This window comes from Pontibacter sp. CAU 1760 (assembly GCF_054482735.1).
Map to the genome: position 1 here is coordinate 1 of NZ_JBTLRL010000012.1, position 57671 is coordinate 57671.

The 57671-nt window shown below is 50.9% G+C and carries 46 protein-coding genes (1 of these 46 running past the window's edge); 26 read left to right on the plus strand and 20 right to left on the minus strand.

Annotation, left to right across the window (positions count from 1 at the left end):
- Positions 1-273, minus strand: a 273-nt coding sequence (locus tag ACXYMU_RS15865) for a hypothetical protein (RefSeq protein ID WP_458985221.1), incomplete at its 3' end; no start/stop codon positions are given.
- Between the two features lie 286 nt (positions 274-559).
- Entirely contained in the window at positions 560-1348 is a 789-nt protein-coding gene (locus tag ACXYMU_RS15870) for an SDR family oxidoreductase (RefSeq protein ID WP_458987398.1), read from the minus strand.
- A 119-nt stretch (positions 1349-1467) separates the two neighbouring features.
- On the opposite strand from ACXYMU_RS15870, the gene ACXYMU_RS15875 reads away from it, so the two are divergent.
- The 5 genes from ACXYMU_RS15875 to kynU all read left to right on the plus strand — a co-directional run bounded on the left by ACXYMU_RS15875 (position 1468) and on the right by kynU (position 6980).
- Positions 1468-2004, plus strand: coding sequence for a 3-hydroxyanthranilate 3,4-dioxygenase (locus ACXYMU_RS15875; protein WP_458987399.1), 537 nt, complete (start codon positions 1468-1470; stop codon positions 2002-2004).
- Positions 2005-2090: 86 nt separating this feature from the next.
- Entirely contained in the window at positions 2091-2615 is a 525-nt protein-coding gene (locus ACXYMU_RS15880) for a GNAT family N-acetyltransferase (RefSeq protein WP_458987400.1), read from the plus strand.
- A 123-nt stretch (positions 2616-2738) separates the two neighbouring features.
- Positions 2739-4061, plus strand: coding sequence for a PQQ-dependent sugar dehydrogenase (locus ACXYMU_RS15885; RefSeq protein ID WP_458987401.1), 1323 nt, complete (start codon positions 2739-2741; stop codon positions 4059-4061).
- A 133-nt stretch (positions 4062-4194) separates the two neighbouring features.
- On the plus strand, positions 4195-5280 hold the full coding sequence (locus tag ACXYMU_RS15890) for an amidohydrolase family protein (protein ID WP_458987402.1): 1086 nt from the start codon (positions 4195-4197) through the stop codon (positions 5278-5280).
- Positions 5281-5693: 413 nt separating this feature from the next.
- Entirely contained in the window at positions 5694-6980 is a 1287-nt protein-coding gene (gene kynU / locus ACXYMU_RS15895) for a kynureninase (RefSeq protein ID WP_458987403.1), read from the plus strand.
- Positions 6981-7050: 70 nt separating this feature from the next.
- On the opposite strand, the gene ACXYMU_RS15900 is transcribed toward kynU, so the two are convergent.
- The 3 genes from ACXYMU_RS15900 to ACXYMU_RS15910 form a co-directional block, all read right to left on the minus strand.
- Entirely contained in the window at positions 7051-8001 is a 951-nt protein-coding gene (locus tag ACXYMU_RS15900; protein ID WP_458987404.1) for an alcohol dehydrogenase, read from the minus strand.
- A 216-nt stretch (positions 8002-8217) separates the two neighbouring features.
- Positions 8218-8601 carry a hypothetical protein gene (locus ACXYMU_RS15905; RefSeq protein WP_458987405.1) on the minus strand — a complete coding sequence of 128 codons (384 nt, stop codon included), beginning with the start codon at positions 8599-8601 and terminating at the stop codon, positions 8218-8220.
- Positions 8601-8819 carry a hypothetical protein gene (locus ACXYMU_RS15910; RefSeq protein WP_458987406.1) on the minus strand — a complete coding sequence of 73 codons (219 nt, stop codon included), beginning with the start codon at positions 8817-8819 and terminating at the stop codon, positions 8601-8603. The genes ACXYMU_RS15905 and ACXYMU_RS15910 overlap by 1 nt, the downstream gene beginning before the upstream one ends.
- Before the next feature lie 273 nt (positions 8820-9092).
- On the opposite strand from ACXYMU_RS15910, the gene ACXYMU_RS15915 reads away from it, so the two are divergent.
- Positions 9093-9857, plus strand: a complete 765-nt coding sequence (locus ACXYMU_RS15915; RefSeq protein ID WP_458987407.1) for a bestrophin-like domain — start codon at positions 9093-9095, stop codon at positions 9855-9857.
- 17 nt (positions 9858-9874) lie between these two features.
- On the opposite strand, the gene ACXYMU_RS15920 is transcribed toward ACXYMU_RS15915, so the two are convergent.
- Positions 9875-11251: an alanine/glycine:cation symporter family protein gene (locus tag ACXYMU_RS15920; protein ID WP_458987510.1), complete on the minus strand. Its 1377-nt coding sequence runs from the start codon at positions 11249-11251 to the stop codon at positions 9875-9877.
- Between the two features lie 150 nt (positions 11252-11401).
- On the opposite strand from ACXYMU_RS15920, the gene ACXYMU_RS15925 reads away from it, so the two are divergent.
- From ACXYMU_RS15925 to ACXYMU_RS15960, 8 genes are all read left to right on the plus strand, one after another.
- Positions 11402-12691: a cation:proton antiporter gene (locus ACXYMU_RS15925; RefSeq protein WP_458987408.1), complete on the plus strand. Its 1290-nt coding sequence runs from the start codon at positions 11402-11404 to the stop codon at positions 12689-12691.
- Positions 12692-12777: 86 nt separating this feature from the next.
- The gene (locus ACXYMU_RS15930; protein WP_458987409.1) at positions 12778-13362 is read left to right on the plus strand and encodes an alpha-ketoglutarate-dependent dioxygenase AlkB family protein; all 585 of its coding nucleotides are present in this window, start codon (positions 12778-12780) and stop codon (positions 13360-13362) included.
- Positions 13363-13431: 69 nt separating this feature from the next.
- Positions 13432-14820 (plus strand): FAD-dependent oxidoreductase, encoded by a 1389-nt coding sequence (locus tag ACXYMU_RS15935; RefSeq protein WP_458987410.1) that lies wholly within the window; start codon positions 13432-13434, stop codon positions 14818-14820.
- Positions 14821-16466: 1646 nt separating this feature from the next.
- Positions 16467-17510, plus strand: a complete 1044-nt coding sequence (locus ACXYMU_RS15940; RefSeq protein WP_458987411.1) for an NAD-dependent epimerase/dehydratase family protein — start codon at positions 16467-16469, stop codon at positions 17508-17510.
- A gap of 9 nt (positions 17511-17519) precedes the next feature.
- Positions 17520-18656: a glycosyltransferase family 4 protein gene (locus ACXYMU_RS15945; RefSeq protein ID WP_458987412.1), complete on the plus strand. Its 1137-nt coding sequence runs from the start codon at positions 17520-17522 to the stop codon at positions 18654-18656.
- On the plus strand, positions 18640-19485 hold the full coding sequence (locus ACXYMU_RS15950; protein ID WP_458987413.1) for a glycosyltransferase family 2 protein: 846 nt from the start codon (positions 18640-18642) through the stop codon (positions 19483-19485). Before ACXYMU_RS15945 ends, ACXYMU_RS15950 begins: the two co-directional genes overlap by 17 nt.
- Positions 19486-19652: 167 nt before the next feature.
- On the plus strand, positions 19653-20816 hold the full coding sequence (locus ACXYMU_RS15955) for a glycosyltransferase family 4 protein (RefSeq protein ID WP_458987414.1): 1164 nt from the start codon (positions 19653-19655) through the stop codon (positions 20814-20816).
- The gene (locus ACXYMU_RS15960; RefSeq protein ID WP_458987415.1) at positions 20773-22014 is read left to right on the plus strand and encodes a glycosyltransferase family 4 protein; all 1242 of its coding nucleotides are present in this window, start codon (positions 20773-20775) and stop codon (positions 22012-22014) included. Before ACXYMU_RS15955 ends, ACXYMU_RS15960 begins: the two co-directional genes overlap by 44 nt.
- A 31-nt stretch (positions 22015-22045) precedes the next feature.
- Here the strand turns inward: ACXYMU_RS15960 and ACXYMU_RS15965 are convergent, their stop codons facing one another.
- Complete coding sequence (locus tag ACXYMU_RS15965) at positions 22046-23239, minus strand: glycosyltransferase family A protein (RefSeq protein ID WP_458987416.1); 1194 nt, start codon at positions 23237-23239, stop codon at positions 22046-22048.
- Positions 23240-23493: 254 nt separating this feature from the next.
- Between ACXYMU_RS15965 and ACXYMU_RS15970 the strand changes: the two genes are divergently transcribed.
- Together ACXYMU_RS15970 and ACXYMU_RS15975 are read left to right on the plus strand one after the other, a co-directional pair.
- Complete coding sequence (locus ACXYMU_RS15970) at positions 23494-24705, plus strand: hypothetical protein (protein WP_458987417.1); 1212 nt, start codon at positions 23494-23496, stop codon at positions 24703-24705.
- A 48-nt stretch (positions 24706-24753) separates the two neighbouring features.
- Positions 24754-25656, plus strand: a complete 903-nt coding sequence (locus tag ACXYMU_RS15975) for a glycosyltransferase family 8 protein (RefSeq protein ID WP_458987418.1) — start codon at positions 24754-24756, stop codon at positions 25654-25656.
- Between the two features lie 200 nt (positions 25657-25856).
- On the opposite strand, the gene ACXYMU_RS15980 is transcribed toward ACXYMU_RS15975, so the two are convergent.
- The 3 genes from ACXYMU_RS15980 to ACXYMU_RS15990 all read right to left on the minus strand — a co-directional run bounded on the left by ACXYMU_RS15980 (position 25857) and on the right by ACXYMU_RS15990 (position 30409).
- Positions 25857-27110 carry a flippase gene (locus ACXYMU_RS15980; protein ID WP_458987419.1) on the minus strand — a complete coding sequence of 418 codons (1254 nt, stop codon included), beginning with the start codon at positions 27108-27110 and terminating at the stop codon, positions 25857-25859.
- Positions 27111-27215: 105 nt separating this feature from the next.
- On the minus strand, positions 27216-29597 hold the full coding sequence (locus ACXYMU_RS15985) for a GumC family protein (RefSeq protein WP_458987420.1): 2382 nt from the start codon (positions 29595-29597) through the stop codon (positions 27216-27218).
- A gap of 11 nt (positions 29598-29608) precedes the next feature.
- Positions 29609-30409 carry a polysaccharide biosynthesis/export family protein gene (locus tag ACXYMU_RS15990; protein ID WP_458987421.1) on the minus strand — a complete coding sequence of 267 codons (801 nt, stop codon included), beginning with the start codon at positions 30407-30409 and terminating at the stop codon, positions 29609-29611.
- 1661 nt (positions 30410-32070) lie between these two features.
- On the opposite strand from ACXYMU_RS15990, the gene ACXYMU_RS15995 reads away from it, so the two are divergent.
- The gene (locus tag ACXYMU_RS15995; protein WP_458987422.1) at positions 32071-35274 is read left to right on the plus strand and encodes a malectin domain-containing carbohydrate-binding protein; all 3204 of its coding nucleotides are present in this window, start codon (positions 32071-32073) and stop codon (positions 35272-35274) included.
- A gap of 73 nt (positions 35275-35347) precedes the next feature.
- Here the strand turns inward: ACXYMU_RS15995 and ACXYMU_RS16000 are convergent, their stop codons facing one another.
- The 3 genes from ACXYMU_RS16000 to asnS all read right to left on the minus strand — a co-directional run bounded on the left by ACXYMU_RS16000 (position 35348) and on the right by asnS (position 40057).
- Complete coding sequence (locus ACXYMU_RS16000; RefSeq protein ID WP_458987423.1) at positions 35348-36901, minus strand: hypothetical protein; 1554 nt, start codon at positions 36899-36901, stop codon at positions 35348-35350.
- A gap of 341 nt (positions 36902-37242) precedes the next feature.
- On the minus strand, positions 37243-38334 hold the full coding sequence (locus tag ACXYMU_RS16005) for an acyltransferase family protein (RefSeq protein ID WP_458987424.1): 1092 nt from the start codon (positions 38332-38334) through the stop codon (positions 37243-37245).
- A 283-nt stretch (positions 38335-38617) separates the two neighbouring features.
- Positions 38618-40057, minus strand: a complete 1440-nt coding sequence (asnS, locus tag ACXYMU_RS16010) for an asparagine--tRNA ligase (RefSeq protein ID WP_458987425.1) — start codon at positions 40055-40057, stop codon at positions 38618-38620.
- Between the two features lie 313 nt (positions 40058-40370).
- On the opposite strand from asnS, the gene rpoN reads away from it, so the two are divergent.
- From rpoN to ACXYMU_RS16035, 5 genes are all read left to right on the plus strand, one after another.
- Entirely contained in the window at positions 40371-41813 is a 1443-nt protein-coding gene (gene rpoN, locus ACXYMU_RS16015) for an RNA polymerase factor sigma-54 (protein WP_458987426.1), read from the plus strand.
- Positions 41814-41979: 166 nt separating this feature from the next.
- Positions 41980-42963 (plus strand): 3-dehydro-L-gulonate 2-dehydrogenase, encoded by a 984-nt coding sequence (yiaK, locus tag ACXYMU_RS16020; RefSeq protein ID WP_458987427.1) that lies wholly within the window; start codon positions 41980-41982, stop codon positions 42961-42963.
- Between the two features lie 62 nt (positions 42964-43025).
- Positions 43026-43646 carry a hypothetical protein gene (locus ACXYMU_RS16025; protein WP_458987428.1) on the plus strand — a complete coding sequence of 207 codons (621 nt, stop codon included), beginning with the start codon at positions 43026-43028 and terminating at the stop codon, positions 43644-43646.
- A 76-nt stretch (positions 43647-43722) separates the two neighbouring features.
- Positions 43723-44505: an enoyl-CoA hydratase-related protein gene (locus tag ACXYMU_RS16030; RefSeq protein WP_458987511.1), complete on the plus strand. Its 783-nt coding sequence runs from the start codon at positions 43723-43725 to the stop codon at positions 44503-44505.
- A gap of 172 nt (positions 44506-44677) precedes the next feature.
- Positions 44678-45403, plus strand: a complete 726-nt coding sequence (locus tag ACXYMU_RS16035; RefSeq protein WP_458987429.1) for a TapB family protein — start codon at positions 44678-44680, stop codon at positions 45401-45403.
- 116 nt (positions 45404-45519) lie between these two features.
- Here ACXYMU_RS16035 and ACXYMU_RS16040 read toward each other — a convergent pair whose 3' ends face one another.
- Positions 45520-46251, minus strand: coding sequence for an ABC transporter ATP-binding protein (locus ACXYMU_RS16040; protein ID WP_458987430.1), 732 nt, complete (start codon positions 46249-46251; stop codon positions 45520-45522).
- Positions 46252-46526: 275 nt separating this feature from the next.
- Between ACXYMU_RS16040 and ACXYMU_RS16045 the strand changes: the two genes are divergently transcribed.
- Both ACXYMU_RS16045 and ACXYMU_RS16050 read left to right on the plus strand, forming a co-directional pair.
- On the plus strand, positions 46527-47120 hold the full coding sequence (locus ACXYMU_RS16045; protein ID WP_458987431.1) for a DUF4142 domain-containing protein: 594 nt from the start codon (positions 46527-46529) through the stop codon (positions 47118-47120).
- Positions 47121-47250: 130 nt separating this feature from the next.
- Positions 47251-47820, plus strand: a complete 570-nt coding sequence (locus tag ACXYMU_RS16050; RefSeq protein ID WP_458987432.1) for a DUF4142 domain-containing protein — start codon at positions 47251-47253, stop codon at positions 47818-47820.
- Positions 47821-47874: 54 nt separating this feature from the next.
- On the opposite strand, the gene uvrA is transcribed toward ACXYMU_RS16050, so the two are convergent.
- The 5 genes from uvrA to ACXYMU_RS16075 form a co-directional block, all read right to left on the minus strand.
- Positions 47875-50787: an excinuclease ABC subunit UvrA gene (gene uvrA, locus ACXYMU_RS16055; RefSeq protein ID WP_458987433.1), complete on the minus strand. Its 2913-nt coding sequence runs from the start codon at positions 50785-50787 to the stop codon at positions 47875-47877.
- A 124-nt stretch (positions 50788-50911) separates the two neighbouring features.
- Positions 50912-51295, minus strand: coding sequence for a YidH family protein (locus tag ACXYMU_RS16060; protein ID WP_458987434.1), 384 nt, complete (start codon positions 51293-51295; stop codon positions 50912-50914).
- Between the two features lie 928 nt (positions 51296-52223).
- Positions 52224-52826 carry a hypothetical protein gene (locus ACXYMU_RS16065; protein WP_458987435.1) on the minus strand — a complete coding sequence of 201 codons (603 nt, stop codon included), beginning with the start codon at positions 52824-52826 and terminating at the stop codon, positions 52224-52226.
- A gap of 295 nt (positions 52827-53121) precedes the next feature.
- Positions 53122-53985 carry an LOG family protein gene (locus ACXYMU_RS16070; protein WP_458987436.1) on the minus strand — a complete coding sequence of 288 codons (864 nt, stop codon included), beginning with the start codon at positions 53983-53985 and terminating at the stop codon, positions 53122-53124.
- Positions 53986-54111: 126 nt separating this feature from the next.
- Entirely contained in the window at positions 54112-55359 is a 1248-nt protein-coding gene (locus ACXYMU_RS16075; protein ID WP_458987437.1) for an ABC transporter permease, read from the minus strand.
- A 187-nt stretch (positions 55360-55546) separates the two neighbouring features.
- On the opposite strand from ACXYMU_RS16075, the gene queA reads away from it, so the two are divergent.
- Positions 55547-56593 (plus strand): tRNA preQ1(34) S-adenosylmethionine ribosyltransferase-isomerase QueA, encoded by a 1047-nt coding sequence (gene queA / locus ACXYMU_RS16080; protein WP_458987438.1) that lies wholly within the window; start codon positions 55547-55549, stop codon positions 56591-56593.
- A 151-nt stretch (positions 56594-56744) separates the two neighbouring features.
- Positions 56745-57437, plus strand: a complete 693-nt coding sequence (locus ACXYMU_RS16085; protein WP_458987439.1) for a 2-C-methyl-D-erythritol 4-phosphate cytidylyltransferase — start codon at positions 56745-56747, stop codon at positions 57435-57437.
- An 88-nt stretch (positions 57438-57525) separates the two neighbouring features.
- Here ACXYMU_RS16085 and ACXYMU_RS16090 read toward each other — a convergent pair whose 3' ends face one another.
- Positions 57526-57671, minus strand: the final stretch of a protein-coding gene (locus tag ACXYMU_RS16090; protein WP_458987440.1) for an ABC transporter ATP-binding protein. Its footprint extends 580 nt past the window's final position; the window shows 146 of its 726 coding nt (coding positions 581-726); its start codon lies beyond the right edge, outside the window — the gene reads right to left on this strand; its stop codon occupies positions 57526-57528.

Here is a 57671-nt window from a genome sequence, read left to right on the forward strand (position 1 = left end):
GTAGGTGGAGTCCTGGCTTACCACCACCACATCGCCGCTTGCTGCGGCGCAGCGGGCCACTGTGGCCCGGGTATGGCCCGCCAACATCTTGTCTGTATCCATTGCTTTCTTTGCAAATATGGCGGCCACTGCCTGGCGAAACGTATTGCCCAGGGCTTTGGAGAAAGAAGAGCCTATCGTAGCAGACACCACTTCCGCCGCCCTTACTAAACTACTTACGTTCCGGCCATGAATCCCGTCAAACCTTACCCCAAACTCTGCTGATGCCCACATAAGCCAATTGTTTCAACCGAAACAATTCCACCCCGATTTCCTTCCTTTTTTCCCTACAAGATTAGCCTTGGACAAGGAGGGGAGTCTGTTATTGCTAAGGCAAATCAAATATTTCATAGCTGCTGCCAATCTGAAAGTAGAGCTGCTCAACAGTTCATAATTTATACTCCCTCTCCTGTTTTTAGGAGAGGGTTGGGGAGAGGTAAAACTCCCCGCCTGGGGGTAGGGGCCCTCTAAAGACAAGGAGGGAGCTGGCGTTGGTTGGATTGCTATACCCCACAAAAAGCTAGATACTCCCCGTTCTGCCACCATCCACAGCTAAACTGACGCCATTGATGTAAGCGGCGGCGGGTGTAGCCAGGAAAGCGGCGGCGGCGGCTACCTCTTCCGGCTCAGCGAAGCGGCGGGCAGGTATGGCGGCTTCCATTTGCCGCTGCACCTCCTCTTTGCTTTTTCCGGCTTTGGCGGCCCGGCTTTCCACAATGTCGTAGATGCGGCTGGTTTTGGTGGAGCCGGGCAGCACGTTGTTGACGGTGATACCAAACTGCCCTAACTCGTTGGCCATAGTCTTTGCCCAACTGGCCACCGCTCCGCGTGTGGTGTTCGACACGCCCAATCCTGCAATCGGTTCTTTCACGGAGGTGCTGATGATGTTGATAATGCGTCCGTAACCGGCTTTTTTCATGAGGGGCAACACGGCCTGCACGAGTTGGTGGTTGTTGATGAGGTGCATGTTGAACGCCTTTAGAAACTCCTCCGGCTTCGCCTCGGTAATAGGGCCGCCAGCAGGGCCTCCTGTATTGTTGATGAGAATGTGGATTTCGTCCTGCCGCTGCACATACTGCTGAATTTGCTTCTGTACTTCTTCGGGGTTTGCGAAATCAGCCACTATATAATCGTGCTGCTGCCCGTCAATTTGGGCGAGTTCGGTGAGCGTTTCCTTTAGTTTCCCTTCGTTGCGGGCTATCAGCGTTACGCTGGCACCGAGGGCCGCCAGTTCTAATGCAATAGCTTTGCCGATTCCCTGCGTGCTGCCGCATACTAGGGCGCGTTTGTTTTTCAGGTCTAAGTTCATAAACCCAATATACGAAAACACCCTGAACATATCCGAACTTGTCGCTGTGCCCCTAGGGCAGCTACCATTTGTGGCTGCTTTTACGTAACTTCCCTGTATCAATCTAACAAAATACGACTATGGCGATCACAAGACCTTTCAACTTTAAAGCCTGGATAGACGAGCACCGCCACCTGCTGAAGCCTCCCGTTGGCAACCAGCAGGTATTTAAAGGCAACGACGATTTTATTGTGATGGTGGTAGGCGGCCCGAATGCCCGAAAGGATTACCATTACGACGAAGGAGAGGAGTTCTTCTACCAGTTGGAAGGCGATATCGTGCTGAAGATCATTGAAGACGGCAAGCCGGTGGATATCCCGATAAAAGAAGGCGAGATATTTTTGCTGCCGCCCCGTGTGCCGCACTCCCCGCGCCGCCCGGCCAACACAGTGGGCTTGGTGCTGGAGCGCTACCGTAAGGCCGGTGAGAAAGACGGCTTTATGTGGTTCTGCGAGAACTGCGGCAACAAACTGTACGAGGAGTATGCCGACGTAACCGACATTGTGGGGCAGTTACCCGTGATTATGGATAACTTCTGGAAAAACGAGGAACGGCGCACCTGCAGCAATTGCGGCGAGGTAATGCAGCCACCTGCCCCGCCTGCCGAAGCCAAGTAACAAATAATTATACCATCAGGGGCACCCTTGCAGGACACATTGTGCTGCAAGGGTGCTTCTTACTTTCACAAAAACACCCACACCGTATGGCACGGCTCACAACAGAACGATTTATACTTAAAGAAATAGACCAGCAGGACAAGGAGCATATTTTTCAGGGCCTGTCCGACCCCAAGGTTACGCAGTACTATGCCGTGCACTTTCCGACCCGGGAGGCCACCCAGGAGCAAATGGATTGGTATGCCGACCTCAAAAAGAACGGCACCGGCCTGTGGTGGGGTATCTATACCAAAGATACGGACACCTTTTGCGGAGCCGGAGGGTATAACGGCCTCGACAAAACGCACCGCAAGGCCGAGATCGGTTTCTGGCTGCTGCCGGCATTCTGGGGACAGGGCATTTTAAAGGAGGTGATGCCCAAGTTATTTGAACTGGGCTTCGAGAAACTGGGGCTGAACAGGATAGAAGGTTTTGTGGAGCACAATAACCTGAAATGTAAACGGGCACTGGAGAAAGTGAATTTCCGGTATGAGGGCACCATGCGGCAATGCGAGATCAAAAACGGGAAGTTTATTGATGTGGACATCTACGCCAACCTGCGGGAGGTATAAACACATTGAAAAAGCTCGACCGGGAGAACAAAAAAATGTAAGAGGTTGGCTGGCGCTAGATGGAAAAGCACGAAACCCGTCACCTTGCTGCCTGATTCCGTAAGTAGGGGCAAACGCAAACCGATGATCAAAATCAGCCTTTATACCCTTTCCCTTATAACAGCGGCCTCCTTATTGGGAGGCTGCAACACCAAACAACCGGTGGTGCAGCAGCAACCCGACACCGTGGAAACGCCAGCCGGCCTCCGGGTGACCTTGCCAGCGCCCCATGCCACTGAGTCGGGCCGGAATTTCAGTAACGTGATCGGTTGGAAAGATGGCCGGACACCGCAGGCACCTGCTGGCTTTAAGGTAACCAAATTCGCCGATGGCCTGAAAAACCCACGCTGGATCTATGTGGCCCCGAACGGCGATGTGCTGGTGGCCGAGGCAAGCACCGAAGTTGGCTTCTGGAAAGAGTTGGGCGCAAAGCTCATCGGTATCACCAAGTCCATGGCCTTGGGCAACAGTGCTAACCGCATTACCCTGTTCCGGGACACAGACCACGATGGCCACTCCGATGTACAGGAGACCTTCCTGAGCGGACTGAATCAGCCTTTGGGTATGCTGGTGCTGGGCGAGCACTTTTACGTGGCCAATACCGACGGCGTGTGGCGCTATCCTTACCAAATGGGGCAAACCAAGATTGCTGCAAAAGGAGAGAAGATACTGGACCTGCCTGCCGGGGGGTATAATAACCACTGGACCCGAAACATCATCGCCAATGCCGATGGCTCAAAGTTATACATCGCCGTTGGCTCGGCAAGCGACCACGGGGAGCATGGTATGGAACACGAAACCCGACGCGCCAATATCCTGGAGGTAAACCCCGACGGAACCAGCGAGCGCGTGTACGCCAGCGGCCTGCGCAACCCCGTGGGGATGGGCTGGGCACCCGGCACCCATACTCTTTGGACCTCCGTGAACGAACGCGATGACCTGGGCGACGAACTGGTGCCCGACTATCTGACCAGCGTGCAGGAGGGTGGCTTCTACGGTTGGCCCTACGCGTACTTTGGGCAGCACGAAGACCCGAAATGGTTCGGCAAGCACCCCGACATGGTTGCCAAGTCCATTGTGCCCGATGTGCCGCTAGGTGCGCATACCGCCTCGCTCGGCCTGGCTTTTTACGATCAATCTGCCTTCCCAAAGAAATATCAGAACGGCGCATTTATAGGGCAGCATGGCTCCTGGCGGCGGTCGGAGTTGGTGGGGTATAAAGTGGTGTTCGTGCCTTTCCGGAATGGGAAGCCAGCCGGTCCACCCGAGGATTTCCTGACAGGCTTTTACGCCGGTGGCGATAAGGTATATGGACGTCCGGTAGGCATTGCTGTTTTGCCCGATGGCAGCATGCTCGTGGCCGACGATACGAGCAATACCATCTGGCGGATAAGTGCCCGACAATAGCTTTAAAAGGCGCACTACTACAAGCCCAAGCTTTTGCTGCGAATCGTACGTAAAAAAGAAAAAAACTGTATATTGATGGATTGCCCTTTGCCGAACTGCCGGCAACTGGGCCAACTTCATGCTATCTTTTTATATGCCCGAGAACAAGCCGCAGTCTTCTATTCTTGCAGCCCCCGACCTTTTTAAGGTCGATATCCACACGCATATTCTGCCGCGCACCTGGCCAGACCTGCGGGAGCGATATGGTTATGGCGGCTTTGTGCGGCTAGAGCACCACAAACCCTGCTGCGCCCGCATGATGATGGACGACAAGTTCTTTCGGGAGATACAGGACAACTGCTGGGACCCAGAGGCGCGCATGCACGAGTGCAGTCAGCATGGGGTAGGGGTACAGGTGCTTAGCACGGTGCCGGTCATGTTTAACTACTGGGCAAAGGCAGAGCACACCCACGACCTTTCCCGGATGCTCAACGACCACATAGCAGGCGTAGTGGCCGACTACCCCGATCGCTTTGTGGGCCTGGGCACACTGCCGATGCAGGACCCCGACCTGGCCGTTAAAGAACTGGAGCGCTGCGTGAAGGAGCTGGGTATGGCGGGCATCCAGATTGGCACGCACATCAACGAGCATAACCTGGATTCACAGTTTCTGTTTCCGGTGTTTGAGGCGGCAGCAGAGTTAGGCGCTGCTGTGTTTGTACACCCCTGGGACATGTATGGCAAAAAGAAAATGAGCAAGTACTGGATGCCGTGGCTAGTGGGCATGCCCGCCGAAACAAGTATGGCTATCTGCTCTATGATCTTCGGAGGCGTATTTGAGCGCTTGCCTAACCTGCGGGTGGCCTTTGCGCATGGCGGCGGCTCTTTTCCGGCTACCATTGGCCGTATTTCTCATGGCTTTGAGGTGCGCCCCGACCTGTGCGCTGTCGATAACAATGTGCACCCGCGCGAGTACCTGGGCAAATTTTACTTCGACTCGCTGGTGCACGACCCGCTGATGCTAGAGTACCTTGTCAACCTGGTAGGAGCCAACTGCATCGCTCTCGGCACCGATTATCCCTTCCCGCTCGGCGAACTGGAACCCGGCAAACTCATCGAATCCATGCCTTACGACCAAGCTACCAAAGACCGCATGCTGCACGGCACCGCGCTGGAATGGCTCAACCTCAAGAAAGAGCAGTTTGTGAAAGGTGCAGGAGGTGTAAAACAGCGGGTATAGCTTTTGTCAGCGTAAAATTCCAACCACCCCCTGCCCCCTCCTTGTCTTTAGAGGGCCCCTACCCCCAGGCGGGGAGTTTTACCTCTCCCCAGCCCTCTCCTAAAAACAGGAGAGGGAGTATAAATTATATACTGTTGAGCAGCCCTTCTTTCAAACTGGCAGCTATAGAAGTTATGGTTTGCCTTAGCAACAACAGACTCCCCTCCTTGGATTAGTGAGAACGCGAGTTCGAAACTAACGAGCGTAGCTCTGAGGGGCAGGGGGTGGTTGGACCCGGGAAAGCAGAATCAGTGCAAACAGACAACCCGTTACAGACACTCGCAACTCCGCAGGCAAATTCTTATCTTAGCAGCATTCAGAAAACAAAAGCTACGGGAATTAGCTTCTACATACACACTACTACTCGCACGAACATGAACTACCAGAATACCCTGGCTTATGCGCAGGAGCAAGATCAAAACGACCCGCTATATCACTTCCGGGAGCGATTCCACTATCCGCAGGTAAACAAACAGGACGCCATTTACCTTTGTGGCAATTCCTTGGGCCTGCAGCCAAAATCGGCGCAAATGTACATCGACAACGAGATGTATAAATGGGCCAATTTTGCCGTGGAAGGTCACTTTAAGGGCGAGGAGCCCTGGTATAACTACCACGAGCTACTGGCTCTGGGCGCAGCCCGCGTGGTGGGTGCCAAAGAGAAAGAAGTCGTGATTATGAACCAGCTGACCGTAAACCTGCACCTCATGCTGGTGTCGTTTTACAGACCAGAAGGCAAGCGTTTCAAGATCATTACCGAAGGGGGAGCGTTTCCATCCGACCAGTATGCGCTGGAGACACAAACCAAGTTTCATGGGTATAATCCGGATGAGGCGGTGATTGAGTTGTTCCCGCGTGAGGGAGAGCGCACGCTTCGCACCGAGGATATTTTGGCCAGCATACAGGAGCACGGCGAGGAGCTGGCCCTGGTGATGATGGGAGGTATAAACTACTACACCGGGCAGGTGTTCGACATGGCGGCCATTACAAAGGCGGGCCATGCGGCAGGTGCATTAGTGGGTTTCGACCTGGCGCATGCAGCCGGTAACATTCCGCTGCACCTGCACGACTGGGACGTGGACTTTGCCGTGTGGTGTACCTATAAATACCTGAATTCCGGCCCTGGTGGCACCTCTGGTGTGTATGTGCACGAGCGCTTTGCCAACGATGAGTCGCTGCCGCGTTTTGCCGGCTGGTGGGGCCACAATGCCCAAGAGCGTTTTAAGATGCAGAAAGGCTTTAAGCCGATGGAAGGAGCCGCAGGCTGGCAGGTCAGCAATGGCCAGATCCTGACGATGTCGGTGCACCGCGCGGCGCTGGAGTTGGTGGAGCAGGCTGGAGGCATGGAGGCCCTGCGTGCCAAAAGCGAAAAACTGACCGGCTACCTGGAGTACCTGATCGACGATGTGGAGGTAGGCGAGGATGTGCTGGAAATAATCACGCCGCGCGATCCGCAGGCCCGTGGAAGCCAGATTTCCCTGCTTGTGAAGCAGAATTCGCGCCTGCTGTTCGACAAGCTGATGGAGGCAGGCATCATTGTGGATTACCGCGAGCCAAACGTAATCCGGGTAGCCCCAACGCCACTCTACAACAGCTTCGAGGAGGTATACCGCTTCTCCGAAATCCTGCACGAGTGCCTGGAAGGCGTAGTGGTGAAATAATTAGAATTGACCTAAAGTAAAAGCGGCAGCCTGGTTATAGGCTGCCGCTTTTACTTTTTATAGACAAAGGTTATTCCATCGTCAGCACCACCCTAAAGCGTGCCTTATTCGTTATCATTTGCTCGTAGGCCTCCTCGGCTTTTTCCAGCGGATAAGTTTCGATCATCGGAACCGTGTTGGTTCGGGCGCTGAACTGCAAGGTGTCTTCAGAGTCTTTGGCAGTGCCGCTAGGCCAACCGGAAATGGATTTTCGGCCCATAATCAATTGCATGGGGGCTACCTTTATAGGGTCCATAGTGGCGGCAAGCACCATTATTTTCCCGTTGCTAGCCAGGCCATTTATCAGCGAGCTAATAGCATCGCTGTTAGGGGCTGTGGCCATAATAATGTCGGCGCCTCCCATCTTTTGCAACTCTTCCACCACGTTATGGTCCTGTTCGTTTAAGAACTCATCTGCACCTAACTCCAGAGCCAGGTCGCGCTTACTGTTTGTGCCGGAAATGGCAACCGTCCGGAAGCCCATCTTTTTGGCATACTGAACGGCTAAGTGTCCGAGTCCGCCTATACCCTGCACGGCTACCAGCGAGCCCGGCTTTACGCCCGAATTGCGCAGGGAGTTAAACACCGTGATGCCCGCACACAAAAGCGGGGCAGCCTCGGCAGAGGATAAATCTTCGGGGATGGAAGCGACGGCCTCGTGTGGCGCAACCATGTATTCGGCGTAGCCACCGTCGTAGGATATACCGCATACCTTGCCGCGTTCGCAGAGCACAAAGTCACCTCTGCGGCACTGCTCGCATTCAAAACAATGGCCGCCGTGCCAGCCCACGCCCACACGCTGGTTTACTTTCCACTTCGTTACGTTAGCCCCTACTTTTTCCACAATGCCCACAATCTCGTGGCCGGGCACACGGGGGTATTCGATTCCGGGAAAGGAGCCGTCTTTTACTATCGCGTCGCTGTGGCAAATGCCACACGCCTGCACCCTGATCAGCACCTCATTGTCGGCTGGGCTTGGCACGGGCTTGTCTACTACTTCAAACGGTCCTCCCGCAGATTTTACTTATACTGCTTTCATAGTCAGATTTTTATTGAAAAAAAGTATGGCATTTTAAACGCTGTAGGCGCTGTATAGTTACTTGGCGCGCCTATGCCTGCCCGTAAGCCCTGAAAGGGCCGGGAGAGCGGTACCGATGCCAGAGGCGCTTCTGCCACGGCGGTCGACGCAGTCCAAAGTTTAGGTGTTTTGCCGGAAATGCACCACCACGGGTCCTACCCAGCAGTAGTCTGCGCTACCTACATAATGGGGCTCTATGTGCAGCGTGTTGGGGCCGAAGCTGTTCAGGATGTTGGACGAGAAGTCCAGGAAGGTATGGTCGAACACGATGAAGGAGTGGTCTGTCCAGCGGCGGAAGTAAAAAGAGCCCACTGTGGTGCCGTTGATAGTGGCCCGCATGCGAATGGCGCTTCGCCCGGCACTATAGCCGCCAAGCCCTGAAATCTGGATGTAAATGCGTTTGTCCCGATTGCGCCCTCCGGCGAAAAAAGTGGTGTTGAGGGGCCGTGACCCAAAAAGGAAGGTGGACCCTGCCGCAATGTCAAAATCTGAAACCTCTGCCATTAGTCCTCCTCCTTTCCGCTTAGTTTCTCCAGGTCTTCTTCCGTCACCTGCTCGTCAAGCGCAGCCGGAAGCGGAATGCCCAGCCGGTCTGCCAATAAGCCAAGTACAGCCACATGATCCCCTGGGGGTAACTGCTTGGCATCGTCCTGCCACGAAACGCCTTTCTTGTTGGCGTAAGCGGCCAGAGTGTCTACACGGTTTGCTAGTTCTGCTGTCATCGGTCTGTTGTTAAGTTTGCTGCATTACGTTAGTTAGGGTGCCGTTGCCGGGAGAGGTGCAATCTGGGCTGCGAGTGAAGGGGCGGCACAGGCTCCGGATAGAAACCTGTTGGTATAATATTGAGTACGAATTGGATAGGGTTCTGTTGTGGAATCAGTGGGCTTGTATAGCATCTGCTTTACAAAGGCCACAAACAGGCCTAACCGGATAAATTAACAGTTTAAAGGCAGACGGGGGAGAGAAACCAACACGATAGAAAGGGAGGTGTGCTTATGTATGACCTTAGCAGCGGGATAATTGTTACCGTGCTGTTTATATTGATTTTGCTGGCCAAGGAGCTGGGCAATTTCTTTGGCGAGCGCTACAAGCGGCAGGGCGGCGAAGACATCAAAACACAGACAACCACGGTGCTGGGCGGTGTGTTTGGGTTGCTGGCGCTGCTGCTGGGCTTCTCGTTCAGCATGGCCGTGCACCGGTTCGACAACCGCACCGAGGCTCTCATTGCCGAGTCCAATGCCATCGGAACGGCCTTGCTGCGGTCATCGCTCCTTCCGGACTCCCACCAAAAAACGGCACGCATGCTGCTGCAGCAGTACGTAGACGTGCGCCTGGAGATGATCGATGTGGACCTGACGCAGCGGGACGCCCGGCGCGACCTGAACCAACGCACAGAGCACTTGCAGGACGCCCTTTGGGCTGTGGCAAGCAGCGCCGTAGAAGTCGATCCGCGGCCCGTCACCACAGGCCTCTTCGTGACGGCCCTGAACAACATGATAGACGCGCAGGGCAGGCGCAACGCCGTTCAGCAGCGGTATGTGCCTGAGGTGATCTTCGTCCTCCTTTTCCTGGTGTTTATTGCGGCGGGGGCCTTGATGGGGTATGCCAAAGGACTCAGCAAAAACCGCTCACGCGTGCCCACCACAGTGTTTGTGTTCCTGATTGTACTCGTGGTCTTTATTATCATTGACCTGGACCGGCCCATGCGCTCCACTATCAAGGTGAACCAGGAAATCATGCTGGACTTGAAAGATGAATAGTGCCGCTACTGTTAGCCTTATACCTGCACCTTCTCTTTCTTCAACTCCTTCATCCGCTGAAAGTAATCACGCGCCGCGGCCATCACCCGTGGTGAAAGCAGCAAGGCCGATACCATGGTCGGGATAGCCATCAGCGCATACATGCCATCAATCAGGCTGATGACGGCCGTGATGGTGGCCACGGAGCCGAAGACGATGGTCGCCACATAAAAGTAGTTGTAGTAATGCTTGTGCTTCGCCCCGAACAGGAAGCTGAAGCACTTAGTGCCATAGTAAGAGTAGGAGAAGAGCGAGGTAAAAGCAAAGATGAGCACGCATACCACCAAAATGTAGCTGCCCACGCCCGGCATGGCACGGTCGAAGGCCGTGGCTGTCATGGTCACGCCATTACCATCGGAGGTTTGCCAGGCACCCGTTATGATGATGGCCAGGCCGGTGAGCGTACATACCACAATCGTGTCGATAAGCGGGCCGAGCATCGCCACCAGCCCTTCCCGGATCGGCTCGTCGGTTTTGGCAGCACCGTGCATCATCGAGGCCGTGCCTATGCCCGCCTCGTTGGAGAAGGCCGCCCGACGCGCACCCGCAATGATAATAGCACCCAAGGCACCGCCCAACACCGCATCCGCCGTGAAAGCATCTTTGAAGATCAGCGCGAAGGCCGCGGGTATGCCAGTGTAGTTTACGGCCATGATGTAGACCACCGCCAGCATGTAGAGCACCACCATGCCCGGCACCAGCTTGCCTGCGACTTGCCCGATGCGCTCAATTCCCCCAAAGATAACCAGGGAAGTGACGATGACCAGTATTGTGCCCACTAGCAGGCTCGTCCAGAGAGGATTGGTAGTAACTAAGCCGTTCGGTACCAGCACGACTTCCATGAGCACCTGTGTCAGTTGGTTGGCCTGGAAGATGGGCAGCGTACCGAACAACCCGGCAATGGCAAACAGCACCGCCAGCGGTTTCCACTTTTGGCCCAGGCCTTCGGTCACCACGTACATTGGTCCGCCCTGCGGGTGCCCGTTGCTGTCGCGGCCCCGGTACATGATGGCCAGGGAGCAGGTGAAGAACTTGGTGGCCATACCCACGAAGGCGCTCACCCACATCCAGAACAACACACCCGGCCCGCCCATGGAAATGGCCACGGCCACACCGCTGATGTTGCCCATACCCACGGTAGCTGCCAGGGCACTGGAGAGGGCCTCAAAATGGTTGATGTCGCCGGGGTCGTTGGGGTCGTCGTACTTGCCGCGCAGCACGTTGATGGAGTGCCCCAAGTGCCGGAAGGGCAGAAAGCCGGAATAGAACATGAAAAAGAACCCGCCCCCCATCAGCAGCAGCAACAGGGGCATCCCCCAGGCGGCGTTGCTGAACGCTACAATATAAGTCTCCAGTATTTCCAATTGTACTTGATTTAATGTGTTGCAACACGCAAAGGTAGCCAACAAAGCCCGGATTGCGTAGTTATGCCTACTTCAAGCAAGGAGAACAGCGTGCCAATTCGCTAAAGCAAAGGCGCTTTGGCTTTACCAAGGAAACAAAGAATGAATGATTATATAGTGGCTATGGCCGTGATCGGGTTTGCGGCGCTCTCGATGGCGTGGGTGCCGACCCTGATGGAAAGAACATTTATCTCATACCCCATCGTGTTTCTGCTGTTAGGGATGATGATCTACCTGCTGCCATTGGGCCTGCCTTACCCGGACCCCTTGTGGCAGGAAACCTACGTGGTGCGCCTGACGGAGCTGAGTGTGATCATCTCGCTGATGGGCACAGGCCTGAAACTGCGGCGGAAGATCAGTTGGCGGAATTGGCAGATCCCGCTTCGGCTGGTGAGCATTACCATGCTGCTCTGCATCGGGATAATGGCGGTGCTAGGCTGGCAGGTGCTGGGCATGACGTTGGCCGGAGGGGTGTTGTTGGGCGCCGCATTGGCCCCTACCGACCCGGTGCTGGCAGAGCAGGTGCAGGTGGGGCCCCCACACGAAAAGGAGGAGGATGACGTACGGTTCTCCCTGACCGCCGAGGCGGGCCTGAATGATGGTACTGCTTTTCCTTTTACCTGGCTGGCAGTAGTGCTTACTGTAGCCGCAAACACTGACAGCAGCTGGTTCAGCGACTGGCTAATCCGCGATTTGCTATACCGTATCATTGTGGGTGTAGCTAGCGGGGCGTTTATCGGGCTAGCGCTCGGGTACCTGGTTTTTAACCTGCCTGCAAAAACGCGCTTCCCGAAGGCCCGCGACGGTTTCCTGGCATTGTCGGCCACGCTGGTGTCTTATAGCGTGACGGAGCTGTTTCATGGGTATGGCTTCATCGCGGTGTTTGTAACAGGCCTCACGCTGAGCAGCTTCGAGGAAGAGAACGATTACCACACCGAAATGCATGACTTCGTGAACCAGATCGAGCGCATCATCATGGTCACGTTGCTGATCGTGTTTGGCGGCAGCCTGGTCACCGGCCTGCTGGACCACCTGACCTGGAAGGGCATGTTGGTGGGCTTGGGCTTCCTGTTCTTTATCCGGCCTGTTACGGCACTGCTGGGCCTTATAGGTATAAAAAACTGCTCGTGGCGCGAAAGGCTTTCCATTAGTTTCTTCGGTATACGGGGCATCGGCTCGTTCTTTTACCTTGCTTTTGCTCTGGAGCAGGTGGGCTTCGCTGATGGTGAGCAGCTGTGGTCGGTGGTGGGCTTCATTGTGATGGTCTCTATCATGCTGCACGGCTTAACAGCCTCCTGGGTAATGGATTACCTGGATTCCAGCAGGCGGGCAGGTAAGATAAAAGACACTACGGTTCCGGAAAACTATTCTATTGGTACTGGAGATCGGTAGCATGTAGGTCCGTCATTACAGATCTCGAAATCCTTTGGAATTACCCGGCGCAGCTGCTATTTTGTTCTGAGTTATACCTTTCTGCCATGTCCTTGCCCAAAATAGACCTTCCGGACGCTGATCTATACTATGCGCCGCACTTCTTCACTCCTGAAGAAAGCGATGCTTACTTTCAGGCGTTAGCAGATAGTATAGACTGGCAGCAGGAGCAGATCAGGATGTTTGGGAAGGAGCTGCCGGTGCCGCGCCTCACCGCCTGGTACGGCGAGAAAGGCTATACCTACTCCGGGCTGTATAACGCACCCAAACCTTGGCTAACGGTGCTGCAGGAACTGCGCCAGCGCATAGAGGAGGTTAGCGGCGAAAGCTACAACAGCGTGCTCCTGAATTTTTACCGGCACGGCAACGACAGTATGGGCTGGCACTCGGATGATGAGGCAGCCCTTGGCCGGAACCCGGCCATCGCCAGCCTGAGCTTTGGCGGTGAGCGTAAGTTTAGTATCAAGCACCGCACCCGTGAAGACCTTAAATCAGTGCACATTACACTGGGGCATGGCAGTTTGCTGCTGATGCAGGGGCCGATGCAGCATCATTGGCTGCATCACATCCCCAAGACCAGGCGGCCCGTACAATCACGCATCAACCTCACCTTCCGGAACGTGAAAGCATAGCAACTTTTGCCAATCCGGGCCGGATACCGTTACTTTACGTCGTTAAGGGGGCATGTCCCTTCGTGATCTATGACCGAGAAGAAAAATATTGCCATTATGGGGGCTGGTTTGGTGGGCTCGCTGCTGTCGCTGTACCTGGCGAAGCGTGGCCACCGGGTAGACCTCTACGAGCGTCGCCCTGACCTGCGCACGGTGTCTTTGGATGGTGGCCGCTCCATCAACCTGGCCCTGAGCGACAGAGGCTGGCGCGCCCTGAAAGGCATTGGCATTGAGGAGGAGGTACGCAACGTATCAATTCCGATGTATCGGCGCGTGATGCACGATGAGCAAGGCAACCTTACGTACCAGCCTTATGGCAAAGAAGGGCAGGCCATTTACTCGGTGTCCCGCGGTGGCCTGAACATGGCTTTAATGAACCTCTCGGAACCCAACTCGGACATTACCTACCATTTCAGCCGGCAAGCCATCGACGTGAACCTGCCGACCAATGAGGTACAACTACGCCATACAGAAACCGGCCAAGTAGAGACCATTCGGCCTGATTTGCTTTTCGGGGCAGACGGGGCTTTTTCGGTGGTGCGGGGCGCGATGCAAAAAACAGAGCGCTTCAACTACGAGCAGTACTACCTGGAGTATGGCTACAAAGAACTGACCATACCTGCCACGGCCACCGGCGACTGGGCCATCGAAAAGAACGCGCTACACATCTGGCCACGGGGCAACTATATGATGATCGCGCTGCCTAACCTCGATGGCAGTTTTACCTGCACCTTGTTTTTCCCTTACGAGGGCGAGCGCTCTTTCTCGACCATCCAAAATGAGGCAGACCTGCTCAATTTCTTTCAGGAGGTTTTCCCGGATGCCGTGTCCCTGATGCCGGAGCTGGCAACGGAGTACTTTGAGCACCCGGTCGGCTCGCTGGTCACTATCAAATGCTTTCCGTGGAGTTACAAGGGCAAGTCGCTGCTGATTGGCGATGCGAGCCATGCGGTAGTGCCGTTTTACGGACAGGGTATGAATGCCGGTTTCGAGGACATTACGGTGCTGAACCAGATGCTCGAGCAGTTTGACGGCGAGAACTGGGAAGAGCTCTTCCAGCGCTTCGAGCGTCGTCGCAAACCCGACGCTGACGCCATCGCCGACCTGGCAGTGCTCAACTTTATAGAGATGCGCGACAAAGTAGCCAAGCCACGTTTCCTGCTCCGCAAGAAGATCGAGCGCAAAATCTCAGAGCAGTACCCCGACAAATGGACTCCGCTCTACTCCATGGTCACCTTCAGTGACCTGCCTTATTCCTACGCCCTTGAAACCGGGCAGATGCAGGACAAGATCATGAAGCGGGTGATGAAGCACATCAGAACAATAGAAGATTACGATACCCCTGTAGTGCAGCAACTGCTCGAAAAGCAACTCGTGCAGAAGGAAAAGCTGAAGAAGTACGTCGCGCAGGAAGCGTAGTGCTTATACTGCCATACCCATGTTAGCTTACTGCCGGAAGACAATGTGTTTTTTTGGCAAAATAGTTAAACACGGCCACCATGCTGATTGTCATGGCTTTGATTAGCATCATGTGGGTAGCAGTGTTTTCGACCATTGACCAAAGCAGGAGCTGGTTTAGTAGTACACCTGCCAGCGTAAAAGCCATCAAGAGGCTGAATGTGGTTTTGCCACTATACCGGCCAGCATCAAACACAAAACTTCGGGTAAGCCGGTATTGCACCTAATCGATACAGCACATAATAGCAGTGCCGCTGGTTTTTCTCCAACCGATTGGGGTAGTTATAGCTTTTCTGGTCTTTGCGCCTCCTTCGGTTTATCGTGTCGTTGTGGTAAAACAGTATGCAGCAGCGGCGCTGGCAGCGGCTGTAGCGCTACATCATATCAGCAGCATGAGCAAGACATGTAGCCATTGGTGCTTTGGGGGAGCTATAGTAATCTGTTTTTTGTTCTCGTCTATCTTTGTGTAAGATGGAATAGCTTTTGCCACTAGCGTTTTTTACTCCCTTCATAAGATTTTTTCTGCTCTTCTAATCTTTTCTCGATGTGGCTAGTAAGCCTTGGCGTGCGCTACCACCTGTTTGACTAGAACAGGAGAGAGGGCTTGGTATGTTCATTTCTTTAAAACGCTGGGCAGCTTTATGACTTTGCTACCTACTTCGGTACGGGAGTTTAGGTAGTTCCTGAAGCGGGTAACGGACCGACAGAAACATTGGTTTAGTTTGCGTATACGTTATAGGTTCACCTAACATGTATGGGCAACTGTTGCTTATACATGTGGCTGGCTCTGTTTTTAGAACATGTCTGCTCCAAAGCAACCCGTTATTCCAAGCAGATGTGCTATGGCACTTTATGTTGACTGCTTCCCTAACGCCGTGCTATTGGCCATCCACCACCAAGAAGACGTATGCCCTGCCACTTTGGCGGGTGATGCCGTGTACCTATGGAACTTTAGGTGTGTGTGCTGTTTCTACCCGCAGACGCTCTCACTCAACTTAAAAGTAGCAGAAGGCAACTATGTGCGGTTAATCTCCGAAAATGCTACGGGCTATCACACAAAAGGTGTGTTTTGAATCTAGGTAGCAAACGCAGTATTCAAAAGGTTAAATAATGGAATATTATCTGGAATATATATCAATGGATTTGTGTTTTATGAATTTATCATTGTTTATTATAATATAATTATTGCATTGTAAGCAATTGACTGTAAATAAAATGGGTTCCCAAATACGAATCGCAAACCTTGCCACTTACCATTTACTACAATGCACTAACAAAATATTCGTAACTCTTTACACACTTTGTATCGTATAGAGAGACGTTTTGATATAATTTAACTTTATTGATATATTATATGTTAAAATTTTTGTTGTTGTTTACGGACTCTTAGAAAGCCTATCCATATAATACTTCGTTGAACATTTAATTGCTTGATTGTCAGGTAATCTAATGCTCAATGATGCCATCAAATTACTTTACAGTGAAAATATTACTGTTTGTAAGGATGAATAATATACATCCATGCTATTGTGTATACCATTCATCAGCAGCTAAATTATTGATTACAAGAAAGAATAAAGTTCGTGGGTCTGCAATCTGAGAGTAACATGAGAATATTGATTATAGGAGGCTCTGGCTTCATTGGAACTAACTTAGTGGAGGAATGCCTGGACAAGGGGATTTCTTTATTGAATGCAGATTGGAATCCGCCATTGAATCCTATGCATGCCTCCTCTTGGGTGGAGTGTGACATTATGGATAAAGATGCATTGCAGAAAGTGTTTTCTACTTTCCAGCCCACGGAAGTTGTACACTTGGCGGCTCGTACCGACACGGACATTTACGACCTGAACGGCGATTTAAATGAATACGCCCAGAATGTAGAGGGCAACAAGAACGTGCTCGACTGCATAAAAAACACACCCGGCATCGAGCGGGTGATCATGACTTCCACGATGTTTGTTTGCGAGGCAGGCTATATGCCCAAACACGACCAGGATTTTAAGCCGTTCACACTTTACGGTGTTAGCAAGATGATCGGGGAAAACGATACCCGCAAAGCAAAGCTTAACTGCACCTGGACCATCATCAGGCCACAGACAATCTGGGGGCCGTGGTGCATGCGCTACCGCGATACCATGTTCAAGGTGATGCGCAAGGGACTCTACATACACCCAAGTAAAAAGAATGTGCAGCGCTCGTATGGCTATGTGGGCAATGTGGTGTGGCAGATACAGCAGATTCTGAGTGCGCCCGCAGAGAAGGTGCACCAGCAGGTACTGTATGTGGGCGATGAGCCGATTAACCTGCTGAATTGGGTGAAATGCGTGTCGCGGGAGTTGACAGGCAAGCAGGTGCGGGTATTCCCCACTTCTTTTGTTAAAGCTATTGCGCTTACTGGCGACCTGCTGAAGAAAGTAAAAGTCACGTTGCCGCTTACTTCTACAAGGTACGATAGCATGACGCAGGATTACCTGACCCCAATCGGCAAGACCTACAACATATTGGGCCGACCCCCATACAGTATGGAAGAGGGAGTGAAAAAAATCATTGACTGGTACCGCAATGAGAGTGCGGACGTAAGGCATCCGGCAAAAAAGATAGTGAAAAAGCTGAATGTGAAGGTGGGCAGGGTCGCAGAGTTAAGTTAAAGACGAGATATGAATATATGCTTTATTGGGAATTACACTGAGCGGACCACAAATGGCGCTTTCATCTCTACCCTGACACTAGCCAGAGAACTTGTCAAGCTCGGTCACCGCGTGTACTTCTACTACCTGCACAAAGAAGTAAAAACTTTTGTAAGCGAAGACGGTATTGTGCACAAGCGCTTCCCCAAAACAAAACACCCTTTTGGTTTGCCGCCCGGGCTAAAGCACACCATCAGCACCCGCGAAGACCATATTGACGTCTTTAGCCTGCAGAGTGTGTTCATCCCCCTGAACTATGCGGTAAGCCAGTATTTAGCAAAGCAGGGTATCCCTTACACAGTAACGCCGCGGGGTGGGTATAACCAGCAGATATTCCGGAGCAACAGTTTGCTGAAAGCGGTCTACTATAAGTTATTCGAGCAGAAGTACTTGCATCGTTCCAAAGGGGTGATTTGCATCAGCCAAGATGAAATGCATGATTTAGAGCTATTAAAGTACAGAGGACCTGTTAGAGTTATATACAATCCGATCAATGCTTATTCTACGTCAGATTTTGTTCATCATTTTCAGGATCATAAGAAGTTAGTCTTCCTAGGTAGGTATAACATCGCTAGCAAAGGCTTGGATCGCCTGCTGCACATGTTTAAAATAATCAACAGCCTAGACCCAACAGTGTCGCTGGACCTGTATGGCAAGGGGCCGGACAAAGAAAAGCTGGAGGCTCTGGCGCAGCAGCTTGACCTAAAGAACTTCAGCCTTAACGGCAGCGTGTATGGCGAGGAGAAGTACCATGTGCTGTCCAACGCTACTGCCTACGTACACATGGCTAACTGGGAGGCCTTCGGCCGGTCAATAGCTGAGTCGATGCTGTTAGGGTTACCTTGTATCATATCGCAGGAGTGTTCCCTGGCAGACGAGGTGTTTAACAAGCATGGAATTGACCTGGTGGTGGGCGGTGACCTAGAGAAGTCAGCTCGGGAGGTAGTCAACTTCCTGTCAGACAAGGAAAGACTGGCAAGCACGGCGGCGCGTGGGAAAGAAGTAGCTTCCCAGCTCTTCAACGGTGTTAATGTGGCAAGGTCTACGCACCAGTTTTTAGAAGAAATAACCTTAAAAGCAGAAGTAGTTTATGAAGCAGCAGGATAAAGCACCCTTAATATCGGTGATTACAGTAGTTTACAACGCTGCCGATTTTTTGGAGGCTACGCTGAAAAGCGTGATAGAGCAGGAGTATGATTCTTTCGAGTACATAATAGTGGACGGTGGGTCCACAGATGGGACACTGGATATTGTGCGTCGGTACGAAGACAGAGTAGACTATTGGGTGAGCGAACCTGACAAAGGGATCTATGATGCCATGAACAAGGCGGTGCTGAAAACCAGAGGGCACTATATCAACTTCATGAACGCTGGAGACAGCTTTTATTCTAGTAAAGTTCTAAAAAATGTTGCTAACGAAATAAAATCAAGAAAAAATATTGATATCTTGTATGGCAATGCAGTGAAGAAGAGTAGCGAGGCGAGTGGTTTTTTGTATGAAACGGGCCGTCCGCTTACCACTCGGAGCTTCTTCATGACTACGCCTATGTGTCATCAGTCCATGTTTACGCATCGTGACCTTTTCTCAACTGTAGGGCCATACTCACGGGAATACAAGGCAGCGTCGTTCTGCGGATGGCTGGCAAAATACTACGCGCTCCGGCAGAACCTAAATCATATCGTTTACCTGCCCATGCCTCTTTCTATTTACTTAGACGGAGGGTATAGCTTCCAAGTCAAGAAAGTGATTGAGCGGGAGCGGCTGAGCATTGCTAAAGAGTATTACCCGCTCAAGTACAAAATCCTTCATCATTTCAGGTATCCGGTTGAGTACGTGAAATCTGTTTTATTGCCCATAATGCTTCGGATGCAGGTTTTGGATCGTTATCGCGAAATCAAATACAAGCTATTAGGAAAAGCTATCGCAGCGAAATAAGGGCTGTGGTATACAATGTATGATGGCTTTCTGATGTGTTTTTAAACGGCGCAAGCCTATAAGCTAGGACCCACCTCCAATGGATAAAGCGACTTGTTCATTCATTTCCCGATTTGGCAGTGCATAGTACATCATATATTGAATACCAGTATTAAACAGTGAATTAAATGGAATGCAACAACCCAACACCTCAAAAGATACTTATTGTGGGGCAGACGCCGCCACCATTTGGCGGACAGTCGCTGATGACGCACCGGTTGGTTAACGCAAAGCTAAAGGGTTTGCAGCTGTACCATGTGCGCATGTCTTTCTCCAAGACAATGAAATCCATAGGGCATTTTGAGTTCAGGAAGGTGCTGCATATGTTTACAATAGTGGCAAAGGCAGCTTATTACCGGTTCAAGCATGACATTCCAACGCTTTATTATATGCCGGCGGGGCCCAATAAAACTCCAGTAATCCGGGATATATTCATGCTGTTTTTTATGCGGCTGCTCTACAAGAAGGTTATATTCCACTTCAGGGCAGCCGGCGTGTCTGAGTTTGTGGCGGAGCAGCCTGACTGGCTCCGCCACCTGGCAAATTACGTGTACAGAAGACCGGACATTGCCATTCACCTCTCTTCGCTGAACCCCAATGATGGGGGCTATTTCAATGCTCGCAAGACCCTGGTGGTGCCCAATGGCTTGGAGGATGAGGCGTTGCCCTACCTGCCTATCCGCCGCGAGACCCGGGAGGAGACGCGCATTTTGTACGTCGGTATGATTAGCGAGGGGAAAGGGATTATAGTGCTACTGGAAGCAATGGATATCTTGCTGCGCAAGGGGGTCAAGGCTACCCTAACGGTAGTGGGGGAGTTTGCCTCTCCGGCCATACAAGCCAAGACAGAAGCTTTTGTGAAGGCAAACCAAATTGAGGAAAGCGTTTTCTTCAAAGGAATAAAGCGGGGTAAGGAGAAGGACCAGTGCTTCTTGGAGGCAGACATTTTCTGTTTCCCTTCTCACTTCGACTGTGAATCTTTTGGAAACGTGCTGGTGGAGGCGATGATGTTTGAACTGCCGGTAGTGTCAACCCGCTGGAGGGGAATTCCAAATATTGTCCAGGATAATGAAACAGGCTTTCTCGTGCCTATAAAATCGCCCCAGGTTACAGCAGACAAGTTGTTGGAACTGATTTTTCAGCCAGAACTCCGAGTGCGCATGGGGCAGCACGGACGTGAAGTTTACCTCTCTAAATTTAGCATAGACCAGTTTATGGAGAATATGCGCAAAACCTTATTGAAAGTTTATGATGAAGATCGTCCTGTCAGCCTACGCTTGCAGACCAAATGAAGGCACAGAGATGGGCAACGGTTGGAACTGGGCCTATCAGTTAAGTCAGCAGGGGAATGAGGTGTGGTGTATCACCAGTGTTCGGAACAAAAAAGCCATTGTAGCCTACCTGCAGGAGAATGAACTGCCCGGTCTGCATTTTGTTTTTGTGGAACTGCCCACTGCAATAGAGCAGCTCCGGAAAAAATACCATGCTGTATTTGTATACCTACACTACCTCTACTGGCAAAAAGAAGTATACAGGCACGCAAAGCGGCTGCATGAAGAGGTAAGTTTTGATATCGCCCATCATGTGACTTACGGCAGCCTGCAGATGAGCTCTAAGCTTTGGAAGCTGCAGATACCCTTTATCCTAGGCCCCGTGGGAGGAGGACAATTTGCGCCAGCGGCCTTCAAGAAATACCTCGGCAAAAGCTGGTTTGTGGAGAAGTTGCGTTACTATTTCTCCAATTCAGTACTGCTGAACCTCTTCCAGACCAAGCAAGCCCTGCAATCGCCTTACACCTTAGTCCTGACAAACAACCAGGAGACGTATGAGATGGCTATCAAGCTAGGGGCAAGACAGGTGAGGATGGGAATTGACACTGGGCTGCCGGCGTCTTTTTACCCGCCTCAATTCCCGGAGCGAGAGCCAAGTAGGGCGCTGAAGGTGCTCTGGGTGGGATCGATGAGGCCTAGAAAAGGACTGGAGCTGCTGCTGGACATATTTGCAGCTGTGCCAGAGAATATCTCCCTTACGATTGTGGGAGGCGGAAGCCAGGAGCGGGAAGTGAAAGAGCAGGTTGTGCGACTAGGTATCCAGAACCAAGTGAAGTTCACCGGGAGAATTCCTTACCAGGAGGTAAAGGAGCTGTATCTCACGCACGACGCCTTGATCTTTAGTAGCCTGCGCGACTCTAGTGGGGCTCAACTGCTAGAGGCAATGGCATATGGCCTGCCTATTGTTACCTTAGACCATCAGGGGGCCCATGACTTGGTGCCGGATAACGCTGGCATGAAGGTGCCACTCACAACAGTAGACGAGACGGTGGATAACATGCGGCAAGCACTCGTCTACTTAGCGGGGCATCCCGCAGAGCGAAGGGAGATGGGGCATAACGGATACCTTTTTGCCTTGCAACAGCAGTGGCCAGTGAAGATAGCGCAGATGTTGCAGGAGTATCACAAGCTGGCTGGCCACGCCAGAGAGACGGTCTGACCAAAACTAGTGCAGGGCCTGCCAGCGATCCTTACCTGTGCCGTTGGCCGAAGGTATCGCGGAACTTCTTTTTGAGCCACCTGCTGTTCATTACCTTTCTGGATTTCTGCTTCATCAGTTGGATGAGATAGGTCAGGGTGACGTGGGAGTGGTAGTAGAGGTTGTTGCGGACGTTACTCATGGATGTAATATGGGACTTTTCTGCCAGGCTAATGGCATGGCCCGGAACCTTCAAGATCACGTTCATAACGGCGGGCGTAAGCTGGTAGTCAAATGAGAGCACGGCTTCGGTGGCGGTCCGGGTCGTGAGCATGTATCTCTCCTCAAAGAGATCGGGTTCCCGGGTGCCATTCAGGTCTACCACATAGTCATAGGCCGCCAGTTCGGGCACAAGTTGATTGAGCTTGTAAGGCAGTATTTCATAGAACACATCATACACGCTGTATGACTGCTCAAACGTTTTAAAGCGGAAGCTCTGCACCGGTGTCAGTTGGAGTGGAACCTGGTATTTGGTTGTGCTGCCAAAGTGGTGCTCGCCTTCATCCGAGAAGGTGGTAGAGAGCGACACCCGAGGATAAACATAGAATAGCTGCTTCTCAACTAAGAACTTCAGGTAATATTTTACCCAGGATTTTTCGGACCAGTTCTTTACACCGATCGGCAGTTTGTCTTTGGCGTCAATGCGCTGGCCCTCGTCATACCAACCTCTGAAGGCCTGCCAGCTTTTGTGCAGTAGCACTGAGCCCCATGAGGAAGGGTACTGCAGGAAAAAGACATCGCTTTCGTCCTGGAGAGGTGAAAAGGGGATGGCTGCCTGCTCATAGTATTGAAAAGAATAAAGCGAGATGCCGGCAATTTGGGGCTGCTGTGCGTAGAACGCGGCGGCCTGCTTGGCAAACAGGTAAAAACCCGGGGCCACCAGCAAGTCGTCTTCCAGGAAGATGACCTCGCCAAACTGCTCCGTTAAATCGCCGCAGGCAAAGGCGTGCTTGCGCAGGCCAAGGTTTTGAGGATGGGCAACAATAGTTTTCTCGCCGAACTTCCACTCAAATGCCTCCGCTGCACGCAGTACCTCGTCTGTGTCGCTTTTGTCGATGCTGATAATCAGAGGCACCGGATGCGGGTAAACGGCGTTGTGCAGGCTATTTAGAAGGCGTTTAAGTGGTTCAGAACGGTTATAAGCCATCACCACAATGGCGGGGGCCTTCATATTATCTTCCATCATCTCAACTTTTTTATAAACATATCAAACTTTTTATATTAAAAGCATAAATAAAAATGAGATTATTCGTAAAAGGCTTAACTTAGGTTAGGCTTTTATATATTTTTATACATTTTCCGTTCAAAATGCCAAACGTTTATTTTTCCAGTTTTATCATTGCCCTTATCATTACTTGGTCCCCGCTAAAACCGTTGGCATACCTCACCCCTTTTATTTGCATGTTCTGGCACCTCTATAAAACGAATTCAGGGCATACGTTGAAGAGGTTCATTGTGATCGTGTCGTGCTGCGTCATGTCGGTGCTGCTGTATTTTGTAACGTACCGGATGCTTGGGCACAACTTTTTAGTTGCCAATGCCTTCATCGCCTTCGTGACGTACGGCTCCTTTCTGTTTTTGCTGATTATACCCTCCGACAGTGCAGGTAGCAAGCAAGACTACACCAAATATGCCAGGATCATTATTTTTGTAGTGATAGCAGAAAGCATTGTGGGGATATTGCAATACGCAGCGGCGGCTACCAGAAGTATGGCCCAAGGCGATGCTGTGCAGGGAACGATTGGCCCGGTTGCTTTCCTGAGCAACAGCGCGGGTTTCGGTAACCAGATGTTCGCCATCAACATGGTTTTCATGCTACTGTTTCTGCTGCCTTACGTCATCGCGCATAAAAAAGGGCGCTTAGCTTTTTTGATGGGTATTGTGGCGCTCTTCCTCTCGTCGGTTGTGCATGTGTTTTTTGCACTGTTGGCCGGTATCCTGCTGGGAGGGATTTTCTTTAGGAGGCACCTGCTCTTTAGTCAGTGGAAAGCCATTGTACTCTCAGTTGGAGGGGTAACCTTAATGGTAACGGTGCTAGCCTTCTACCAGCCCAACGTGTTCCGGAACATCAGCATGCATTACAGGGTGTATTCGCAAGGAAACAGCCCCAAGAACATGGTAGTGGACGCCTCCCTGAACAAATTACCCTTGGACTACCCATTGGTTTACATCACCGGCTTAGGGCCAGGGCAGTATACCAGCAGGGCAAGCCTGATTAGCTCAGGTACCTATGGAATCAACAGCAGCTTGCTGCCTAACACTACCAGCACTTTCTTTCAGAAGCATATTTACCCGATTTGGCGGGCATACGCCGCCAACGACGCCAAGTATGGCAGCTCCACGATGAGTCGCCCTTTCTTCTCGCTACTCTCTGTATACATAGAGTTTGGAACCGTGCTGTCGGTGCTGCTGCTGGCTTACGTGGTTTACCTGGTGGTCCGCTTGCGCAGAGAATACATTAGGAGCTTGGATGCCAGGGACTCAACCCTGCAGTACCTGGCTTTGGCAAGTGGTATGGCTGTTATATTCCTTGTCTTCGTTTCAGCCTTCGAAAACTATCTCGAGACAACGCAGGCCATCTTTCCGGGCCTGATGCTGATAAAAATATTCTTCCCGTCTCGCAAAGTGCCGGTACTTGGCGAGGCGGCTTAAATGCACTTCCGGCTAACCTGATTTTTTAAAAAGTAACTAAATCACCTTATGAAAAGCTCTTCGGTTGTAAACATTGCCTGTGTTACCGATGCCATTTATGTGCGGCATCTGGGTGTCACTATTTGCTCTTTGTTGGAGAATAGGAAATATGACTATGATGTCAATTTCTACATCTTGCAGGAAGGTTTAAGCAAAACCGATTCAAAAAGGCTTGAGGCCCTGATTAATGGCTATGCTAAGGCAAAGTGCATCTTTGTAAATGTAGACCTCTCACGCTATCAGTCACTCAGCGCTTACAACCATTTGTCTATGGCCGCCTACTACCGAACCAACCTGCCAGACATTCTAGACAAAGAGGTGGAGCGGATTCTTTACCTTGACTGCGACCTTGTGGTTAAGGACGATATACGGGAGTTATTTGAGTATGACCTGGCAGGCAAAACAGTGGGGGCTGTGGAAAATCCGGAATTTAACCGGTACAAGGAGCTCAACATCCCGGAACAGTATGGCTACTTCAACAACGGTATCATGTTAATTGATGTGCCAAAGTGGAAGGAGAAAAAGATCAGCGAGAAGATATTCTACGCGCTGGATCACTTTAGAAGCTCCTTTGAGCTTGCCAACCAAGACTCATTTAATGTGGCGCTGCACGATGAGTGGGAAAAGCTGCCTTTGCGGTGGAATGTGCAGCGCATTATGTTCCAGAAGAACCGAAAAGACGCCTCTGCCTGCAAGGAAGCGGAGAACCCGGCCATCATTCACTATACTTCTTCAAAGAAGCCATGGGACTACCTGAACAACCACCCGCTCCGCAGTGAATACTACAGGTACCTGAAGCTGTCGCCTTGGGCAAACACCATTTTTATTCCGCAAGACCTTACTTTCAAGAGCGTAGCAAAGAAACTCCTCCGAACAGCGGGCATTAAACAGTTTCAGAAAGACTATTGGTAACATAAAGGGTAGTACAACAGGCTGTAGTGGAAGCGCACCAGTGCGGTGCAAGGAGCCTTCAATAAGAGCGGGTAAGTTTGAAACAGCCAAACTTACCCGCTCTCATTGAAGGCTCCTTGAGTTTTAGCGGTACTTAGTCAGAGAGGCTGTATGTACCGCTACCTTGACTATCTTTAAGCTTCAGCCCTACCCAGATAGCGTTAGGCTATTGATTTCTTTCCCCACCAGTGGGAGAACACCAGCGCCCCGAACATCCACTTTACCTGCAGGCGGGTATCTTTCAGCATGATGGGCACAACGATGATCGACACAAGTGATGAGCCCAGGCTAGCATAAGCTGCGCCCACGACGCCATAGTATGGGATGAGAAGTAAGTCGAGGAGAAGATTGGCCGCGACGCTGCACACTGTGCGGATCAGGTTGATCTTTACAAGGTTCTCGGCAATAATGTATTTGCTGAAGGCAGCGTTCAGGAAGAGGCTGATCAGGCAAAACGCTGAAATTCGCAGTACTGAGATGGAGGGCGCAAACTTCTCGGTGAAAAGAAGGATAATAAGCTCCTCCGCAAACACAACTAAGACTCCGGCAAAGGCAACCGACATCCAAAGCATTAGGGTATATAAATCCTTCATGCGCTTTTCGTACTGCTGCGCACTTTTCTTCTTGGCGTTGATGATGGCAGGGAACAGAGAGGCGCAGATCGTAAAGGGGATGTAGTTGAAGGATGTGAAAATGCGCATCCCCACTACATAATAGCCCAGTGATGCGTCGTTGAGCATGTTCTTCACAATAATTTTATCCATGTTGCCATTCATCAGGCTCACGCCCATAGCGATAGCCAAGGGCCATGAGTTTTTCAGCAACTTGACAGCCAGTTCCCGGTCGAGGGGGAAGAGCTGCAGCGAAAGACTGTAGTTGGTGCGAAAAAAGTAAAACAGGCTGACAGAGTAGATAAGGCCTTCGATGGCGAAGGTTCCTACAAAGTAAATGAGCGGCAGCTTCAGGAAGATAAACAGGAATTTAAGGCCAGAAACTGCCACTGTCGTGATCATGTTGGAGTATACCGAAAACTTCGAAGCGACTTTTGCCTGGAAATAATACTCGAACAGGTCAAACGACTCGAACAGCACATAAAACGAAGCGACCATGATCAGCACTGTCTCATCAAAGTTGTTGATGAAGAACGAACTAATAAAGGTAACAAACAGTGCTAGCACGGCGCCCCCAACCTTCAGGATTAAAGAGACGCCCAACAGGCGCTTTTCATCATGCTCCTTGCCTGCAACCGACCTAACAATCAGGTCTTTCAAGCCTAGGTGGGAAAGCACCTGGAACATGAGCGCAAAACTCATGGCATAATTGTACAAGCCGAAGTCTTCTGCGCCCAAATACCGGGCAATGTAAATGCCGACAAGAAATTTAGAAATAATACGAACAACGTATCCTAGCATCATCCAGGATACGTTGCTGAAGTATTTCATGAATCTCTCATCGCGGAACTTTGAAATTACTTTAGAAGAAAGTTTTCTCACTAGATGAGGGTGTGGGTATGATAAAGTTTAAACGGCACCAACCGTGTCAGAGGAAGAGCTTAGCAGGGAGAATTTCTTCTTGCGCTGTGAGTAAGCATAGCCGTACTCGCCGATGTCTTTCGTGCTGTTCAGCATCATGTATACATTCTCTACGCTGTTAATACGGAGCACCTCCAGTGAGCTGGCCAGTGCTTTGCGGTTAGAGTAACCGGCTCGCACCACAAACAGCTTCACATCGAAGAAGGGCTGCAGCAGCAGGAAGTCTGACACATAACTCATCGGTGGCGTGTCTACCACAATCTGGTCAAATGAGGCAGAGAGCTTGCTGAAAAGCTCCTCTACCTTCGGGTCCTCTAACAAGTGGGAGGAGCTGATCAAGGTATGGCCAGGCGCAATGATAAAAAGGTTGTCTACCTCTGTGGCTTGGATGATCCTGTCAAGGGAAGCTTCACCTAACAGGTAGTCAGTCAATCCAACGTTATCTACCTTAAAGTAATTGCTGAGCGTAGGGCGCCGTAGGTCAGAGCTGATAAAAAGCGTTTTGCGGTTATTCTTAGCATAAGTCGTGGCCAGGTTTATAGCACAGAACGTTTTGCCCTCGCCTTCGATGCTAGAGGTAATCCCTATTACTTTGTGGCCTTTTTCGCGGCTTAAGAACCGGATATTGGTCTTGGCATACTCAAACGACTCAGCGAGAGAAGAGAGCGGGCTGTCTATAACGGCCAGGCGAGTTTTCTTCGGTGCTTTAGGTATAAGCGCCACTAGGGGCAGGTCAGTCGCTTTCACTAGGTCCTGCTTGTCATCAAACGTATCGCTGAAGTAATCACGAGACAGGATGATAAGGGCCGGCAGGCCTAAGCCAGCGAGTATCGCCAAAATCACCACCACCATACGATTAGGTGATACCGGAGACCCGCTGGAGCTCCGGGCGTTGTCAATTACGCTTTTATTAGATACGTAAGAAGACACCGCAATACCTGCCTCGGTGCGTTTCTGTAGCAGGTAATTGTATATGTTGTCGCTAAAGGCGAATTTCCGGTTGATGTTAGTCAGCTCGAACTCGTTTTGAGGGAGCTTACTCATCGTGTTGGTGATGCGGTCGATATTCCGCTGGTTCTCGCGCAAGGCGATCGCAGATGATTGAATCAGCTGGTCCACGTTCTCACGCAGGGTGATTTCTGCGTTTTTAATTTGCCCTTCCAGCACTTGGTACACCGGGTTAAGCTTGCTGGAGCTGTACTGCTTCTCGTTCCTTGCCTGGTAGAGGCGCTGCAACTCCAATAGGAGGCTGTTCAGTAGTTTATCGTCGATTCCAACAGAGGATGGTGCTGACACATCGCTTACGTCCTTGTGCTTAGCTAGATAAGAGGCAATATGCAGGTAGTACTCATGCTGCACGTTCAAATCCGCTCGTTTGCGGTTCAGGTCGTTGAGCTGCATGGTCAGGTTCTGGGAGGTGGTTCCGATGTCAATGATTTGGTTATTAGACCGGAACGACTTCAAAGTCCCTTCTACCTTCTTGAGGGAGTCAGATACAATATCAAGCTGGTTGTCAATAAACTTAATGGTGTTCAAGCCGAACTGGCTCTTTTTGAGTTGGTCGTTCCCGATATAAACTTGTGTCAACATACTAAGGAATTCCTTTTCCTTCTCGATGGAAGGACCTGCCACTGACAGCTGCACGATGTTTGAGTTCTGCGTGATCGGAGCAACGGATAACTTATTAAGGTAATGCTCTGTGAGCTGGTTGTTGTTCCGGATGGTGATAAAGTGCGACTTGCCAGGGTCCAGGCTGTAACCCTTTTTTAAGGTAAGGCTCAGCGTCAGGTAAGGGAGCTTCAATGTGTCGCCCACATGTATTTTTTGGTCCACATCAGCATAAGGCACATACACTGACGCATTGGTGTTGAAGTCATAGGCCCAGGCCTCCTCCGCTGTAAATTTCACCCGATAGGTCATGCTGTCCTCAAATGAGATGTGTATGGGCATGTTGGAGAGTTGTGGTGTAGTATGGATAAGTTCCACGTCAAAAGCGGGAGGGTATATCTCTTCTGCCCACATCTCACCTATCTTGCCGTACTCATTGTCATACTCATGGTAAGACACTGTAAAGTCAAGCGCTTCGAGGGCTTGCCGAACGGTAGAGTAAGAGGTAAGGATGCCAATCTCGTCTTCGAGGGCGCCGTTAGAGGCAAGCAGCTGCACGCCCTCAAAAAATTGCGACTGTCCTGTGCTCTTGTCCAATGAATTCTGATCGGCAAGTTGCACGGTAGCGTGTACCAAATACAGTTCTTCCTCGGTCTTCAGGTAAAACAATGCCAACGAGACAAAGACAACCAAAGAAATGGCAAAGTAATACCAGTTCCTGGAGAGCTTTATCAATACGCTTTTAATGTTCTCGTTTTCCATGGCCTTTAAGCTTAATTAATAAAATTGTATAAGAGTATACCGCTGCTTATTGCTCCAAACAACAGCGACATCGCGGATAGCGCGTTAAGGTTGCTTCTGGTGTTCTTCTCCTTCATGGGCTGGATGTAAAGGACGTCATTGGGGTGCAGGTAGTAAAACTCAGATGCGAGGATGTTCGGGTCTTTTAGGTTGAGAAGGACAGCGCCCAGGCCATCATCTGTCTGGCGAACGAGTGTGATGTTCTCCCGGTTCCCGAAGTCGTTTAGGTCGCCGGCAAGCCCCAGGCCCTCCAGCACAGTAGCCTGGTCGTTGTAAATGTAGTAGTAGCCGGGGTTCTGTACTTCGCCCAGTACTGTGATCTTGAAGCTCACCAGCTTTACGATAACGGAGGAGCGGGGTAGGTAAGCACTGATTTCCTTCTTTATCTTTTCCTGGGCCTCTGTTACGGTCAATCCTGCCACCTTCACGGCGCCTGCCTCCGGCAATTCGATGTTGCCGTCTTTGTCGATGGAATAACCATTGAGGTAAACGCTTGCCGGGTTCATGTTAAAATTCCCATTCTCCGACTGCAAGTTAAAATAAGTGGAAGACTCGGCATCCAGCGTCTTAATCTTGACAGATAGCACATCGCGTGTCTGCAGCTTGTAGCTGTCAGAGCGATTATCGATACGGGTGAGTGCCTTCGTGTTGTATTTGGCGTTAGGGAAATACACCAGCTCCTTGTTGGAGACGCAGGAGCTAACTAGTAAACTAAAAAGTAAGAACAGCCATAAGGGGAGTGGCCGTCTGGTGATGGATGCCTGATAGTGCATAGCTTATAAAACTCAGTTAAGGGTATAAATAATGATCCTGCTTGTGATGTTTTTGGCAGGGGTTAGTGTGTATACTTAGTCGCTTAGGTCTTTTACTTTATCTGTCACGCAGGTGCGCGCATCTGTGACTGAGCGCTTCAACAGGTCTAAGGCTTGCCAAATCATATGAGGAGAAGCCTTGTTTGTTTTAGAAGTACCGTTGAAGCCAATGAATCATTATGTGCTTACCTGCGGCTATTATATGTAATTGGATAAAAATAGTTTCATATTTTATCAACAAAGAGCAAAAAAATATGAATTGCTGGATATATCGCTTTAGAAGGCCTGTTAAGTAGCCCAGCATATTGGTTTTTTGCCCCTGTCAAAAGTTACTATGGAGGCTTGCCTTTGCTAGCAGATCGGGATCGGCCTAGCTGAATTTAGGGTAAGTTTTCGGATGCGATTACCCCTGGTGTGCTGTAGCAGCTGAAGCCTATGCGAATTAGCTATTGCCTCCATCCCATACCTATAGCGGAGCAGTGCTTTGGTACTTTATAGCAATAGGCGATGGCCATCACCTTGCTCCTCAATAACACATTCTGTCTCCTGTTTTAGAAAGGGTTAGCGGAGGTGCCCCTGCTACAATTTTATGTCTTGTGTAAGGATGTTTTAATCGGTCTGCAATTCTAAGTCATTTCAAGCCCTATTAGTAGACTGTGCTCTTTCTAAACCTCCCCATACAAGAGTTTCTTGGCAAAATATCTGGGAAATTATATTATTAGTAAAATTCACTTTTTGATAGATAGCTAGCGAAAAATATTTGCAAGAACCATTTGCGCAGCCATTGTATAAAATGTTAAATTGTTGAATTTGCTGCTAAATAGCATTTTTCTAAATGAGTGCAACTAATTCAGAAGGCGGCTTTTTAGGGTTGAGCAAATTAAGAACAAGTAACTGGCAGCCTTGAAGAGAAATAATATATTCTGAGTTTTTCTTTTGTTATTAAATAAGTTTTATATTTTTGTTAAAACAACTTGTATTTGGTTCAAATAGTGCAATTAGGCAGAGGTGGTGAATTTTAATTTTATCAGGTCTTGATAACAGTGTATGTTATCAGGGTTAGTAGAGCCAGAAGATGTGCAGGTATCCTTAAGGTTAGGTTTGTTGTAATATTTAAAGAAAGTGATTGTATGATTGGTTTGATAGATTCTTCCTAACATCATAAGATAAGGCTGTGCTTGCTGCGGGTAGCAATGAAGGCTTGATTGAAATGAAAAATGTAGAGACTTCCCCACAAAGTGTAGAAACTATACCCACTTTTATCTTTATTCCACACTTGTCAAAAATGGTAAACGAATGTAAATAGTTGACGAGTAGCAGGTTGTAATTTGTGGGCACTTTGGTACGATAATGACTTAAATAAGTTGCAGGTGAGCGGAAGTTTAAAGCAGAGCCCCTAGTCACACAGATGAAGCAGCAAGTTGATCAGTTGAGCGATTTAAGCACGAACTTTAATTAACAAATAAAAAAAATCAATTTTTAGCCGAATGAAATCACTTTTATCTTTCAAAGCAATTGCATGGCCGCCAGGGCATGTTGTATTTAATGCTAACTCTTCAATCAAAAAGATTTTCCCCCTGTACGCTGCTGCTCAAGCAGGCCCTTTTGCAAGGCACGCTGCTGTGTATGTAGCGGTATTGTTTGCTTTACTGCTGGCGACTCCGGCTCAGGTGCAGGCGCAACTTATCACGTATCCAAGTAATTTAGGTAGTAATACCAAACAGGTATACACGCAGTCAAGCAGCACGACGTCAGGATACGGCGGTACGCACAATGTGAAAGATTACGGTGCGAAAGGCGATGGCGTAACAGATGATACCAGAGCCATACAGGCTGCTTTGCACGCCAATCGAAAAGATGTAGACCAAGGCTCTCGTGGCGATTATTTCCAGCCGCGCCCTAAAACAGTTTACTTCCCCAAGGGTACTTACTTGGTTTCGGCAGACCTGGAGTGGATTGGCCAAACGATGATGCTAATGGGGCAGGGCAAAGGTGAAACCATCATCAAGCTCAAGAACAGTACTTCTGGTTTTACGAGTTCAAGTAGCCCAAAAGCATTGATTCAGACTCCGTCAGGCACGCAGCAGTTCAGAAACTACATTCGCGACATGACCATTAACACTGGCTCGGGTAACGCAGGTGCTATCGGTATCGACTTTATTGCTAACAACAGTGGCGGTATCATCAATGTCGAGGTAAAGTCTGGTGACGGCAGAGGGGTAGCGGGTATCAGCATGCTGCGCTACGGGCCGGGCCCTTTGATGTTGGAAGATGTGGCGATCGATGGCTTTGATTATGGCCTGCAAACCGACAAGCAGGAGTACAGCATTACCCTCGAGAACATCACCCTCTCTAACCAGCGGTTGGCAGGTATTAGAAACAATGGCAACATCTTGATGATTCGCAAGATGAACAGCATGAATACAGTGCCTGCATTGAAAAACACATCTGACCGCGGAATGATCACCATTCTGGATAGCGAGCTGTCAGGTGGTGCTTCAGGAAACAGCGCCATCGACAATGAGCGGGGCCATCTGTTTGCGAGAAACATTAGAACCTCCGGGTACAAATCAGCCATCGAGAACAGCGGTACCGTTGTGAGCGGCTCTAATATCGGGGAGTATGTGACAGGCAAGGTTACTAAGTTGTTCGGAGACGTAACCAAGTCGTTCAACCTGCCAATAGAAGAAACACCGGATTACCATAATAACGACCGGACTAAGTGGGGGGAGCTTGCCTCGCCAGGCTGGTATGGGGACAACAGAGGCTGGGAGGATGTAATTAACTCCGGAAAGCCGATCATCTACATGCTAACAGGTACTTACCTTGCCTGGAACCGCACCTACACAGTGCCGCTCAGCATGCGTAAACTAATGGGTTTTGGTGCCTATATTGCCAAAGGCAGTGAGTTTGGTATGAAGCTGGTAGTAAATGACGGAGACGAAAACAGCCCTCCCCTGATTATTGAGCACATTGGCGATGGTCTGGTGATAGAGCATAACTCTAAGCGGCCTGTTGTGATCAAGCACAGCAAAATCAGCGACTATGTTGCATCCCCAGGAGCCGGTAACCTTTACCTGGAAGATGTGGAGTTGCACAGGCAAGTGACTTTTTATCCAGGACAGAAGGTATGGGCGCGCCAGTGGAACAACGAAGCCACAACAGACCGTATCCATAACAAAGGAGCGGATGTTTGGATCATGGGCCTAAAAACAGAGAAAAAAGGATATGTGATCAAAACTACTGACTGTGGCCGTACCGAGTTGCTGGGAGGTTTGGTTTACCCTATCAAAACCTTTGATAGCTCGGATGGCCCTGCATTTATCGCAGAGAATGGGCAACACGCCTTGATGTTTGGTACAAGCTCTTATATATCCAACGGGATGTACCCTGTGCTGATACAGGAGAAGCAGAACGGAATAACCAAAACTTTCAAATTATCCAGCATGGAGGATCGGTTTGTGCCCCTTCATATAGGATACAGCGGTACCAGCTGCGCTACCACAATTGTTCCGACCATCCCAACGACGGAAACCAGCGCAACGTCTTACCGCATCAACTCTGGTGGCGTACAGGAGACAGTTTCGCTGGGCACCTTCACGGCTGACGGCTACAACACGGGCGGCGGCCGCACCACCACGAGCAAAGGCAGCGTGACGGGCACCACCAACGTGGCCATCTACGAAACGGCGCGCGTTGCCGACACCGACAACGGGTCCTTCGGCTACCGCTTCCCTGTGAAGAGCGGAGACTACAAGGTGGTGCTGCACTTCTCGGAGGTATACTTCACCGCATCAGGCGACCGCGTCTTCGACGTGAAGCTGGAGGACAAGACGGTGCTCGACAACTACGACATCGTGCGCAAGGCAGGCGGTGCCTACCGCGCCACCAGCGAGAGCTTCACGGTGAGCGTGAGCGACGGTGCGCTGGACCTCAACCTGAGCGCTGCGGCAAGCACCGGCGGGGTGAACCGCCCGATTATATCGGCTATCGAGGTGCTGCCGGCTACGAGCACATCGACAACGACTTTAATTTCAACACCGACGATAGACGCTTCTTACCGCATCAACTCTGGTGGCGCACAGGAGACAGTTTCGCTGGGCACCTTCACGGCTGACGGCTACAACACGGGCGGCGGCCGCACCACCACGAGCAAAGGCAGCGTGACGGGCACCACCAACGTGGCCATCTACGAAACGGCGCGCGTTGCCGACACCGACAACGGGTCCTTCGGCTACCGCTTCCCTGTGAAGAGCGGAGACTACAAGGTGGTGCTGCACTTCTCGGAGGTATACTTCACCGCATCAGGCGACCGCGTCTTCGACGTGAAGCTGGAGGACAAGACGGTGCTCGACAACTACGACATCGTGCGCAAGGCAGGCGGTGCCTACCGCGCCACCAGCGAGAGCTTCACGGTGAGCGTGAGCGACGGTGCGCTGGACCTCAACCTGAGCGCTGCGGCAAGCACCGGCGGGGTGAACCGCCCGATCATATCGGCTATCGAGGTGCTGCCGGCTTCACTGCTGTCAACATCAATAAGCAGTCTTCAGGCAGTATCCGGCGGTAAGGATGAGGCTTTCAAAGCAGAGGCAACTGTTTATCCGAATCCTTTTAGTGACCAACTCACCTTGAAGTTGCCGGATGGAGAGGAACTGGCCCAACTGATGATCTTGGATATAACTGGCAAAGTAATATACAAGCAGGACGGCGGGAGTAATAAGCTGGAGCTAAACCTGGCTGACAAGAACATGAGCAGAGGCGTTTACATTCTGCGCTATACAGATACAGCTGGAAACAGCGAAAGTGTAAAGATCCAGAAGCTCTAAGCACTCACACACAAAACAAAAAATCCCCGCCAGCAATTGGCGGGGATTTTTTGTTTTAAGCGTATCCGGGATATTACTTCTGCTCTTCTGCCTGGGCCTCCTGCCCGTGGGCAAACTCCATGATGCGGAATGTTTTGGCTTTGCGGTCATAATAGCCATAGTGCAGCTTATTGCCGTAGCGGTATATAGTTTTAAACTCCGGTTCCGGCTTTAGCTCCTGCTCAAAGTGCTCAATCTTGTCCTGTAGCACCTCAGGCTCTTTTTTGGTATCTACCTTCACCAGTTTATCTGCGCTAAGCACAGACCGGAAATAGGTGCTGGTGCCAGGTCCGGAACTGAAGCTGCCACCCTGCCCGTATGGGTCGTAAAAATAGCGGCTGTAGTAAGGTGAGTTCAGGTAATAACTCGGGATGTTGTAGGCCGGCGTCCAGCGGCCGGGCACCATCATCAGTCCACGCGAGGTGCGCACATAACGGTCCGGCGTACGTACCATGCGGGTCCTGTCGTCGCTGGCATTTCGCTGCGTTGGAGCATCGTACGACCCTATGGTCAGTTGCAGGGTGCTGTCGTTGTAAGCATCCACCGTAATGGCCGGAACACCGTCGGCCAGGTTTTTCATCACCTTGGAGGTTTTCTCGATGACCGTATTGTTGGACGAGAAGAGAGAACGGGCGCCACGCTGATGAACAGGCGTAGACTTAATCGCAATTTCCTCGTCGCCGCTGTAGTTATACTCCTTTACTGGCTTGAGCGTGTTGAAGTCAAAGGCTGTCAGCTTAAACTGGTCACGCTCCAAGTTTACGCGGAACAGCTTATCTTTATACAGGAAAGAGTTAAAGCTTGGGTTATTGCCTTGCTTGATAAAGGGCAGGGTGCGATATTTGGTTTCACCGGTGTCCCAGTCAAGTTCCAGAATCTCGGTTGTCGCCTCTTTTTCGCCCCTTAGGTCATACCCGTCAAAGATCATGTAGATCTTGCCGTCGCGCAGGTATATCTTGCTGCGGTGATGGCCCGTGAACACGTTGTGCTCAATATTGTCGCTCACGTAAATCAGGCCCTCCTCGCGGGCATAGCGACTGCGGGTACGGGGCAGGTTCGGCTTAAACACCCGATGCTCCAGGCGCGCCACATCTTCGTCATTGTCGCGGTAAAGGTGTATGTTGTTGTCTCTGTCGGTGTAAAGCATGTAAAAGTGCTCGTCGTTGCCAAAGCCACCTAAGAATTCGGTGTTGCGCGCCACCTGTATCTGCTCATCCTGCAAGCTGCGGAATGCGCCAGTATGGCGGTTTACGGCAAAAGGACGCACATACTCACGACGCCCGTTGGTATACCGGCTGTAGAACATGAACTCCTCATCGGTCACGCGGGTGCCCAGAATCTGGGGCTCCTGCGAGAAGCGGTACGGGATTTCATGCTGCGCCAGTTTTTCACCGCTTGGCGATAGCAAGGCGATGTTCACCTTGCCGTTCTGGTAAAAGTAAATAGCCACATTTCCGCTGTCGTCTGCCACTGTTACTAAGTCTTCAGCGCGGTTCATGGGTAATGCTATATTAGCAAACTCTTTCTGGGCATTGGCCGCAGTGGCAACGGCACCCATCAAGAGTAAGCTCAGGAGTAATTTACGCATAGTAGTTAAATTTTGGATTATACACTATAACATGCAAACTTTTGGCCAAAGTATACAAATCAGTGGGGAAAGCTATAATATTTTTCAGTTATAGAGTAGCGTTCATCTGATGTTATATTCCTGAATGGTTTGACCTAAGGGTTAGCTCGGCACAGCTCAAAGCCTTTATACGCTATTTGGAATAGGATATAAGCGTTATATGCTGTAATGTATGGGGAAGATTTGTATATGGTGTATTATCGGGCCGCCTGACACCAATTGTAGGGCCAAACAGCAATTTATGGTTCAGGTCTTCGAATGCAAAAGAGCTACCAGCCAGCCCTTAAGTCGCCTGAGCTGATTTAGCCTGGCACTGCTGATAAGGGTTGTAGCCTTCTCTTTTGCAGGCTTTTGAAATACGCTTTGGTGAGCTCGTGGATATACGTTAGTGCAAGGGACGAGGTGAAGATAAAAAGAAACCTATATACCCAGTTGTCAGATATAAGCGGGATGTCATCTCCAAAAAACTTGACCACATATATAAAGATGATATGCCAGAAATAGAGCCAGGCCGAAGTTTTGGATATGAACAGCACCAAGCTATTGTCAAACAGTTTCCTAACCTTCTGGATGTGCAGTAAACTATAGGCGGTAAGGCTCATGTATAACCCGTAGGCCAGGTAATAGAGGCGGGGAGGGTATTTGAAGCCTTGGGTAAAGGCAAAATGGTGTTTGTAGAGCAGCGCCAATAAGATTACGAAGAGCGCAAGGCAACAGAAGATAACCTCGCGTCGGCTTAGCTTAACCAGCCTGATCCCTACGGCAGCAACCAACACATACCCAACACAGTTCAGGAAAAAAGCCGTGTATAACACGTCTATAGTTTCGTCGAGGTCGCGGTGGATAAAATCCAAGCTATTAAATGCGGCATCCGTATACCTTTCTACCGCTAGCAGCAGCTCATAAAACAGGTATGCTAGTACGAGCAGCAACATATACACTCGGTTATCCTTCACCCGTTCACTCAGCTTCAGCAGAAAAGGGCAGACTAGGGCAATCACGAAAAAGACGCGCATAATCCATACATAGCCAATCCCGGCGCCGGTGGTTGCCAACGTGTACGAGGCAATAATCTTGCTGTAACTGAAAAAAGGGAAATCGTTGGTAAGAATATCGAGCAGGTAGAAGAGCGCGAAGAAAATTGTCAGGAAGACCCAAGTGGGTACCACCAACCGGTTAAACCGCTTCCTGACGTAATTCAGGTAATTGAGTTTTTTGTTGACACTGCTCAGGTAGAAGGAGTTGCCCAGCAGCAGCACCATGAGGACAACATCAAAGTTTCGGAGCTGAAACAACCATCTGTTCGGGTGACTGTGCGCCAAGATGATACATAAAATGGCGATGCATCGCAGAATATCTATTTTAGTATCTCTGAGGATATGTGAATTTGCCACAAATTTCTCTTTAATAATCTTCTGAATATATGATCACAGTCGAGCGTAAACCAAGAGCTAAATGACTGGAATGAACAGCATACCCATTAGCGCTTCGTTGTGTTTCTTCTGCAAGCCCCTATTTACTGCTAAATTGTATATAGTTATATTATTATACATATTTTGATAAATAATAAGCTAACCATCTTGTTATCTAGTACTTAGGTTCATAATTTTAAAAAAAATCCCGACCATAGCAGTGTATGGTCGGGATTCTGACGCTATTCGCATAGAAACGAGTTGCTTAAAACTCAGCGTTCTGCGGCGTTCTCGGGAATGGGATCACGTCGCGGATGTTGCCCATACCGGTCACGAACTGCACCATGCGCTCGAAACCAAGGCCAAAGCCCGCGTGCGGGCAGCCACCGAAGCGGCGGGTATCCAGGTACCACCACAGGTCCTCCTCGTGTATGCCCACGCCTTTCATGCGCTCCACCAGTATGTCCAGGCGCTCCTCACGCTGCGAACCACCCACAATCTCGCCAATGCCCGGAGCCAGGATGTCCATCGCGGCCACGGTCTTGCCATCGTCGTTCAGGCGCATGTAAAATGCCTTGATATCCTTTGGGTAGTCCGTCACGATTACCGGCTTTTTAAAGTGCTTCTCCACCAGGTAGCGCTCGTGCTCGCTTTGCAAGTCTATGCCCCAGCTCACCTCATACTGGAATTTCTTCTTCTTGTAATGGTTCGAGTTGAGCAGGATGTCGATAACCTCGGTATAGGTCACGCGCTCGAAGTCGTTGCCCACCACAAACTCCAGCTTCTCCAGCAAGGTCATTTCCTGGCGCTCGTTCTGCGGCTTGCTCTTGTCTTCCTCTGCCAGGCGCTGTCCCAAAAACTCGATGTCCTCGCGGTTGTTCTCCAGCGCGTAACGGATGATGTACTTAATAAACTCCTCGGCCAGGTCGGCGTTCATTTTCAGGTCATGGAAGGCCATCTCCGGCTCGATCATCCAGAACTCGGCCAGGTGGCGCGTGGTGTTGGAGTTCTCGGCCCGGAAGGTTGGCCCGAAGGTATAAATATCGCTGAAGGCCATAGCCGCCAGCTCACCCTCTAGCTGCCCCGATACGGTCAGGTTGGTGGCTTTGCCGAAGAAGTCCTCGGTATAATCCACCTGTCCGTCCTCGGTGCGCGGCGGGTTAATCGGGTCCAGGGTGGTTACCCGGAACATCTCGCCCGCACCCTCGGCGTCAGAGGCCGTTACGATGGGGGTATGCATGTATACAAAGCCCTTCTCGTTGAAGAACCTGTGCACGGCAAAGGCCAGCGTGTTGCGCACTCTGAAAACCGCCCCGAAGGTGTTGGTGCGGAAGCGCAGGTGCGCGATCTCACGCAGGAACTCCAACGAGTGCGCTTTCTTCTGTAGCGGGTACGTTTCCGGGTCGGCTTTCCCGAGCACTTCAATGCCGGTAGCCTGGATCTCGAATGCCTGCCCTTTGCCCTGCGAGGCTACCAACTCGCCGGTCACGGCAATGGCGGCACCCGTGGTCACGTCTTTCAGGGCCTCTTCGTTAAACTTCTCTGCCTCGGCTACAACCTGCAGGTTATGTATGGTGGAGCCGTCGTTCACGGCAATAAAGCTCACAAACTTGTTGCCGCGCTTGGTGCGTACCCAGCCTTTCAACAATACTTCCTTGCCTACCTCGGCACCTGTCAGCAGGTCTTTTACTTTTGTGCGTTGCATGTGTATGGTTAGTATAAGGTATCAGGGCCTCAACAAAGCGAAGGAGTTGCACGCGGATCTGTTCACGCGTGACCCTCTTCCCAATTTTAGAGGTATAAACTGGCCGGAGACTTCATCGGTGTACTTTGCCGCCACTCCTTCTGATTTGATAAATCAGCAATATACCCCCTCAATTTTTTTGTGTCTTATGCCCTGCTACTTGTGTATTTTCGAAAACCTCCCAAATTAACGATATTTTAACCTTTTTTGTAAATGAGAGTAAAATTATCCTAAATTTGGAAGTGCGCAAAAGCACACATTTTTACTGAAAACTATGCAGCGACTCGATTTAAAGCAACTTTTATCTCAGAAGTTATCGCCGCAGCAGATACAATTTATCAAGCTGCTGCAGATACCTACGGTGGAGTTGGAGGCGCGCATAAAAGAGGAAATGGAGATCAACCCAGCCCTGGAGGAGGGGCGCGAGGAATCTGCCGACGAGTTTAGCGAGACGGATGACTTTGAGGGCGAGGAGGAGTACAGCAAGGACGAGGACCTCGACCTGAATGACTACCTGAACGACGACGAGATCAGTGGTTACAAAATGCAGGGTGACCGTGGGGGCGATGAGGAGGACAAGGAAATGCCCATCGCGATGACCTCGACGCTTACGGACTCGCTGATGGACCAGTTGGGTTTTCTGGATCTGGATGACCGCTTGTATGCCATTGGCATGCAGCTTATCGGCAGCATCGACCACGATGGCTACATCCGCCGCGACCTGAGCGCCATTGTCAACGACCTGGCCTTTTCGCAGAACATCGAAACCAATGAAGAAGAGGTGGAGCAGGTGCTGCACATGGTCCAGACGTTTGACCCCGCTGGCATAGCCGCCCGCGACCTGCCCGAGTGCCTGTTGCTGCAACTGGGCCGCCGCGAGCAGGACACAACCACGCAACTGGCAGAACGCATCATCACCGATGCGTTCGACGAATTCACGAAAAAGCATTACCAGAAGATACAGAGCAAGTTCAGCATCTCGGAAGAGGAACTGAAGAAAGCCATTGATGCGATCATCAAGCTGAACCCGAAGCCGGGGGGAGCCGGGGCCAGCTTTACAAGGGTGCAGTACATCATCCCTGATTTTATACTTGCCAACGACAACGGCCAGCTGCAACTGTCGCTGAACTCGCGCAACGCCCCCGACCTGCGCATCAGCCGCTCATACTCCGATATGTTTGACGCCTACGACAAGTCAGACAAAAAGGACAAGAAGCTGAAGGAGACGGTTACGTTTGTAAAGCAGAAGCTGGATGCGGCCAAGTGGTTTATTGATGCCATCCGGCAGCGCCAGAACACATTGCTGCGCACCATGGAGGCCATCATCAAATACCAGCACGATTTCTTTCTGGAGGGCGATGAAAGTGAGCTGCGCCCGATGATCCTGAAGGACATTGCCGAGGAGATCGGGATGGACATCAGTACCATCAGCCGCGTGGCCAACAGCAAAGCCGTGCAAACCGAGTTCGGCATTTACCCGCTTAAATACTTCTTCTCAGAGGGCATCGCCACCGATTCCGGGGAGGATGCCAGTAGCCGCGAGGTGAAGCACATCCTCAAAGAGATCATCGAGGGCGAGAGCAAGCGCAAGCCCCTCTCGGATGAGAAAATAGAGAAGATGCTCAACGAGAAAGGGTATAACATTGCCCGCCGCACAGTGGCCAAGTACCGCGAGCAGCTGAACATACCGGTAGCCCGCCTGCGCAAGGAGCTGTAACAAGACACACGACACACGTAGCAAGGCACACGACTTCTGTTTGCAGTTGGTATAGCCTGGGGCAGACCAAATTTATACGGCTGCCTATCCACCTGCCTGTGCCCGAAGCCATCTTTCTGCCAACTGCTCCCGTTATACCTCCTAAAGCCAAATCTAACTGAGCCGTATGAAAATTACTTTTGACGACCTGAAAGCCGAGTTTAAGCGTGTTTTGTTAAAGCTGAATTTTGCTGAGGAAAGAGCCGAGCTTTGCGCCCGCATTTTTGCCGAAAACAGCCGCGACGGGGTATACTCCCATGGCCTGAACCGTTTTCCGGTGTTTGTGCAGATGGTGCAGGACGGGCTAGTGGATGTTCATGCGGAGCCGGAGAAAATTGTGCAGCGCGGCGTAACGGAGCAGTGGGACGGCCACTTGGCCCCCGGCATGTATACGGCTACCAAAGCCATGCAGCGGGCCATCGAGTTGGCAAAGGAAAACGGGATGGGCTGTGTGGCCGTGCGCAATACCAACCACTGGATGCGCGCCGGCACGTATGGCTGGCAGGCCGCCGACGCCGGGTGCATTGGCATCTGCACCACAAACACCATTGCCAACATGCCGCCCTGGGGAGGCACTGACGCCCGCCTGGGCAACAACCCTTTTGTGATTTCCATACCCCGGCAGGAAGGGCCTATTATACTCGACATGGCGATGTCGCAGTTTTCTTATGGCAAGCTGCAGGAGTATGAACTGGAAGGCAAGCAGCTGCCCATGGATGGCGGGTATGATAAAAACGGCGAGCTAACCAAAGACCCTGCGCAGATACGTGAAACGGAACGCCCACTACCCATCGGCTTCTGGAAAGGCTCCGGGCTGGCCCTGGTGATCGATGTGCTGGTAGCCTCGCTCAGTAACGGGCGGTCTACTGCCGAAATCACAGCAGCGGAAGACGAGTCGGGGGTGTCGCAGCTTTTCCTGTGCATTGATGCCAGCTACATCGACCAAAGCATTAGCGAGCGCATCATCGAGTATACCAAAAGTAGTGGTTTGATCGATGCGTCAAATAAGATCCGGTACCCCGGCGAAAGCTCTTTGGCCACCCGCCGCAGGAATGAGCAGGGCGGCATACCGGTAAATGAGGAGATTTGGCAGCAGGTGCAGGCGCTGTAACTGGGCTTACACTGTAGCGAAGCCCCCATGCATAATTTGTAATTCTTAATTCATAATTAACAGTGAACCGTACTTTTGCGCAGATCCTGTCGGTGGTATTTCACCCGCTGTTGCTCCCGACCTATCTTTTCGCAGTGATCTTATACTACATGCCGGCTTCAACCCTGACCTTACCTTTCAGGGTGCGGTGGGTGGTGCTGGCCATGATCTTTTTCACCACCTGCATTATTCCGGGCATAGCCGCTTACAGCATGGTGCGCTTCGGCCACCTCGACTCCGTGGAGATGCACAAGCGGGAGCAGCGGGGCCTGCCCTTGCTGTTTACGGGCGCCTGCTATGCCGTTACCTCTTACTTGTTATATAGCGAAGCCGCATTCGATGCTATTTTTTATTTTGTGATGGCCATCATTGCGGCGTCCGTGTTCCTGACCTATATCATCTCGATGTTCTGGAAGATAAGTGCCCACGGCATGGGGATGGGCGGCGCGCTTGGTTTGTTGCTGGTGCTAAACTGGCTGGCCCCAGACGCCATGTTAGTGAAGCCTATTGCGATAGCTATTCTACTGGCGGGAGCCGTGCTATCGGCCAGGCTGCATTTGCATGCGCACACCCCTGCCCAGGTGTATGCCGGGTTTGGGAGCGGGTTGCTGTTGGCTGTCTCGGCGGCTTATATGGGCCTGTAGCAAGTTTGTGTGCGGCTTAGTTGCGGCAACGGCGTGTTTTGCTTAATTTGTTGAACACGATTAAAGCAAAATGTCAATGAACTACGAGTGCCTGTTATATGAGGTAGCCGATGGCGTGGCTACCATTACCCTCAACCGCCCCGATGTTTTCAATGCCTTTAACGACCAGCAGAGCTACGATCTGCAGGGTGCCCTGAAGCAAGTGGCCCGCGATGAGAACGTGCGTGTGGTGGTGTTGACCGGTGCAGGCAAGGCCTTCTGTTCCGGCCAGGACCTGAAAGCCATTGCCAACGCTGACAAGCGCGATTTGTCAGAGTCCCTGGAGAAGCGCTACAACCCCATTATCCGGGCGATGCGCAACCTCCCGAAGCCTATCATCTGCAAACTGAACGGCGTGGCGGCTGGTGCCGGTTGCTCTCTGGCGCTGGCCTGCGATGTAATAGTGGCCTCTGCAGCGGCTAGTATGATTGAGGTATTTGTGAATGTGGGGCTGGTGCTAGACTCTGGCTCTTCGTTTTTCCTGCCGCGCGTGGTGGGCTCACTTAAGGCATTTGAGTTGAGTACACTTGGCTCTAAGGTGTCGGCGGAAGAGGCGCTGCAACTGGGTATGGTAAACAAAGTGGTAAGCCCGGAGGAACTGGACGCGGCGGTGACCGAGCTTGCGGCCCGCTATGCAACAGCACCCACCAAAGCCATCGGCCTGATGAAAAAAATGCTCAACAAGTCCTTCAACTCAACCTTGGATGAGATGCTGGACTATGAGGCGTATTGCCAGAAAATAGCCGGTAACTCCGAGGATTATAAAGAAGGCGTAAGCGCTTTCAACGAGAAACGGCGTCCTCAATTCAAGGGGGCATAGCGTTATCCAGGTCATCAGAATAAAAAGGAGCCATGTAGCAATGCATGGCTCCTTTTGCTTGGGGCCAAGTAGGTTCTACTTAGTGAAACAGGGCTTCTACCTTAAAATGAGCACTAAATGCTTTAGGATCAGGTATATACTAATACCCCCCTGTACTAAACCGACTAAAGCGATGAAGACACTTTACAACATCCTCTTTCAGCCGCTGCTATACTGCCTTCTGCTCGTGGCACCTGCTGCAAAGGCACAGTCAACTTGCTCGGAATACCAACTGTTGCAGGAAAACGCAAGCTACGAAATGCAAAGCTACGATAGCCGTGACCGGCTAACCGGCCGCATGACCTATCAGGTAAAAGACGTGAATCGCTCCGGAGGCCGGGTAGAGGCCAAAATCCATACCCAGTCATTCGACAAAAAGGATAAGGCGGTAGGGGCGGGGGACTTTACGATTGGGTGCGATAACGGCACGATTTGGATGGACATGCGCTCGCTGATGGACCCGCAGATGATGGATGCCTACCAGGGAATGGAGATGACCATGCAAGGCGACAAGATGCTATACCCCGGCAAACTGCAGGTGGGCCAGAAGCTGGAGGACGGCACTATGACGTTTGAGATGAAAGACAAGTCCAATGGCCGGACCATGATGACGATGGTGATGAAGGTGACAGACCGAACCGTGGAGAGCAAAGAGAACGTGCAGGTGCCCGCAGGAAGCTACGAGGGGTATAAAATACGGCAGAACACCAAAATGGAGAACCGCGCGATGGGCATGGCCATGCCTGGCATGCAAATGGAGACCGTAGAGTATTATGTGCCCGGCATCGGGATGGTGCGCTCCGAGACTTACCGCAACGGGAAGTTGCAATCCTATACTGTGCTCAGCAAGCTAAAGTAACTCTGGTTATACCGTCAACGCAACATTCTGCCTTGGGTAGGATTCATACCCCATCTCGCCAAAAAGGCTGGCTTCGTACAACGAAGCCAGCCTTTTAATAGCTGATTGTTCCTGCTCTAAAAAGCATAACCTACCGAAAAGCTAAGTTGAGGCAGCGGCACCACAGTCAGCGCGGAGTTTTCATCCGCCATAATGTTATACCCGATGATATTATCTGTGATCAGGGTGCCGGCATTCTTTGCTTGAGCGTATTTTGCACGTGCACCGATGGAAAGGCCTGCATCGGCTGTTAAATGGCCCACCAGTCTAAACTGCGCGCCCACGCGGTAGCTTAGATCCAGGGAGTTCTGGTAAAGGCGTCCGATATACTTGTAGTCCGGGTCGTTCGGGTCTTGCTCAGGCTGCTCAAACACATCTTTTGCGAACAAAACGAAGCGGTAGCCAAACACCGGGCCGTGGAAGAAGCCAAACGGCTTGCCCTCGTTTTTCTTGGAGTACTTCCGCTGGCTCATCACAAAGCTGATGCCTTGCACATCGGCTTCTTTTAGTTCGAAATCATCTGCCGTAAAGCCAGGCTCCTGCGTGCCATCCGCGCTTTTTTTGGCGATCATGTCTTCAAAGAAAGATCCACTTGTGTTGCCTAAATAAGCTTTGTAGATGTATCCGAGCGAATACTCATTCGAAACGCGGTTCATGCGCAGTTTCTCTGATGAGATAGAAATCATACCTAGTTGCACCGGGCGGACTTTCAGTACACGGTTATAAGACGGGTCAACCTCCTGAATTAGATCAAGGTCTTGTGCCTGGGCTGCAAACAGGGGCAGCGATAACATAACAATCATTGCCATCAGGCAACGGCTGGATTTCTGTGAAATCAATTTGCGCATCAGTATTAATTTGAATTAGGATTGACAAAAGTACAGGATTTTTTCTTGCTGAGCATTAATTGGTTACCATCATTTTTCAGGAAATCATAATAATTAATGTTTTCATATATATAAATAGGCTTCAGCGCATGCATATCGCTGTAAATAATACACACATACTTTATCAACTTAAGTAGCACGCAAGCGTATAATTAACAAGGTTCAAAATTATGTTCTGATATTACAAAAACAAGGCTATGAAAAAAATTGCATTAAATTCATTGTTAGTAAGCGTTGTCCTTTGTGGGGCAATAGCTTGTAACCAGGAAAGTGGCGCTGTGGAAGAAGCACAGACAGCTAACGAACAACGGGTGGAGGGTACCGAGATGGAGGACAGCATGACCAACCTCTCGGACTTTATGACAACGGCAGCCAGCGGGGGTATGATGGAAGTTGAGTTGGGCAATTTGGCACAACAGAAAGCACAGCGTAAGGAAGTGAAAGACTTTGGCCAGATGATGGTTACGGATCACACCAAAGCCAATAGCAAGCTGAAAGAACTGGCGCAGCAGAAAAATATAGTATTACCAGACAGCATGAGCCAAAAGCACATGGAGCATGTAAAGAATCTGCGGGAGAAATCCGGGGCTGAATTTGACAAGGCGTATATGGATTTGATGGTGAGCGACCACGAGGAAGATGTGGAGCTATTTCAGGATGCAGCAGAAAACCTGGAAGATGCCGATGTAAAGAGCTTTGCCGCTACCACTGTTGCCACCTTGCAGCAGCACCTGGAGAGAGCCAAGCAAATCAACGAAATGGTTAAGAACAGCAGTGCCAGCGTAAAATAGCATGGCGTCTGGTCAAAGCAGGGGCAGGCCTTAAATATTACCGGAAAGCCAACTCTGTAATCGATTGATTTGTATAAGCATCTGTAAGGAGTATCTTGCAGATGCTTATACATTATAAACAATTTGCACCATGAAAAAAAACATACTAGCGGCACTTATACTTAGTACTACTTTGTTGGTCACGGCCTGTGGCTCTGATGATAGCATTGGGCAGGCAACAGAGCAGAGTGTGCAGCAATTTGAAGCTGCAGGTGTGCAGGGGATGCAGAACGATGCCCTGTTTATGGCGGAAGCTGCGAGCGCAAGTATGTTAGAAGTGCAATTGGGTGAGGCTGCCGCTCAGTCAGCCGTAAGCCCTGAGGTGCGGGACCTGGCGGAGGAGTTGGTCCAGTCGAACCAAAAAATGCTGAATGAGTTGCAGCAAATTGCCAGTGAGAGCAACTTCGTGCTGCCCAGCACGCTAGGGGCACGGCACCATGAGCTTTACCAGGAAATAACGGCAAAGAGCGGTATTGCTTTCGACCTGGCTTACGTAAATCGCCTCAGCGACCAGCAAAAGGAACTGCTGGAACGCTACGAGGATATGGCCAAGAATGGGAAGGTGATGGAAGTGAAGCAATTTGCCTCTAAACAACTGCCTCTGCTGCGGCAACAACTGAAGATGGTGGAAGACCTGGAAGAAACGATAGAAAATGCTTAAAACAAAAGCGGCTGCCCCATCAGGCAGCCGCTTTTGTTTTAAGCATTTTCCAGGCTATTCCTGCTCAGGCTCCCGGTAATGGCTTGTTTGCAGCTCATCTTTCAGGAAGTGGGCCGTATAGCCTTTGCCCCTCGCCACTACTTCTTCCGGCGTGCCTGCGGCCACAATGGTGCCGCCACCTTCGCCGCCTTCCGGGCCAATATCTATGATATGGTCGGCAATCTTGATCAGGTCCAGGTTGTGTTCGATGATCAACACGCTGTTGCCTTTATTGGTAAGCTTGTGCAGCACGTCTGATAAGTGCTCGATGTCCTGGAAGTGGAGTCCGGTGGTAGGCTCATCCAGAATGTAAAGCGTTTGCCCTGTGTCTTTCTTGGAGAGTTCTGTCGCTAGCTTCACGCGCTGCGCCTCGCCCCCTGATAAGGTGGTTGCCTGCTGGCCTAGGGTAATATACCCTAAACCTACCTCCAGTAGCGTCTGAATCTTGCGCAGAATGCGTGGCTGGCTCTCGAAAAAGTCCACGGCCTGCTCCACAGTCATGTCCAGCACATCGGTAATGGACTTGCCCTTGAAGCGCACCTCTAGAGTCTCACGGTTATAGCGCTTGCCCTTGCATACTTCGCAGGGCACGTACACATCCGGCAGGAAGTTCATCTCGATGGTACGCATACCGGCACCCTCGCAGGCCTCACAGCGCCCACCCTTCACGTTAAACGAGAAACGGCCCGGCGAATAACCCCGGATCTTGGCTTCCGGCAACTGCGCGAACAACGTACGGATATCCGTGAAAACACCGGTGTAGGTGGCTGGGTTAGAGCGCGGCGTACGGCCAATCGGCGACTGGTCCACCTCAATCACTTTATCGATGTGCTCCAGCCCCTCAATCTTCTTATAGGGTAATGGCTCGCGCTTGGCCCGGAAGAAGTGCGTATTCAGGATGGGGTATAAGGTGTCGTGAATCAGGGATGACTTGCCACTGCCCGATACGCCGGTGACGCAGATCATCTTGCCAAGTGGCAACTCCAGTGTCACGTTCTTAAGGTTATGGCCGGTTGCCCCAATCAGGCGAAGCTTTTGGCCCGTGCCAGGGCGCTTTACGCGTGGCACCGGAATGCCACGGCGGTTGCTCAGGAAGTCGGCGGTAGTGGTACCGGCCTGCATCATCTGCTCCGGCGTACCGGCTGTTACCACCTGGCCGCCATGTATACCGGCTCCAGGGCCAATATCCACCACGTAGTCGGCCTGCAGGATCATGTCTTTGTCGTGCTCTACCACAATGATGGAGTTGCCCAGGTCGCGCAGGTCTTTTAAGGCGTTGATCAGGCGCTCGTTGTCGCGCTGGTGCAGGCCGATGCTCGGCTCATCCATGATGTATAAAACGCCCACCAGCTGCGTACCGATCTGCGTGGCCAGTCGGATGCGCTGGCTCTCGCCACCCGACAGCGTGCGTACCGGGCGATGCAGGCTCAGGTAATCCAATCCAACATCCAGCAGGAAGCCAATGCGCTTGCGAATCTCCTTCAGCAGTTCACGGGCAATCACGTTCTGGCGCTCGCTCAGGCGGCTCTCCAGCCCTTCAAACCAGGCTGCCAGTTTGGTGATGTCCAGCACAGAAAGCTCACCGATGTTTTTGCCATCGATCTTGAAGTGCAGCGATTCTTTTTTAAGGCGGTAGCCATTGCAGTCAGGGCATACTGTGGTTTGAGTAAAGTCATCAATCCAGGAGCGAATGTTCTCAGAGTCAGACTCCATTTGTCCCTTCAGGAAGTTTATGATTCCCTCAAACTCCACGATGTAGTTGCCCTTCTTTGTCTTTACCTCCAGGTCTTCCTCCAGGCCATACAGCAGTACCTGCATCAGGTCGTCGGGCAGGTCTTTGATGGGGGTGGAAACGGAGGCCTTGAAGTGCTTGAACAGCGCCTCGATCTGCTTGAAAATCCAGATGTCGCGGTACTCGCCCAGTGGCGCTATACCTCCCCGGCGGATGCTCAGGCTTTTGTCCGGAATCACGGTTTCTTCTGTAATCTCCTGTACCTCTCCCAAGCCATTGCAGGTAGGGCAGGCACCATATGGCGAGTTAAACGAGAATGAGTTCGGGGCCGGGTCATCATAGGCAATGCCGGTGGCCGGGTCCATGAGGTGACGCGAGTAAAAGTGCGTTTGGTTTGTGTCCGCGTCCAGCACCAGCACGGTGCCTTTGCCATGTGTGAGCGCATTCTGCACCGAGCCTGAAAGCCGGAAACGGTCTTCTTCCTTCACCACAATTTTATCCACTACTATCTCGATGTCGTGGATCTTGTAGCGGTCTACCTGCATTTTTGGCGTCACTTCCATCAGCTCACCGTCCACGCGGGCCCGGATAAAGCCCATCTTACGGATCTGCTGGAACAGCTCGCGGTAATGTCCCTTTCGGCCTTTTACCACGGGTGCCAGCACCACCAGGCGCTTGTCCTGGAAGTGCTCCAGGATGTGGTTCACGATCTGGTCGTCGCTCTGGCGCACCATCTTGTCGCCTGACACATAGCTAAAGGCCTCGGCCGTACGAGCCCAGAGCAGACGCATAAAGTCATAGATCTCGGTAATGGTGCCTACGGTGGAGCGGGGATTGCGGCTCGTGGTTTTCTGCTCAATGGATATAACCGGCGACAAGCCTTCGATTTTATCTACATTTGGCCGTTCCAAACCACCCATAAACGAGCGGGCGTAGGCCGAAAAAGTTTCCATGTAGCGGCGCTGCCCCTCGGCATAAATCGTGTCGAAAGCGAGTGACGATTTGCCTGAGCCACTAATGCCGGTAAACACCACCAGCTTGTAGCGCGGCAGCTTAATGGAGATGTTCTTTAAGTTATGTTCGCGGGCGCCGTATACCTCAATCTGCTGGTCTTGGCCAGCCAGGGGCGGCGCGGCAATAGCAGTGTCTGTGGCAGGTGTGCCCGAAGTTGATGTATGCTCTTGGTTTAAAGCCATGCAGCTGGAGTCGTTTTAAATAGCAAAGGTACAAAATAACGGGCTTCTGCCGCAGCGAAGCCTAAGCCTTGTTAACAGAAAGTGACCGCAATAGGTTTTACGACGCCGCAAATGAGGAGGAGCCCTAATCGATGCTCTCGTAATCGGGATAGTTTTTTTGGTGCAGGTCGGCGTGCTTGTGGCTGGTCTGGCAGTATTCCTGGTGGTGGTCCTCGATGAGCCGCTGCTTGTTTCGGTACCTGGCGAAGCTGTATGCGCCCAGCATGATGCCAAACGGGATCAGGATAAACCCAAGGACCTCCAGATACAGGTCGTTGGAAAACTTGATGGCCGCAAAGCCCCCTACCGAGACCGTCATGGCGGTGCGCAGGTAGGCCATCAGGGTGCGCTCGTTGGCAAAAATGGTGCGCTGTTTCGCCATTTGGTCCCGTATCTCCCTGTTCTTTTGCTCCTGAAGCTTCAGCTTCTTCTTGAGCTTTTTGATCTTTTCGCGTTCGAGGTCGCTCATACTATTGCATACGCATAGCTGCGCAGCAGGTATACAAAAGCACCATGGGGTTATCGTGCAAAAGAATCTTCGCATAGTTTAGCGGTTGCTGCTTGGGGGATAGGGTGAGGGTATAATAGCAGGAGAGTATGCGGATTGGCTTTTTAAGTATAAATTGCCTGCTGCTACCGTACCCGATGCCACAATTGATTTCCAGATTCAAGCAATTGCCCGTTACCGCCCATGCCGTACTGCTTCTCGGCCTGTGGGGGCTGGTGCAGGTATTAGAGGTTACCTGGCAGGGAACTATTGGGTTAAAATTTTGAATACAGCAGCTACTTGCCGCACTCTTGGTTAGTGTGTTATTCCAGAACTGCCTTCACAATTCAACAAGGGCCTTTCGTCCGGTGAGAGATAGAAGTTAACCACAACTGAATCGCCAGCCTGGGTGGTAAATGGCTCCGTTTCGATTGTTAAGTAGCCGACAGCAGTTGCGGTTAATTGCAGTTTGATAGCTGATGCCTTTGTCTTGAGTCTGTACTCTCCCGAATTTGCCTGTTGCGCCATACACCCATACTTGATAGCAGGTGCGACTAAGTTGCCAGCATTGTCTATAGCTGTGATTTTACCGGTTATAAGAACACTATCTGTTACCGCTAACAGCTTTTTGTTATAGCTATTAATGACAACCTTTATTATGCGTTGGCTGTAGTATGCTTTTTGTAGTACTGCATCCGCTTACAAAAATAATGTATACAATAAGCAAATAGCACTTATACGAATTTGGAATTTTCATCAACATTCTGCTTTCTCCCCTTTTTGAACTTGTGAAATACCACTCACACTTTCAATAGTGTTCATTATTCTTGCTTTGTCGTTTGGAGGCAGGTTCTCAAATGCTGTTGTTTTCTGCAGACCTGCCCACGCTATGACTTTGTAAAGAGTCAGCTTATTTTGTGTCTTTCTTCAACGATTGCACAAACGTCTCCTCATTCCTATAAAACCTATACTTCTCTGGAGATAGGTTATTTGCAATGACCAGCAGAGATACCAAATCCTCTACATACTTGTTATTCCAAGCAAATTTCTCCTGCTTTCCATCCTTGGTTAACGCTATGTGAAGTCTGAATCCATCCTCTGCAACGCTGGTTGGAGTAAAAGATGAAGCATCTGTGATTTTCTCCATGTTTACCTGTTTCATCACACGCTCAAACTTGTTCCGTTGCGCTGTATTAAGAGTCTGCTGGAAAATTAGTTCTCCCTGCTCAGTAGGTTCTCTGAAGCTAAAGCTACGTTCGTGTTTTATAATTTGCAGTTCTTTACTGTTGAGTTTGTATTCTAGGGGGTAGACACCATTTATGCCAACAATGCGAGGCTTCTTTACTCTTGTTGTATCATCATACACTTTCCAAGTGTAATCATAGAGGCTATCTCTATGGAATATTACCTCGTCTGCATTTCTTTTTGATACCTCATTGGTGTTAAAATTCAAAGTAGCACAAGAGAGAATTGAGAAAAGAGAGGATACTAGAATTAAAATTATAGGTTTCATAATTTCTCTTTAGACTATTGAAAGCAGTCATACAGTGCTATTAACTATAAACTTATGCGTTGGTGCTTTCAAGCTGCTTATACTTTACTTGCAGCAACTGTAGGTGTCCCTCATCAACAAGTCCATGAAATTGTGACGCATAGCATATGAACTCCCTCGCATTCTACCAGAGCATTTTTCATTTCGCTGAAAGTAACATGGTCCTAATTTTCGCTATCTAAAACTTTAGCGCGAACAAAAAGAGCAGGCCCGCTAAAGGCCTGCTCTTGAGTCTGTCGCAATAGAGTGTTGCCTCCTAGAAGTTCGGAGACAGCAGGTACTTGCTGTAGAAGTCGTCGATGATCTTCACGGCCTCCGAGGCGTCGTCCACGATGTGCACCAAGTCCAGGTCTTCGGCGCTGATGTTGCTTTCCTCGCGCAGCATCACGTCCTCGATCCACTTGAACAGGCCCTCCCAATAAGAGCGGCCCACCAGCACAATCGGGAAAGCCCCGATTTTTTTCGTCTGTATCAGCGTGATGGCCTCGAACAGCTCATCCAGGGTGCCGAAGCCGCCCGGCATTCCGATAAAGCCCTGCGCGTACTTCACGAACATCACCTTGCGCACAAAGAAGTAGTCGAAGTTGATGAGCTTATCGGAGTCGATGTAGATGTTGTTGAACTGCTCGAACGGCAGCTGTATGTTCAGGCCCACGGACTTGCCGCCCTCGGAGTGCGCGCCCTTGTTGCCAGCCTCCATGATGCCGGGGCCACCGCCCGTGATCACGCCATACCCATGGCGCACTAGTTTTGCCGCAATCTCCTCGGCCATCAGGTAGTACTTGTGCGTGTTCTTGGTGCGGGCCGAGCCAAAGATCGACACGCATGGTCCGATTTTCGAGAGTTTCTCAAAACCCTCCACAAACTCCGACATCACCTTGAAAATCTGCCAGGAGTCGGCAATCTTAATCTCGTTCCAGTCTTTGTCTACAAACGCCTGGCGTATTCTTTTCTCCTCTTCAGAGGCGGGTGCCGCCGTAGATTCTCCGCTTTCGCGCAGGTCGGTAATCGAAGTCGCTTTGTTGTTGTTTACATCCGGGTTCAGGATGGTCTGGCCGCTGCCTGTATTCACAGTTTCTTCGTGCAGCTTGGTTTTACTTGTTTTTCTAAGTTTCGTCATCTTTATTTTTCGTCATCTTTCGGAGCATAAGGCTCCAAGTCTTCTCTGCCAGAGAAGTTCTTTGTTAAAAAGCGCTGGCATAGCGGTGTGTGAGGGCCGCCGCAAGTGCCAAACGCGTAAATATATTTATTTAGAGCGGATCGCAATAACAGGATCCAAATTAGAAGCCAAAACAGCGGGGATAATGCCTGAAAGCATCCCTATCACGGCCGATACGCCAAGCCCCAGTATAATGTTGCCCGCCGAAAGGGCCACTTTCATGATATCCTGGGGTATGAGGGTGAGCAGAAAGACCAGTAAAATGCCGATGCCACCCCCCAACAAACTCAGAAACACCGACTCGAACAGAAACTGAAACAGGATGAAATAGTTTTTGGCTCCCAGCGATTTCTGGATACCTATGATGTTAGTGCGTTCCTTTACCGACACAAACATGATGTTGGCAATGCCAAAGCCCCCCACCAGTATGGCAAAGCCGCCGATTACCCAACCTGCCAGGCCCACCACCTCAAAAAATCCCCCGATGGCCTGCGTGGCCATTTCGGGTCGGTTAAGAGCGAAGTTGTCCTCGTCGCGGGGGCGCAGGCCACGGATGTTGCGCATCAGCCCCCGGATCTCATACTCCAATTCCTGCAAGCCAGGGTCGTTGTCGAGCCCTTTGGCGGCCAGCGTAGAGCCGAGCCCGTTTGGCCCCACATCAAACATCTTACTGAAGGAGCCATAGGGGATGATGCCCATCTGATCGAAGTTGGGTAGGCCAAACATGTTCTCGCCCTGCTTTTCGATCACCCCTACCACCACGAACTTCTGCCCCGCCACTTTCAGCTCCTGCCCGATGGGGTTGGTGTGGGGGTATAGGGAGGCAGCCACTTCATCCCCGATCAGCATAACATTGCGTGAGGCATCTACTTCCTGTGGAACAAAATAACGCCCTTGTGTCACCGGGATCTCGGCCACTTTGCTGTAGTCATACGATACGCCCATCAGGTTAGCGCCTGAGTAGCTGTTGTTGCCTTGCTTAAAGGTGTTGTTGCCGGTAGATGCAAAAATAGCAACGCCCGCACTGTTGGCAACGCGCCGCTCTAGCTGGCGGAACTCCCTCATGGTTGGTTCAGGGCGCTGGAAATACTTCCACCACGGGTAGTTGCCGCCAAAAGCCCATGGCCATTTCTGCACATAAATTACCTTGTCGCCGATAAAGCTCATACTGTCGCGCACGTTCCGCTCCAATGAGTCAACCAGCGTGAACACGGAGATGATCGCAAAGATACCAATGGTAACTCCCAGCAGCGATAAGATGGTGCGGAGGAGGTTCGCGCGTAAAGCCTGCCAGGCGAAACGGAAACTTTCTGCTATCAGGCGGAGGTATATCATAAACTTAAGTGCGTCAGATTGAATAATCGGGAAGTAATTGTTTAAAAGTAACAATATTTCGGGCAAAATGCGTACATTTGCGGCTTGATTTTTTAATTGCCACAAGACTGTTTCTATTGAACCCCCTCAGGCTTTCAGCCTGTTATACCGATAGACGAAACATATTAAATACCGTAATATTTAATTTATGAAATTATCCGAATTCAAATTCGAGCTTCCTGAGGAATTTCTGGCCACACACCCTACCGAGAACCGCGACGAGTCGCGCATGATGGTAATACACCGCGATACAGGCAAGATCGAGCACCGTGTCTTCAAGGACGTGCTGGACTATTTTGACGATGGCGATGTGATGGTGGTGAACGACACCAAGGTGTTCCCGGCCCGCCTGTATGGCAACAAGGAGAAAACCGGTGCCAAGATCGAGGTTTTTCTGCTACGCGAGCTGAACAAAGACATTCACCTATGGGATGTGCTGGTAGACCCTGCCCGTAAGATCCGTGTCGGCAACAAGCTGTACTTCGGCGATAGCGACCTGGTAGCCGAGGTGATTGACAACACTACTTCCCGTGGCCGTACCATCAAGTTTTTGTTTGACGGCACCGACGAGGAATTCTACAAAACGATTAACGACCTGGGTGAAACACCGCTTCCGAAGTACATCAAGCGTGAGGCAGAGCCGGAAGACCGTGAGCGTTACCAAACGGTATATGCCAAAAACGTGGGAGCCGTAGCCGCACCTACAGCAGGCCTGCACTTCACCAAAGAAGTGCTGAAGCGCCTGGAAATCAAAGGAATCGATGTGTCTCCGATAACGCTGCACGTTGGCCTGGGTACTTTCCGCCCGGTAGATGTTGAAGACCTGACCAAGCACAAAACCGATTCGGAGAACTTTAGGGTGCCAGCCGAAACGGCCGAGCGTGTTAACAGAGCCCTGGACAGCAAGAAACGCGTATGCGCCATTGGTACAACTACCATGCGTGCACTGGAGTCTTCGGTGTCGGCCAATAACCGCCTGAAAGCGAACGAGGGCTGGACAGACCGTTTCATCTTCCCTCCCTATGATTTTAAAATCGCGAATTGCCTGATTACCAACTTCCATATGCCTGAGAGTACCCTGCTGATGATGGCGGCGGCTTTCGGGGGGTATGACCTGGTGATGAAAGCTTACGAAGAGGCTGTTAAAGAGAAATACCGCTTTTTCAGCTACGGCGACGTTATGCTGATCCTGTAATCCCGAGAGAGGTATAAGTTTATGAGATGCCCTGGCCTCCAAGCCGGGGCATTTTGCATTTCGTCGTTTTGGTGTAGCGGGATGTTTCTATCTTTATAGGCAGGCATAGATGAGCCTTTTTTAACATTACCTTTTCAAACCAATCCTGGCAATGGCACAACTTCCCGAATATGCAATTATAGTGGCTGGCGGCTCTGGTAGCCGTATGCAGCATGAGCTGCCGAAGCAATTTATTGAGGTGGCTGGCAAGCCCATTCTAATGCATACCATCGAGCAGTTTTATGAGTATAATCCGGATATCCGATTAGTGGTGGTGTTGCCCGAACAACAGTTGACCACCTGGCGGGCGCTTTGCCGCAAGCATGCGCTTCGTGCGTTCCACATGATGGTGGCAGGCGGAGCCACGCGATTTGGCTCTGTTAAAAACGGACTGGATGCTGTGCAGGGGGAGGCGCTGGTGGCGGTGCATGACGGAGTGCGCCCCTTTGTGGATAAACTTACGATACAGGCCGCTTTTGAGGCTTGTGCGTTGCATGGAGCTGCCGTGGTGGCTGTGTCGCCTAAAGACTCGTTGCGGGAACTGACAGATAGTGGAAGCCATGCTGTACCGCGCACGCGGTATAAGCTTGTGCAAACGCCACAGTGCTTCCAGGCAAGTATACTGCGGCAGGCCTATGCACAGCCGGAGGAGGAGTACTTTACGGATGATGCTTCTGTGGTGGAGCAACTGGGGCAACACATTGAACTGGTGGAGGGGAGCTATCGCAACATCAAAATCACCACGCCAGAGGATTTGATTCTGGCAGAAGCTTTCGCCGCATCTGCCTCAGGGTTCGCAAAGTAAAGAGAATGGGTAGAGGGAAGTAATTATAGCGATGCAGCAAAATGCATGTCGGCGATTTCAGAACCCTATGTTAACTCTGTCTGCCAGCTTATACCACGGGCTGGCGCCCGGCTTCCAGGAATGCCTGGTTGGCCTGCACGCTCTCAGGTGAGATGACCTCAAGAGCAGGAACCGGTTTCGACAGATTCAGCAGATACCCTTGCAGGGAGGCGAGGTTTTGGAGGTCGTGCGTAA

Coding starts and splice junctions, on each gene's coding strand:
- ACXYMU_RS16075 (WP_458987437.1), bottom strand. CDS start 55,359: ATGATATACCTCCGCCTGATAGCAGAAAGTTTCCGTTTCGCCTGGCAG.
- ACXYMU_RS15975 (WP_458987418.1), top strand. CDS start 24,754: ATGAAAAGCTCTTCGGTTGTAAACATTGCCTGTGTTACCGATGCCATT.
- ACXYMU_RS15925 (WP_458987408.1), top strand. CDS start 11,402: ATGAATGATTATATAGTGGCTATGGCCGTGATCGGGTTTGCGGCGCTC.
- ACXYMU_RS16000 (WP_458987423.1), bottom strand. CDS start 36,901: ATGCGTAAATTACTCCTGAGCTTACTCTTGATGGGTGCCGTTGCCACT.
- ACXYMU_RS15910 (WP_458987406.1), bottom strand. CDS start 8,819: ATGACAGCAGAACTAGCAAACCGTGTAGACACTCTGGCCGCTTACGCC.
- ACXYMU_RS15955 (WP_458987414.1), top strand. CDS start 19,653: ATGGAATGCAACAACCCAACACCTCAAAAGATACTTATTGTGGGGCAG.
- ACXYMU_RS16060 (WP_458987434.1), bottom strand. CDS start 51,295: ATGAGCGACCTCGAACGCGAAAAGATCAAAAAGCTCAAGAAGAAGCTG.
- ACXYMU_RS15875 (WP_458987399.1), top strand. CDS start 1,468: ATGGCGATCACAAGACCTTTCAACTTTAAAGCCTGGATAGACGAGCAC.
- ACXYMU_RS16050 (WP_458987432.1), top strand. CDS start 47,251: ATGAAAAAAAACATACTAGCGGCACTTATACTTAGTACTACTTTGTTG.
- ACXYMU_RS16065 (WP_458987435.1), bottom strand. CDS start 52,826: ATGAAACCTATAATTTTAATTCTAGTATCCTCTCTTTTCTCAATTCTC.
- ACXYMU_RS15930 (WP_458987409.1), top strand. CDS start 12,778: ATGTCCTTGCCCAAAATAGACCTTCCGGACGCTGATCTATACTATGCG.
- rpoN (WP_458987426.1), top strand. CDS start 40,371: ATGCAGCGACTCGATTTAAAGCAACTTTTATCTCAGAAGTTATCGCCG.
- asnS (WP_458987425.1), bottom strand. CDS start 40,057: ATGCAACGCACAAAAGTAAAAGACCTGCTGACAGGTGCCGAGGTAGGC.
- ACXYMU_RS15980 (WP_458987419.1), bottom strand. CDS start 27,110: ATGATGCTAGGATACGTTGTTCGTATTATTTCTAAATTTCTTGTCGGC.
- ACXYMU_RS15870 (WP_458987398.1), bottom strand. CDS start 1,348: ATGAACTTAGACCTGAAAAACAAACGCGCCCTAGTATGCGGCAGCACG.
- ACXYMU_RS15915 (WP_458987407.1), top strand. CDS start 9,093: ATGTATGACCTTAGCAGCGGGATAATTGTTACCGTGCTGTTTATATTG.
- ACXYMU_RS15985 (WP_458987420.1), bottom strand. CDS start 29,597: ATGGAAAACGAGAACATTAAAAGCGTATTGATAAAGCTCTCCAGGAAC.
- kynU (WP_458987403.1), top strand. CDS start 5,694: ATGAACTACCAGAATACCCTGGCTTATGCGCAGGAGCAAGATCAAAAC.
- ACXYMU_RS15965 (WP_458987416.1), bottom strand. CDS start 23,239: ATGATGGAAGATAATATGAAGGCCCCCGCCATTGTGGTGATGGCTTAT.
- ACXYMU_RS15885 (WP_458987401.1), top strand. CDS start 2,739: ATGATCAAAATCAGCCTTTATACCCTTTCCCTTATAACAGCGGCCTCC.
- ACXYMU_RS15905 (WP_458987405.1), bottom strand. CDS start 8,601: ATGGCAGAGGTTTCAGATTTTGACATTGCGGCAGGGTCCACCTTCCTT.
- ACXYMU_RS16040 (WP_458987430.1), bottom strand. CDS start 46,251: ATGGCAATGATTGTTATGTTATCGCTGCCCCTGTTTGCAGCCCAGGCA.
- ACXYMU_RS15890 (WP_458987402.1), top strand. CDS start 4,195: ATGCCCGAGAACAAGCCGCAGTCTTCTATTCTTGCAGCCCCCGACCTT.
- ACXYMU_RS15990 (WP_458987421.1), bottom strand. CDS start 30,409: ATGCACTATCAGGCATCCATCACCAGACGGCCACTCCCCTTATGGCTG.
- ACXYMU_RS16070 (WP_458987436.1), bottom strand. CDS start 53,985: ATGACGAAACTTAGAAAAACAAGTAAAACCAAGCTGCACGAAGAAACT.
- ACXYMU_RS16045 (WP_458987431.1), top strand. CDS start 46,527: ATGAAAAAAATTGCATTAAATTCATTGTTAGTAAGCGTTGTCCTTTGT.
- ACXYMU_RS15945 (WP_458987412.1), top strand. CDS start 17,520: ATGAATATATGCTTTATTGGGAATTACACTGAGCGGACCACAAATGGC.
- yiaK (WP_458987427.1), top strand. CDS start 41,980: ATGAAAATTACTTTTGACGACCTGAAAGCCGAGTTTAAGCGTGTTTTG.
- ACXYMU_RS15950 (WP_458987413.1), top strand. CDS start 18,640: ATGAAGCAGCAGGATAAAGCACCCTTAATATCGGTGATTACAGTAGTT.
- ACXYMU_RS15880 (WP_458987400.1), top strand. CDS start 2,091: ATGGCACGGCTCACAACAGAACGATTTATACTTAAAGAAATAGACCAG.
- ACXYMU_RS15935 (WP_458987410.1), top strand. CDS start 13,432: ATGACCGAGAAGAAAAATATTGCCATTATGGGGGCTGGTTTGGTGGGC.
- ACXYMU_RS16030 (WP_458987511.1), top strand. CDS start 43,723: ATGAACTACGAGTGCCTGTTATATGAGGTAGCCGATGGCGTGGCTACC.
- ACXYMU_RS15960 (WP_458987415.1), top strand. CDS start 20,773: ATGATGAAGATCGTCCTGTCAGCCTACGCTTGCAGACCAAATGAAGGC.
- uvrA (WP_458987433.1), bottom strand. CDS start 50,787: ATGGCTTTAAACCAAGAGCATACATCAACTTCGGGCACACCTGCCACA.
- ACXYMU_RS16035 (WP_458987429.1), top strand. CDS start 44,678: ATGAAGACACTTTACAACATCCTCTTTCAGCCGCTGCTATACTGCCTT.
- ACXYMU_RS15940 (WP_458987411.1), top strand. CDS start 16,467: ATGAGAATATTGATTATAGGAGGCTCTGGCTTCATTGGAACTAACTTA.
- queA (WP_458987438.1), top strand. CDS start 55,547: ATGAAATTATCCGAATTCAAATTCGAGCTTCCTGAGGAATTTCTGGCC.
- ACXYMU_RS16085 (WP_458987439.1), top strand. CDS start 56,745: ATGGCACAACTTCCCGAATATGCAATTATAGTGGCTGGCGGCTCTGGT.